Source organism: Methylobacterium sp. J-072, from assembly GCF_022829425.1.
GTDB lineage: Bacteria > Pseudomonadota > Alphaproteobacteria > Rhizobiales > Beijerinckiaceae > Methylobacterium.
Map to the genome: position 1 here is coordinate 1 of NZ_JAKSYK010000221.1, position 55,058 is coordinate 55,058.

Genomic DNA, 55,058 nt, shown 5'->3' on the forward strand with positions numbered 1-55,058 from the left:
CTCAGGACCAGCCCGCGGCGCAGGCCACAGGCTCAGGTGCCAACGATCCGACAGTCGCCGCCGGCTCTGGGGTGGCCACCCCAGAGCCGGCATCCCTCGCGGGACAGGGGCAATCTGACATGATTCGCTAATACAAGGTGCTGCGCAGCAGCCTCGAAGGAGCCCTCCAGCCGGCCGCGCGATCCCTGGAGGGCTCCTTCGAGGCTGCTGCGCAGCACCTCATGATGAGGGGGTGAGTGGGAGACCGGATCAAGAGAACGGAGCGCGCAGCATCATGGAAATCGCGATCGTCGGCGGCGGCCTGATGGGGCACGGCATCGCCCTGGTGCTGGCGCTCCACGGGCACGGCGTGCGGATCACCGACACGGATGCGGAGACCCGCGCGCGGGTGCCGGGTCTCATGGAATCGGCGCTGGCGACCCTGCAGGAGGAAGGCGCCGCCCCGGATGGGTGGGACGCCGCGCGGCTCGCACGGGCCGTCCGCGTCGAGGCCGAACTGGAGCCGGCGGTGGCGGGGGCCGGCCTGGTCATCGAAGCGATCACAGAGAATCCGGAAGCCAAGCGGGCCCTGTTCGCCGAGCTGGACCGGCTCTGCGCCGCCGATGCGATTCTGGCCAGCAACACCAGCTACCTCGATGTCTTCCCGCTGATCCCGCAGGCTCGCCAGGCGCGGGCGCTGGTGATGCACTGGTACACGCCGCCCTACATCGTTGACCTCGTCGACGTGGTGCCTGGCCCCGGCACGGATCCGGCCGTGGTCGCGGCGATGCGCGACCTGGTGCTCGGCCTCGGGCAGGTGCCGATCGTGCTCAAGCGCTTCATCCCCGGCTACATCGCCAACCGGATCCAGTCGGCGATCAGCGCCGTCGTCTACGAGCTTCTCGACGCCGACATCGCGGCGCCCCGGGAGATCGACGACGCGATCATCCACGGCCTGTCCCTGCGCATCCCGATCCTCGGCCACCTCGCCAAGGCCGACTTCACCGGGCTCGACCTGGCGCAGCGTGCCATGGCCAATGCGAGCCGCACGGCGCAGGGCGCGCCGATGCGCTCCAAGACCCTGGATGCCCTCTGCACCGAGGGCCGGACCGGGGTGATGGCGGGGCGCGGCTATTTCGACTGGGGCGGCCGGGCGCCCGCGGATCTGTTCCGCGAGCGCGACCGCAAGCTCCTGGCGCTCAAGAAGGCGATGGCCGGGATCGGCCGGATGGAGGGCACATGATCGGCGCGGACCTGTCCGGACGGCGCATCCTCGTCACCGGCGCCTCCTCGGGCATCGGGCTGGCGACGGTGACGCTGTTCGCCCGCAACGGCGCCAGCGTGGCCCTGAACCACCTGCCCGACGATCCCCGCGGCCCCGCGGAAGCCGAGCGTCTGGCCGCAGAGGGCCTGGCCGTGATGGCGCTGCCCGGGGACGTGTCCCAGCCCGGCGCGGCCGAGGCGATGGTGGCGGCCGGGATCGGGGCGCTGGGCGGCCTCGACGTGCTGGTCAACAATGCCGGGACCTCCGGCACCACGGCGCCGATCGCCTTCGAGGACCTCGACGCCATGACGGAAGAGTTCTGGCAGACGATTCTGGCGACCAACCTGATCGGCCCGTACCGCTGCGCGCGGGCCGCCGCGGCAAGTCTGAAAGAAAACCGCGGGGCGATCGTCAACACCGCCTCGGTGGCGGGGCTCGGGCGGCGGGGCTCGTCGATCGCCTATTCGGCCAGCAAGGCCGGGCTGATCAACCTGACCCGCAGCCTAGCCCGGGCGCTCGCCCCGGATGTGCGCGTCAACGCCGTCGCCCCGGGCCTCGTCGCCACCCCGTGGACCGAGCCCTGGCCGGAGGCGCGCAAGGCCGCGACCGTGCAGCACACGATGCTGCGCCGCATGGCCCGGCCCGAGGACATCGCCGAGACGATTTTCTTCCTGGCCGCGGGCGCCGCCTACATCACCGGCGAGACCATCACGGTCGATGGCGGGGCGATGTAGCCGCCTTCGTCCACGCACGGGACGGCAACGTCAGGATCAGGGCCAGGGAGAAAAAAATGTCCCGGACGACCGTCATCACCTGCGCCCTCACGGGCTCGTTCGACACACCCCGAAAAAACCCGGCGGTGCCGGTGAGCCCGAAGGCCATCGCCCAATCGGCCCTGGAGGCCGCCTCCGCCGGGGCCGCGGTGGTCCATATCCATGTCCGCGATCCCGAGACCGCCGCGCCCAGCATGGAGCTGGCCCATTACCGCGAGGTGGTCGAGCGGATCCGCGAGCAGAACGAGGCGGTGATCCTCAACCTCACCACCGGGGCCGGGGGCCGGTTCGTGCCCGGCGACCCCGACCCGTCGGTGGCCGGCCCCGGCACCACCTTCGTGTCGCCCGAGACCCGCACCCGGCACGTGTCGGCGCTACGCCCCGAGATCTGCACCCTCGACATCGCCACGATGAATTTCGGCGAGCACCTGTTCCTCAACACCCCCGCGCATCTGCGGGCCATGGCGGCGCAGATCCGCGCGGCCGGGGTGAAGCCGGAGATCGAGGTGTTCGATCTCGGTCAGATCGAGCTGGCCCGGCACCTGATCGCCGAGGGGCATCTCGCGCGGCCGCCCCTGTTCCAGATCTGCCTCGGCATCCCCTGGGGAGCGCCCGCGACCCCGGAGGCCCTGGTGGCGATGCGCGCTCGACTGCCCGAGGACGCGATCTGGTCGGCCTTCGGCATCGGCCGGGAGGAATTCCCGATCCTGGCGGTCGCCGCCGGCATGGGCGGCAATGTCCGGGTCGGGCTGGAGGACAACCTGTACCTGTCCCGGGGGATGCTGGCCCCGAGCAACGCCGCCCTGGTGGAGAAGGCGGTGAGCCTTCTGGCCCATCTCGACCGCGAGCCGGCCACCCCCGACGAGGCGCGGGCAATCTTTGGCCTGGCGCCGCGCGAGTGAAGGGCGGCCCTGACGGATCGCCCGCATCCTCTCACCCGCCCGTATCGGCCCCGATCCGGCCCGCCTAGACTGCATTCGGACGATATCCGAGCGGCGAACAACGCCGCCGCGTTCAAAAAAACAGGGAGTGAGACATGACGGTCCGCCACTGCGCCGCGGGACTGACGGGGCTTCTCTGCGCGCTCGGGGCCGGGGCGGCGCTTGCAGCCGACCTCGTGCCGGTGAAGATCGGCGTGCTGAACGACCGCTCCGGCGTCTACTTCGATTCCACCGGCGAGGGCGCGGTGGTGGCCGCCCGCATGGCGGTGGAGGATTTCAAGCCGGAGACGCACGGGTTGAAGGTCGAGGTCGTGGCCGCCGACCATCAGAACAAGCCCGATGTTGGCGCCTCGGTCGCCCGGCAATGGTACGACCGCGACGGCGTCGACGCGGTGTTCGACGTGCCGACCTCCTCGGTGGCGCTCGCCATCGCGCAGATCACCAAGGAGAAGAACAAGGCGTTCGTGAATTCCGGCGGCGGCACCGCCGACCTGACCGGCCCAGCCTGCACCCCCAACACCGTGCACTGGACCTACGACACCGCCGCCCTCGCCAACGGCACCGGCAAGGCCCTGCTCAAGCGCGGCGGCAAGACCTGGTACTTCATCACCGCCGATTACGCCTTCGGCCTCGCCCTGGAGCGCGACACCAAGGCGGTAGTGGAGAAGAACGGCGGCACGATCGTGGGCGGCGTGCGCACGCCGTTCCCGAACCCGGATTTCTCCTCGTTCCTGCTCCAGGCCCAGGGCTCGGGCGCACAGGTGATCGGCCTGGCCGATGCCGGGCTCGACGCCGCCACCGCGATCAAGCAGGCCCACGAATTCGGCATCCGCCAGGGCGGCCAGAAGATCGCGGCGCTGCTCATCGCCGACACCGACATCCACGCGCTGGGTCTCGAGGTGGCGCAGGGGCTGGAATTCACCGCGCCGTTCTACTGGGATATGAATGACGGCACGCGCGCCTTCGCGGCCCGGTTCGAGCAGCGCATGCCGGGCAAGAAGCCCACCGCCTACCAGGCCGGCGTGTATGCCGGATTGCTCCACTACCTCAAGGCGGTAGAGGCCCTGAAATCCGCGAAGGACGGCGCGGCGGTGGTCGCCAAGATGAAGGAGCTGCCCACCGACGATCCGCTGTTCGGCAAGGGCTACATCCGCCCCGACGGGCGCAAGATCCACCCGATGTACCTGTTCGAGGCCAAGGCGCCCGCCGAGTCGAAGGGCGGCTGGGACCTGTACAAGCTCCTGGAGACCATCCCCGGCGAGCAGGCCTTTCGGCCGATGAGCGAGGGCGGCTGCCCGATGGTGGCCGGCCTTTCGACGAAGTAGAGGCCTCCCGGCCATCCCGCCCAATCCCCTCATCCTGAGGCGACGAAGCGAAGCGGAGGCCTCGAAGGAGGCCTCCAGGGATCGCAGCACGGTCTGGGGGGCGCCTTCGCGAGTCGCGCGACACGCGAGCACCTCTCGATGCGGTCAGGAATGGGATGGCCGATCCTCAGGCCGCCCCGATCCCGTCGAGGGCCACCATGGCGTCGTCCGGCAGCGTCAGGTCGGCCGCCGCGAGGTTCTCGCGCAGGTGGCCGAGCGAGGACGTGCCCGGGATCAGCAGGATGTTGGGCGACCGGCGCAGCAGCCAGGCCAGCGCCACCTGCATGGACGTTGCCCCGAGCCCGGCCGCGACCTCCGACAGGGCCGTGGATTGCAGCGGGCTGAAACCGCCGAGCGGGAAGAACGGAACGTAGGCGGTGCCGGCGGCGGCCAGTTCGTCGATCAGGGCGTCATCGGCCCGGTGCGCGAGGTTGTACTGGTTCTGCACGCAGACGATCTCGGTGATGCGCCGCCCCTCGGCGACCTGCGCCCGCGTCGCGTTGCTCAGGCCGATCCGCCGGATCAGGCCCCGGCGCTGTAGCTCTGCCAGCACGGTCAGCGGCGCCTCGATCGATCCCTCCGCGGGGCCGTGGACGTCGAACATCAGGCGCAGGTTGACCACGTCGAGGGCGTCCACGCCGAGGTTGCGCAGGTTGTCGTGCACCGCCTGGGTCAGCTCCTCGGCCGAGAAGGCCGGGTTCCAAGAAGCATCCGCCCCGCGCTTGGCGCCGACCTTGGTGACGATCGTGAGGTCGTCCGGATAGGGGTGGAGCGCCTCCCGGATCAGTTGGTTGGTGACGTGCGGCCCGTAGAAGTCGCTGGTGTCGATATGGTTGACGCCCTGCGCCACGGCCTCGCGCAGCACGGCGATGGCCGCATCCCGATCCTTCGGCGGCCCGTAAACACCGGGCCCGGCGAGCTGCATGGCGCCGTATCCGAGCCGCTTCACGGTGCGGTCGCCGAGCGAAAAGGTTCCGGCCTTGGCGATGTCGGTCATGGTTCGTCTCCGTTGTCCGCCCCGGATGTAGACCCGCCCGACTGATCGGATAAGCAGGGATCATCGGCACGGGCTGTTCGGGATGGCGAACGATGGCGGCGGATCTCGCGGATCTGACCGCCTTCGTGACCGTGGCGCGGGCCGGCGGGTTTCGCGAGGGCGCCCGCGGCAGCGGCGCCAGCGCGTCGAGCCTCAGCGAGGCGGTGCGCCGGCTGGAGACACGCCTCGGCGTGCGCCTCCTGAACCGGACCACCCGCAGCGTCGCGCCGACCGAGGCCGGCGCGCGCCTGCTCGAACGACTCGGGCCGGCGCTCGGTGAGGTCGAGGCCGCCCTCGACGTGGTGAACGGGTTCCGCGACCGGCCGGCCGGGCCGCTCCGGCTCAACGTGCCGCTGAGCGCGGCGCGCCTCGTCCTGCCCGCGATCGTGCCGCCATTCCTGGCCGCCTATCCCGAGATCCGGCTCGAAATCGTGGTGGAGGACGGCTTCGTCGACGTGCTGGAGGCGGGCTGCGACGCCGGCATCCGCTACGACGAGCGGCTGGAGCAGGACATGATCGCCGTGCCAATCGGCCCGCGGCGGCAGCGTTTCGCCACCGCGGCGGCTCCGTCCTATCTCGACCGGCGCGGCCGCCCGGAGCATCCGCGCGACCTCCTGGATCATGCCTGCCTGCTGGGCCGGTTCCCGAGCGGCAGCCTGACGGCGCCGTGGGAGTTCGAGCGCGCCGGGGAGATCGTCCGCGTGGATCCGTCCGGCCCGCTGATCGTGCGCGTCGGCGCCAGCGACCTCACCGTCGCGGCGGCCGTCGCCGGCACCGGGATCATCCACCTGTTCGAGGATTGGCTGCGTCCGCACCTCGACAGCGGCGCCCTGGAGCCGGTGCTGGAACCGTGGTGGCAGGTCTTTTCCGGGCCGTTCCTCTACTTCCCCGGCCGCCGGCACCTGCCGGCGCCGCTGCGGGCTTTCGTGGATTTCATCGCGGCACGCCCATGCGGGCTCACTCCGGCAGCGCGAACACCGTGAGCTGCCCGCCGGGCGCCGTGTACTGCGACAGCGCCGCGTAGCCGCCGACCGCGCCGGAGCCGTCGGCGGGATCGGTCAGGCCGGCGGCCAGTCCGATGCCGGCCCAGCCGCCGATCCCGGAGAGCACCGCCACGTATTGCCGGCCGCCGTGCTGATAGGTGGTGACGTTGCCGACAATGCCGGACGGGGTCTTGAAGCGGTAAAGCTCATGCCCGTCCCGGGCATCGACCGCCTTCAGGTAACCTTCGAGCGTGCCGTAGAAGACGACGTTGCCGGCGGTGGCGAGCGCACCGGACCAGACCGAGAACGCCTCCGGGATCGTCCAGGCGATGTTCCCCTTCGCCCCGTCCCAGGCGATGAACGCGCCGGTCCGGTCGGAGCCCTCGGGCGGGTGCAGGGTCAGCGTCGCGCCGACATAGGGCTGGCCCGGCGTGTAACTGACCCGGAACGCCTCGTAATCCATGCACATGTGGTTGGTCGGGACGTAGAACAGGCGCGTCACCGGCGAGTAGGCGGCCGGCTGCTGGTTCTTGGCGCCGAGCGCCCCGGGGCAGATGTTCTTGGTGACCTCCTCCTCGTCGGCCTCGCCGGGAGCATAGCGTTTGTCGAGGACGGGCCTTCCGTAGTCTGGGGAGGCGCGATCCAGGTCGATCCGGCGCGCCCAGTTGACGCTGGGATCGAATTTTTCGGCCACCAGCACCTCGCCGGTGGCCCGGTCGAGGGTGTAGCCGAAGCCGTTGCGGTCGAAATGGGTCAGCACCCGGCGCGGGCGGCCATCGATGACCTGCTCGGTCAGGATCATCTCGTTGACCCCGTCATAGTCCCACTGGTCGTGGGGGGTCATCTGGTAGACCCAGCGCGCCATCCCAGTGTCGGGGTCGCGGGCGATGATCGCCATCGTCCAGCGGTTGTCGCCCGGGCGCTGGGCCGGGTTCCAGGTCGCCGGGTTGCCGGTGCCGTAATAGACGAGGTTCAAATCCGGATCGTAGGAGAACCAGCCCCAGCTGCAGCCGCCGCCGATCCGCCACTGGTCGCCCTCCCAGCTCTTGAGCGAGGAATCCCGGCCGATCGGACGCCCGAGCGCGGTGGTTTTCTCCGGATCGACCAGCATGTCGGCATCCGGCCCGGTGGCGTAGGCGCGCCACAGGCGCTTGCCGCTCGCCTGATCGTAGGCGGTGACGTGGCAGCGGGCGCCGTACTCGCCCCCGGCGATGCCGACGATCAGCTTGCCGTGTACCGGCAGCACCGTGGCGGTATTGGTCTCGCCTCGGGCCGGGTCGCCGTTCTTCACGGCCCACAGGACCCGGCCGGTCTCGGGATCCAGGGCCACCACGGTGGTGTCGGCCAGTTGCAGGAACAGCCGGCCGTCCGCGTAGGCGAGGCCGCGGGAGACCGTGTCGCAGCACATCACCGCGATCACGCCCGCATCCTGGCGCGGAGCGTAGCGCCACAGGATCTTGCCGTCGTGGTCGAGATCGAGGGCGTAGACCAGGTTCGGGAACGGGGTGTGCACGAACATCCGATGCCCGACCACGATCGGCGCGCCCTCGTGCCCGCGCAGCACGCCGGCGGAGAAGGTCCAGGCGACCTTGAGGCGGCCGACATTGCCGGCATCGATCTGGGCGAGGTCGGAATAGCGGGTGTTGGCGTAATCCAGGGTCTGGAGGACGGGCGCTTCCTGCGCCGACGCCGCACCCAGGAGGCCGGCGAGGGTCAGGGCCGCCAGGGTCGGGACGCGCATGCTCGGACTCCACTTGCCGCCGCCCGGCACGGCAGCGCCGGCCTCATACACCGACTGTCTGCACCGGCCACCGAGATCGCCACCGCGGCCAAGCGTCCGCGCCCGGCCTCACATCCGCTCTTTGACGATCTCCTCGGCCTGCGGGTCCGGCTCGTGGCCGGCCTCGCGCAGCAGCGGCACCACCGCGGCCGCGTCCCGGGCGACGCTGTAGCTGAGGTCCAGCCCCGCGCGGATGAAGCCGTGGCCGCGCATGTGCTCGAACAGGGCGAGCAGCGGCGCCCAGAAATCCGCCACCGAGACCAGCACCACCGGCTTCCGGTGCTGCCCGAGCTGCGCCCAGGTGAGCTGCTCGACCAATTCCTCCAGGGTGCCGATGCCGCCCGGCAGGGTCACGAAGGCGTCCGAGCGCTCGAACATCAGGCGCTTGCGGGTGTGCATGTCGGGCACCACCACGGTCTCCTGCACGGCGTCGAGCATGTGCTCGCGCGCCTGGAGGAAATCCGGGATGATGCCGGTGACGTGGCCGCCGGCCGCAAGCGCGGCGCGGGCCACCGTGCCCATCAGGCCGACATCGCCGCCGCCATAGACCAGGCCCATCCCGGCCTGCGCGATCGCCGTGCCGAGGGTCTCGGCGGCCTCGCGAAACGCCGGGTCTCCGCCGAAGCCGGAGCCGCAATAGACACAGACTGTCCTCACCGGGGCCATCCGGCGCCCTCCATCACGCAACCGTTGCGAGCCGTCGAAAAAGAGCCCCGCGCCCGGCGCTCCACGCGCCAAACTGCTGAATTCGCGTGGGATTCACCCGCCGAAGCGGCGGGACGGCTTGGTGTCGGGACCATGTACGGTATTATGGGCGCCGCAGTCGACGGTTTTTGAGCGGGCAGGCGGCCCATTCGCCGAGCGGACGGCAGAGCAGGGAGGCCTCCGTGGCGATGTCGAGACAGGTGCGGCGCAGTCTCGCCCTGGCGCTCGCCGGCCTCCTCGGCGGCCTCGGCCTCGTGCTGGCCCTGTTCGGCGGCGAGTCCCTGCGGCGGATGATCGACCGGCATGAGCCGGAGCCCCCCGCCGCCACGGCCCCCGCGCCGCATGGCAGCCTGGCGGAGCCCGGGGCGACGGCGCAATCCGGCGTGCCGGCGATCGATTTTCGCGACGGCACGGCGGGCGCACCCAAGCCCGGCGAGACCCGATCCGCCGCACGCTCCTCGGCCGACCCGGCACCGGGCGCGGCCCCGTCGGCCGGGATCGGCAGCCCCGCGGGCAAGCCGGCCGAGCCCGACGCCGCCGAGGTGCCGCGCTTCGACATCGTCCGGGTCGAACCCAACGGCGACGCGGTGGTGGCCGGGCGCGGCGCACCGGAGGCCGTGATCGAGATGCTGGTCGACGGCAAAGCCGTGGCTCGGGCCAAAGCCGACGCGAACGGCCAGTTCGCCCTGGTGCCGCCGGCGCTGCCGGCGGGTTCCAGCGCCCTCCGGCTGCGCATGACTACCAAGGACGGCCGCGCCGCCGACTCGCGCCAGAGCGTGGCGGTCGACGTGGCCCCGAACCGCGACCGCCAGCCCCTAGTGGCGCTGACCGCCCCGGACGCCGCCACCGTGGTGCTGTCGCAGCCGGACGCCCCCGAGCCGGCGAAGGGAACGGTCGCCCAGGCGAAGGCGCCCCCTACCGGAAAAGCCGCGGTCGCGGCCACCGGCAAGGCGCAGGCCGCCCAGATCGTCAGCGTCGACGTGCAGGAGAACGGCCGGTTGTTCGTCACCGCGACCGGCACGCCGGGCGCGAAGCTGCGGCTCTACCTCAACGACACGCTGATCGCCCCGGGCAGCGTCGGGCCGGACGGCCGGGCGAGCTTCACCATCGGGCGCGGGGTGAAGGCCGGCCAGTATCAGGTGCGGATCGACCAGATCGATCCGCGCACCGGCAAGGTCGCCGCCCGAGCCGAGGTGCCGTTCGCGGTGCCCGAGCCGACCCGCGTCGCCGCCGGCGAGGGGACCGGCCGTGAGCCGTCCGGCACTTCCACCTCCGGGGGCGAGCAGGGGGCACCCCGTCCGCGAGAGAAAAACCCCGGCGCGGCGGAGATGCCCTCCGCTCTCAGCCCAGATGCCACGGGGACGAGCGCCCCGGCCCGGGCCGGGGCGGTGTTCGTCCCCGAGATCACCACGGCCAAGATCACCCGGGGCGACAACCTCTGGCGGATCAGCCAGCGCACCTATGGCCGCGGCGAGCGCTACACGGTGATCTACGACGCCAACCAGACCCAGATCCGCGACCCGGACCGGATCTATCCAGGCCAGATCTTCATCCTGCCCACCGACAAGCGGGGGTGAGGGTGGGATGAAACCAGAGGCGCCCAGGGCTCTGCCCTGGACCCGCAAAAGGTCTCGACCCAGCCCTTTCAAGGTGTTTGCGGCAGCGGACTGTCCCGCTTGCCTCACGACGCTTAGTCTTTGCAGAGGCCGTTCTGAGAACAACCCCGTCATCCCGGGGCCGCGCAGCGGAGCCCGGGATCCAGAAACATTTTGGGGTCAATGACTTGCGCCGTCGGCGGCTCTAGATCCCGGGCTCGCCTGCGGCGCCCCGGGATGACAGGGTGGAGGCTGATGCCTCCGTGGAAATCCGGGCCTCGTGGAAGGGGAAGATCTCCTCACGCGGTCTCCTTTCCACGTCCGTATCGCCCCTGCGGCGATGCCCCCTGGCAAGGATCGCTCGCGCGTCATCGGACCTGGGTTGCGATACAAATCGATTGTTCCCGTTAGGAAAAATCCTTGGATGGGGCCCAACCCAAACACCTTGAAAGCGATGGGTCTTGGACCTTTTGCGGGTGAAGGGCGGAGCCCTTCTGTCGGGCTCCGCCCCGATACCCCGCCAAAGGGCTGAGTCCTTTGGGATCCCACTGTGACGGGCGCGCGGCGACGGCTCAGGTCACCGGCACGGCCTGGTGCGCCTCCACCTCATTGTGCGAAGGCAAGGGCGAGCCCGGCACGAAGGCGTCGAAGGCCGCCCAGAAATCTTGCCGGATCGCGTCGCGCTCGCTCAGGATCTCGTGCCGGGAATCCGGCAGGACCAGGATGTGGCCGGCCTTCATCCGGCCCGCGAACCGCTCGGTGTCCAGCGTCCCGCAGACCGGGTCGGCGCCGGCCGCGACGATCAGGGTCGGCAGGGTAATGCGCGGGGCGACGCGCGGGTCGCGCAGGCGCGCCATCGCCCGGAACGCCTCCGCGAGCCACGCGATCGTCGGGTCGCCGACCGCCCCGGCGCCGACCTGCCGGGCCGCCGCCGCGTTGCGGGCATAGCGCATCGGATCGCGCGACAGGCGGTTGCCCGCATAGGGCTTGGTGGCGATCGAGACCGGCTTGCCGAGCGGGATGTACCAATGGCCGAGCCCGATCCGGTGCAGGGCCCGCGACAGGAACGCCGCCCCGGCGGGCCAGCGCACCATGCGGATCGACAGCATCGGCGCCACGGTCACCAACCGCCGGAACGGCAGCCAGCCATCGAGCGCCCCGATCAGGGCGACGCAGCCGCCCATCGAGTGCGCGAGGCCGATATGCGGCTCGGGCATCAGCGGCACCAGCACCGTCTCGGCCACCGCCCGCAGGTCGAGCCGGTAATCGTCGAAGCGGGCGACGTGGCCCTTGTGCGGGTCGTCGACCCGCCGGTCCGACTCGCCCTGGCCGCGCCAGTCGAACGCCACCACGGCGAAGCCCCGCGTCCGGAGGTCCTGAATCGTCTCGTAGTACTTCTCGATGAACTCGGCCCGACCCTGGAGCAGGCACACCGTGCCTCGGCAGGTCCGCGCCGCGCTCTGCCAATAGGCCGCCCGCAGGGTGCAGTCGTCGCGGGTGCCGACCGCGATCAGGGTGCCGCCGGGCGGCACCGGATTGTCGGGCGTGCTGCGCAGGGTCAGGAGCGGCGGCTCCCGTCCGATCTCGCCGTCGAACCGTCTCACGGGGCCACCTCGTTGCGTCCGGGCGTCAGCGTGACCGTAGCCGAAAAAATCTCGGATTCGGCCCTTGCGACGGGTCTTGAAGGCCGATTTTCCACCCCCGATATTCCGTCTGTGCCGGCCGTCAGGCGGCACGGAAGACGGGTCCGGCCCATCGGGCGGACCAGCCCTGCATGTTGCTCATACGAGGATATGTCATGCGTCAGTTCGATCTCGCCCCCCTGTATCGTTCCACCGTCGGTTTTGACCGTCTGTTCTCCGCCCTCGACCAGTTCGCCACCGCCGAGGCGGCCCCGACCTACCCGCCCTACAACATCGAGCGGACCGGCGAGAACGCCTACCGCATCACCGTCGCGGTCGCTGGCTTCACCGAGGCCGACCTGTCGATCGAGGTCCGGGAGAACGCCCTCACCCTCAAGGGCGAGCGCAAGGCCGAGGCCAAGGCGGAGTTCCTGCACCAGGGCATCGCGGCCCGCACCTTCGAGCGCCGCTTCCAGCTCGCCGACCACGTCCAGGTGACCGGTGCGGCCCTGGAGAACGGCCTCCTCCACATCGACCTCGTCCGCGAGGTGCCGGAGGCGAAGAAGCCCCGCCGCATCCAGATCGCCACGGCCGGCACCCCGTCCGCGCCGGTGATCGAGGGTGAGGTGCGCAAGGACGCGGTCCAGCAGCAGGCGGCCTGAAACGGCCGCCGGCCTGAGACCCGATTCGCGTGATGGAGCGCCCCGGCCCCGGCCGGGGCGTTTTCGTGTCGCGGCTGTCATAATGGCGTGTGCGCGGCGTGCTCTTTAAGGGTCCGGACGGTGCACGGTCGTGCGCCTGGAGTGAACCCGACCATGGTCGCCAATCTCGCCCGCGGAGCCTACAGCGCGCTCGGAGCCGGCTGGCACAAGGGCGTGCAGGGCGTGCAATGGGGCGTCGGCGCGCCGATCGCGAAGCTCCGCCGTCGGCACGCGCTCATTCAGGCCGGCCCCGCGGGCATCGCCGAAATCCTGTCGTCCGAGCAGGCGATCCGCCTGCCGGAGCCGTTCGAGGGCCGCAGCCTCGGCCGGATCGGCGACCTCGAGGTGCGGCTCGCTGCGAAGAAATCCGAGATCCGGCGGGCGCAGCGCCTGCGCTTCAAGGTCTTCTACGAAGAGATGGCGGCGATCCCGACGGGCCTGGCGGCGTTGTCGCGAAGAGATGCCGACGCCTACGACGCGCTCTGCGACCATCTCCTGGTCCTCGACCATTCCGCGCCCCGGCGGAAGAAGCCGTTCGTCGAGCACCGCCCGAAGGTGGTCGGCACCTACCGGCTGCTCCGCGGCGAGGTGGCCGAGCGGCATGCCGGCTTCTATTCCGAGGGCGAGTACGACCTGGAGCCGATCCTGGCGGCGCAGAAGCACCGGCGGCTGCTCGAGCTCGGCCGGTCCTGCGTGCTCAAGCCCTACCGGAGCAAGCGCACCGTCGAGCTGCTGTGGCAGGGGATCTACGCCTACGTCCTGCATCACCGGATCGACGCGCTGATCGGCTGCGCCAGCCTGGAGGGGACCGATCCGGACCGCCTGGCCCTGCCGCTGTCGTTCCTGCACCACCATGCCCGCGCCCCGGAAGAATGGCGGGCTCGGGCCTTGCCGGAGCGGGCGGTTGCGATGGACCGGCTGCCGCGCGAGGCGGTTGACCCCAAGGCGGCGCTGCAGGCGCTGCCGCCGCTGATCAAGGGCTACCTGCGGCTCGGCGCGACCTTCGGGGAGGGCGCGGTGATCGACCGCCAGTTCGGCACCACCGACGTGTTCGTGGCGCTCCCGGTCGAGGCGATCGGCGCGCGCTACCGGGGGCATTTCGCGCCGGGGAACTGAGCGGGCTGAGGCGGGGAAAAACGGCCGTTCCCACCCACCCCCTCATCCTGAGGTGCCCGCGCCAGCGGGCCTCGAAGGAGCCCTCCAGCCAGCCGTGCGATTCCTGGAGGGCTCCTTCGAGGCCTCCGCTGCGCTTCGGCACCTCAGGATGAGGGCTTGGGTGGGATTTTTTCCTTTTCGAGCGGAGCCGGCGCTTGCCCCTTAGGACCCCGGCCGCCCTTCAGGCGACCCGGTCCCCCTACAAATCCCCCAACGCCAGCTGGCCCTGGTTGCGCGCCTTGGCGGGCGCCTTGGGGGCGGCTGCCTTGCGCTCCTTGGCCCGGGCGGCGGCCAGGGGCGGCTTCTTCGGCTTGGGGTCGCCGCGCATGCGGGAGAGCGCCTTGTCCCGGGCCACCGCCTCGGGCGCCTGGGGATCGTCCGACAGCCACTTGCCGCGCTTGATCACCTCGTTGACCCGGCCCTGGTTGACCCCGACCTTGAAGGCGATCTCCTGCTGGGTCATGCCCGTGGAGGCGTGCAGGTCGAGAATCGCCCGGGCGAGCTCGGGGGTCATCTTCTGGCCGGTCAGCCGGCGGGCGGGCTTGACCGTCCGGGTGGCGCGGTCGCGCTCGCGCAGGCGCTCCAGCAGCGCCAGCGCCATGTTCATGCCGTGCTCGCGCAGGGCTTCCTCGAATTCCTTCAGGGTCGCCATCGGCGCCATCCTCCGCCGGGCTCGTGGGCCGGTACTTGGGGAGGAACGTGCCGGGAACGCGGCGGTTGCGCAAGCGCTCCGGGCCCTGGCCCCGGGCGGTGGCGGTGGACGGGCGATGTCATCCACCGGAAATGCCGCCCCTGGCCTCCCGACGGCGGCTCGGCTACAGGATTGCGCCCCTCCGGCAAGGCAGGCCCGGCCCGCGCACGATGATCAGCCCGATCCGCACCGTCGCCCCCGGCGAATCCGCCGGCTCCCTGGCCCGGGAGCTGGAAGCCGGGGCGGTGCTGCTGTTCCCGGACCTGCCGTTCCCGTTCAGCGATTTCGAGCGCCGGTTCACCGAGCGGCCCTTCGCGGACGGCAAGGCCAAGAACGTCAACATCCGGGGCGAGGCCGCGGAGCTGCGCGGCGCCGCCGGCACCCCGGAGGAGCAGGAAGCCCTGCGCCAGCTCCTGATCCGCTACCGCGCCTTCGCCCGGGACCTGATCGGCACCTACCTGCCGGATTATGCCGACCGGGTGAGCCTGGCCGGCACCTCCTACCGCCCCTTCGACGTCGACCAGCGCAAGCTCAGCTGGCGGCGCGACGACACGCGGCTGCATGTCGACGCCTTCCCGTCGAACCCGATCGGCGAGAAGCGGATCCTGCGGGTGTTCCGCAACATCAACCCGGCGGGCGAGCCGCGCCGCTGGCGGGTCGGCGAGGATTTCGGCTCGATGGCCGAAAAATTCCTGCCGCGGGTCCCGCGCTACTCAGCCCTCTCCGCGCACGTGCTCGCCGCCCTGCGGATCACCAAGGCAAGGCGCTCCGAATACGACCACCTGATGCTGCACCTGCACGACGCCCTGAAGCAGGACGAGACCTATCAGGCGAGCGCCCCGCAGGCCGATGTCGCGTTCCGCCCCGGCGCGACCTGGGTCACCTTCTCCGACCTCGTGATGCATGGGGCGATGGGCGGCCGCTACATGCTGGAGCAGACCGCCTACCTGCCGGTAGCCGCCCAGGCCGACCCGGCCTTGAGCCCGCAGCGCATCCTGGCGGCCAAGCTCGGCCGCCCCCTCCACGCGTAAGAATAAGGATTCGACGCCATGATCCTCGAAATCGCACAGATCGAGATCAAGCCCGGGATGGAGGCGGCGTTCGAGGCCGGCATCGCGGAAGCCTCGGCGATCTTCAAGGCCGCCAAGGGCTGCCGCGCCTTCGAGGTGCGCCGCTCGATCGAGCATCCCCAGCGCTACCGCCTGATGATCCACTGGGACACGCTGGAAGCCCACACCAAGGACTTCACCGGCTCCCAGCCCTGGCAGGATTACCGCGCCCTGGTCTCGCACTGCTTCGCCGGGCCGGTCTCGGTGGAGCACACCGAGCAGGTGCTCAAGGCGTTTTGATTTTTTGGATGTCGCGCCGCGCTGGCCGGGACGGCGCGGCACGACCGGCCACGCCGTTCCCCGTGACAGGCGCGGGTTCCTCTCCCGTGCGGGCTACGACGTTCACAATCGCTGCCGGATGAGGGCCAAGGCTACCCCCAAGCGCGTCTCCCTCCCCCCTCCTGCGGGCTATCGGGTGCACACATCCCCGGATGTGGCGCGGGTCCCCTCTCCCGTGCGGGAGAGGGACAGGGTGAGGGATGCGACCTCTCCGGAAAGTCCTGGTCCCTCACCCCAACCCTCTCCCGCACGGGAGAGGGGGCGCGTGGCGGCTTTCGCAAGGCGGTGTGTGAACATCGTAGCTCGTACGGGAGCGGAGGTGCGTCGCAGCCTGCAAAAGCCCCTCGCGCCTCGACCCTGTCGCGGCCGTAGCCCCTTGCAAAGGGGCCGCAGAACGGCTCCGAACACGCGCCCAAGACGTTGCGGCCGGACTCGCAGGTGCTAGGCTCCCGGCCGGCCGATCCCGGGGCGATTCGTCCGGGATCCGGGGCTGACGAGGGCAAGCGCATGGCGTGGCGGAACCGGCTTGCGGGTGCTCTGGCGCTTCTGGCAGGCCTGGCCTGCGGGCCGGCCCTCGCTCAGACGGCGCCGAAGCCCCGGGCCGCCCAGGCGACCGCCTTCGAAAAAAGCTTCGTCCGGAACGACCTCGCCAGCGCCGCCGTGCGGCTCGAGGCGGCGCTCAAGGCTGAGGCCGGCGGGCCGCTCAAGCCCGCTGCTCAGTCGCTCGCAACTGGGCAGGCGCTGCTCGCCGCCGACAAGCCGGACGCGGCGCTGGCCCCGCTCACTGCGGCGATAGCGGCGGATCCGGCGAATATCCGCGCCTGGCAGGCCTATGCCCGAGCCGCCGCGGCGGCGGTCGAGACCCTGGAGGAGAACGACTATCAGGGCCGAGCGCGCCTGCGGGACCGGGCCGCCGCCGCGGCCTACCGCGCCTATGAGCGCTCCAGCGCGCCCGCAGACGCGGCGGCATCCCTGGCGCAGCTCGCCGCCCTGGAGGCCGGACAATCGTCCTGGCGGCCGGCCCTGGAGGCCTACGCCGCCAGCCTCGCCCTCGACGACGTTCCCGGAATCCACCGGACCTACGAGACCCTGCGGGCCGAGCACGGCTTCCGCGTTCTCGGCTACAAGGTCGATGCGGACGCCGCCGCCCCGCGCCTATGCGTCACCCTGTCGGAGCCGGTCCTGCCCAAGACCGACTACGCCCCCTACGTGGCGGTCTCGGGCAGCAGCGCCGCCGCCGTGACGGCGGAGGGCTCGCAGGTCTGCGTCGACGGGCTGAAGCATGGCGGCCGCTACGCGGTGGTCCTGCGCCAGGGCCTGCCGTCGACGGTGGGCGAGAGTTTGCTCACATCCGCCGATTACGAGATCTACGTCCGCGACCGCGCCCCGCAGGTCCGGTTCACCGGGCGCAACTACGTCCTGCCGCGCGCCGGGCAGGCGGGCGTGCCCCTGGTCTCGGTCAATGCCGCGAAGCTCGACGTGGAAGTCCTGCGCATCGGCGACCGCGGCCTGCTGCCGACCCTGCGCTCGGAGGATTTTCTGGGCCAGCTCAGCAGCGCCACCGCCAGGACCCTGGCGGCCGAGAAGGGCGTGCGCGTCTGGAAGGGCACCCTCGACACCGCCAAGGCCGAGCTGAACCAGGAGGCGGTGACCGCCTTCCCGGTCCTGCAGGCGGTCGGCAAGCTGGAGCCCGGCCTCTACGTGATGCTGGCCCGCCCCTCCGGCACCGCCACACAGGACGAGGACAGCTACGAGACCCAGGCGACCCAGTGGTTCGTGGTCTCGGATCTCGGGCTCACCGCCACGAAGGGGCGGGATGGGGTCCACGTGGTCCTGCGCTCGCTCGCCTCCGCGCAGGTTCTGCCGGGGGCCGAGATCCGCCTGATCGCCCGCAACAATGAGGTTCTGGGCACCGCCAGGACCGACGCGCAGGGCCATGCCGCCTTCGATCCGGGCCTCGCCCGCGGGGAGGGCGGCACCGCGCCGAGCCTGGTGGTCGCCCAGGCGGGGGACGATTACGGCTTCCTCGACCTCAACCTCGGCGCCTTCGACCTGACCGACCGGGGCGTGAAGGGCCGGCCCGAGAGCGGCGGCCTCGACGCCTATCTGTTCACCGAGCGCGGGGTCTACCGCTCGGGCGAGACGGTGCAGATCACCGCCCTGCTGCGCGATCCCCGCAACGCGGCGGTGCCGGACCTGCCGCTGACCCTGGTGGTGAAGCGCCCGGACGGGGTCGAGTATCGCCGGGTCTCGGTGCCGGACCAGGGGCTCGGCGGCCGGGCGCTGCCCCTGCCGCTGCTCTCGGGGGCCATGCACGGCACCTGGCGGGTCTCGGCCTATACCGATCCGAAGGCCCCGGCGCTGGGCACGACCAGCTTCCTGGTGGAGGATTACGTCCCCGAGCGCCTGGAGGTGACCCTCAAGGCCGCCCAGGCCGCGCTGCGCCGGGGCGAGGCCGCGCAGGTCGATGTCGCCGCGCGCTACCTCTACGGCGCCCCGGGCGCCGGGCTCGACGTGTCGGGCAGCGTCGTCGTGCAGGCAGCCTCGGGCAGCGGCATCACGGGCCTGGCGGGCTACACGGTCGGCCTCGACGACGAGGCCGTGGAGCCGAGCGTGCAGGAACTCGCAACCCACGCCACCACGGACGCGCAGGGGCACGCCGCCGTCACCGTGCCCCTGCCGGAGGTGGCCGCGCCCCGGCCGCTGGAGGCGAAGATCACCCTCGCGGTGGGCGAGCCCGGCGGCCGGGCGCTGTCGCGCAGCCTGACCCTGCCGATCCTGCCCTCCGGGCCGGTGCTCGCCCTGCGCAAGACGTTCTCGGAGCTGAAGGCGGGCGACCGCGCGGGTTTCGAGGCGGCGTTTGCCGCCCCGGACGGCACGCTGCTGGCCCGGCCGGGGGTGACCTGGACCCTGTCGCGGGTGGAGCGGACCTACCAATGGTATCGCTCGGACGGCCGCTGGTCGTTCGAGGCGGTCAAGACCAGCCGGCGGGTCGCCAGCGGCAGCCTCGACCTCACGGCCGGGGGCCCTGGCCGGATCGAGGCGCCGGTGGGCGAGGTCGGCCGCTACCGCCTGGAGATCGCGACGGCGGGCGCCCCGCAGGCCGCCGCGAGCCTCGGCTTCGAGGTCGGCTGGGGCGGCTCCGAGACCGCGGACGCGCCGGACCTGCTCGACCTGACCCTCGACAAACCCGCCTACGCGGCCGGCGACACGCTGCGGGCCACGCTCAGCCCGAAGTTCAAGGGGCAGGCCAGCCTCATGGTCGTCAGCGACCGGGTGCACGAGACCGTGGAGGTCAGCGTCCCGGCAGGCGGCACCACCGTGAGCCTGCCGGTCAAGGCCGCGTGGGGGGCCGGCGCCTACCTGGTCGCCACCGCCTACCGGCCCCTGGACCAGGCGGCCAAGCGCCTGCCGGGCCGGGCCCTGGGGCTCGCCTGGTTTTCGGTGGACCGGGAGCGGCGCAGCCTCGGCGTCACCCTCAAGGCGCCGGAACGCACCCGCCCGCGCCAGGATCTGACCCTCCCGGTGCAGCTCACCGGGCTGAAGCCCGGCGAGGCGGCCCGGATCACCGTGGCGCTCGTCGATGTCGGCATCCTCAACCTGACCCGCTACGAGGCACCGAACCCGACCCAGTACTTCCTCGGCCAGAGGGCTCTGGGGCCGGAATTCCGCGACCTCTACGGCTACCTGATCGACGGCATGCAGGGCTCGGCCGGGGCGATCCGCTCCGGCGGCGACGCGGGCGGGGGCGAGCTCGCCGACGCGCCGCCGACCCAGGCGCCGCTGGCCCTATTCTCGGGCGTCGTGACCGTGGAGCCGGATGGCGCCGCCAGCGTCACCTTCCCGCTGCCGGCCTTCAACGGCACCGGCCGGGTGATGGTCACCGCCTGGAGCGGCGACCGGGTCGGGCAGGCGCAGGCGGACGTGATCATCCGCGACCCCGTGGTGCTCGCCGCCACGCTGCCGCGCTTCCTCGATACCGGCGACCGCTCGCGCCTGTTCGTGGTGCTCGACAATGTCGAGGGCCGGGCCGGCGACTACACGGTGGACATCGCCCCCTCCGGCCCGATCCTGATCGGCGCCAGCGCGTTGCGGCAGACGATCCGGCTGGAGGCCGGGGGACGGAGTCAGGTCGCGATCCCGCTCACCGCCGCGGGGCCGGGCACGGCGCGGCTCGACCTCGCCCTGTCGGGGCCCGGCCTCGACGGCACCCTGAGCCAGAGCTTCGCGCTCGGGGTGCTGCCGGGAACCGGGGCGCTGCTGCGCCGCTCGGTGCGAACGCTCGCCCCCGGGACCGGCCTGACGGTCAGCGCCGACCTCCTGGCCGACCTGCTGCCCGGCACCGGCAGCGTCTCGCTCTCGGCCTCGGCGCTGCCCGGCCTCGACGTGCCGGCCCTGCTCCAGGCGCTGGACCGCTATCCCTATGGCTGCTCCGAGCAGATCGTCAGCCGGGCGATGCCGCTGCTCTACGTCAACCGCCTGGCCGGGCTCGACAAGCTGGCCCTCGACGCCAACGTCGACGACCGGGTGCGCGAATCGATCGAGCGGCTGCTCGCCCGCCAGGATGCGAGCGGCGATTTCGGCCTGTGGTCGGCGCAAGGCTCGGGCGACCTCTGGCTCGATTCCTACGTGACCGACTTCCTCACCCGCGCCCGGGAGCGCGGCTTCGCGGTGCCCCAGGGGGCCTTCGCCCAGGCGCTCGACCGCCTGCGCAACAGTGTCGCCAATGCCACGGAGGTGCGCGACGGCGGCGCCGACCTCGCCTACGCGGCCTACGTCCTGGCCCGCAACGGCCGGCCGGTGATCGGCGACCTGCGCTACCTCGCCGACACCAAGCTCGACGCCTTCGCCACCGGGCTCGCCCGGGCGCAGCTCGCGGCTTCCCTGGCGCTGCTCGGCGACCGGAGCCGGGCCGCCACGGTGATGGACTCGGCGCTTGCTGCGCTGAAGTCCCGGCGGGATGCGGGCCTCTACCGGGCCGATTACGGCTCCCGCCTGCGCGACGGCGCCGGGCTGATCGCCCTGGCGGCGGAGAGCGGGCTCACCCAGGCCGCGCTGGCCCCGGTGGCCGCCATCATCGGCGAGGAGCGGCAGGAGACGCGAGCGACCAGCACGCAGGAGAACGCCTGGCTGGTCCTCGCTGCCGAAAGCCTGTCCAAGGAGGCGGAAGCGCTGTCCTTCAGCCTCGACGGCGTGGCGCAGACCGGTGCGCTCGCCCGGATCTACCGGGGGGCGGCGCTGGAGGGGCGCAATGTCGAACTCACCAATACCGGCCGGGCCCCGGTGCAGGTGGCCCTGGGGGTGAACGGCAACCCGCTGATCCCTGAGCCCGCCGCCGCGCAGGGCTACACGATCGCGCGCACGGTCCACCGGCTCGACGGCAGCCTGGTCGATCCGGCCCAGGGCCTGCGCCAGAACGACCGGCTCGTGGTGGTGCTCAAGGTCACCGAGGACAAGGCGCAGGCGGCCCGGCTCCTGCTGGTCGATCCGCTGCCGGCGGGCCTCGAGATCGACAACCCGAAGCTGCTCGATGCCGACGCCCTCCAGGGCCTCGCCTTCGCCAAGTCCGACGTGCAGCCGGTCCATACCGAGTTCCACGACGACCGGTTCGTGGCCGCCTACGACCGCGACCCGAGCCAGCCGGCGTTCTTCACCGTGGCCTACACGGTCCGGGCCGTCTCACCGGGCACCTACGTGCATCCGGGCGCCTCGGTGGAGGACATGTACCGCCCGGCCCGGTTCGGCCGCATGGCAACCGGGAGCGTGGAGATCGGCGCGGCGCGGTAGCGCGCAGACCTGCGTTCGCGCGTCACGGGCAGGCGCGTGGTTGCTACGGCGATTCGCCAAAACGCAACCGCCCGGCCGCGTCCTCACCAGGCCGCTGCGTTGCAGCGGCGGCATGGTGCGATGCGGAACCTCGACCGGCGCGACCCATTCCTCCAGGTCCCGTTCGGAACCCGTGGAGGTGATGCCCGATGCCGGACCTTGATGCCCTGACCGGCCGCGCCGCCTCCGTGCTGGCCTATCTGCCGTGGTGGGCCGAGAGCCTGATCGTGATCGTCGTCTGCTGCGCCGTGGTGATGCCGCTGCACGGCGTGGCCTACCGGGCGATGAAGCGGGCGGTGGCGAGCAAGAGTCTGTTCTGGCGCTCCCTGGTCTCCCGCACCCACGGCCCGAGCCGGCTCGGCCTGATCGTCGTGGCGATCAGCCTCGCCTCGACCACGGTGCACCTGTCCTGGGAGGTGCGGATCGCCCTCAACCAGATCCTGCTCGTCGCCTTCGTGACGCTCACCGGCTGGTGCTGCGCCACCGCGCTCCACATCGCCACGGTGATCTACCTGCGCCGGTTCAAGCTCGACGCCGAGGACAACCTCCTGGCGCGCAAGCACTTCACCCAGATGCGCATCCTGGAGCGGGCCGCCGTGACCCTGGTCGGCCTCATCACCGTCTCGGTGGCGCTGATGACCTTCGAGCCGGTGCGCCAGTACGGAGTAAGCCTGCTGGCCTCCGCGGGCGCCGCCGGCCTGATCCTGGGCCTGGCGATGCAGCCGGTCCTCTCGAACCTCGTAGCCGGCATCCAGATCGCCATCACCCAGCCGATCCGGATCGAGGATGCGATCATCGTCGAGAACGAGTGGGGCTGGGTCGAGGAGATCACCTCCACTTACGTGGTGGTGCGCCTGTGGGATTGGCGCCGGCTGGTGCTGCCGCTGACCTACTTCATCCAGAAGCCGTTCCAGAACTGGACCCGCGACGGCGCCTCGCTGATCGGCAGCGTGTTCCTCTACGTCGACCACCGCGCCCCGGTGGCGCGGATGCGCGAAAAGCTCTCTGAGATCGCCGCCGCCACGCCCCTGTGGGACGGCTAGGTGGTCAACCTTCAGGTCTCGGACGCCAAGGAATCGACCATCGAGGTGCGGATGCTGGTGAGCGCCCGCAACGCCCCCCAGGCCTGGGACCTGCGCTGCGTGATCCGCGAGTCGATGATCACCTGGCTCCAGGCCGAGCACCCGGAGGCCCTGCCGCGGCACCGCACCGAATGGGTCGGCGCCGAAGAGCCGCCCCTGCGCCGCGCGGATGGGCAGCGGATCGCGGCGTGAGGGTTTAACCCGGGCGCCCATCCCAGCCACGCCCTCATCCTGAGGTGTGAGCGAAGCGAGCCTCGAAGGAGTCCTCCAGGGATCGCGCGGCCAGCTGGAGGGCTCCTTCGAGGCTGCTGCGCAGCACCTCAGGATGAGGGGCGGGGGTGGGATGGAGGGACCCGATCAGGCCCCGGACCGGAACGACGCGCTACGGCTCAGTCGTCGAGGCCGGCGTAGAACCCCTCGGCGCCGATGCCCTCTTCCTGCATCAGCCGGGCTCGGGCGCGCAGCTTTTCGGTCTCGCTCTTGAGCTGGCCGCAGGCGGCCAGGATGTCCCGGCCCCGGGGCGTGCGCACCGGCGAGGCGTAGCCGGCGTTGAACACGATCTCGGAGAAGCGCTCGATCCGGTCCCAGTCCGAGCATTCGTACCGGCTGCCGGGCCAGGGATTGAACGGGATCAGGTTGATCTTGGCCGGGATGCCCTTGAGCAGGCGGACCAGCTCGCGCGCATCCGCGTCGGAATCGTTGACGCCTTTCAGCATCACGTACTCGAAGGTGATGCGGCGGGCGTTGCTCACGCCCGGATAGGTCCGGCAGGCTTCGAGCAGCTGCGCGATCGGATATTTGCGGTTGAGCGGCACCAGCTCGTTGCGCAGCTCGTCGCGCACGGCGTGGAGCGAGATCGCCAGCATGGCGTTGGCCGCCTCGCCGAGCCGGGGGATCTGCGGCACGACCCCGGAGGTCGAGACCGTGATCCGCCGCCGGGAGAGGCCGAGCCCCTCCTGATCGGACATCACGCCCACCGCGTCGATCACGGCGTCGAGATTGTACAGGGGCTCGCCCATGCCCATGAACACGATGTTGGTGACCAGCCGCCCCGCCTCGCCGGCGCCGGAGGCGTCGCGGCTCGGCATCTGGCCGGGCCAGTCGCCGAGCTCGTCCCGGGCGACCACGAGCTGCTGCACGATCTCGGCCGAGGAGAGGTTGCGCACGAGGCGCTGCGTGCCGGTGTGGCAGAACGAGCAGGTGAGGGTGCAGCCGACTTGGCTCGACACGCAGAGCGTGCCGCGGTCCGGGCCGGGAATGTAGACGCACTCGATCTCGGCGCCGCGATTGTGCTCCTGCGGGTTGGTCGGCGCCATGCGCAGCAGCCACTTGCGGGTGCCGTCGCGGGAGACCTGGCGGCTGGCGACCTCGGGTCGCTCCAGGGTGAAATGCTGCGCCAGCTCGGCCTTCAGCCCCTTGCCGACATTGGTCATCGCGGCGAAGTCGGTCGCCCCACGGAAATTGACCCAGTGCCAGATCTGGCCGGCCCGCATCCGGCTCTCGCGCTCGGGCACGCCCATGCCGATGAGCTGCGCCTTGAGCGCGTCGCGGGTGAGCCCGACCAGCGACGGCGGCCGCCCGGGGAGCAGTGCGGGCTGGAAATCGGGCGCCTTCTCGATCGCGGGTTCGGCCGCGCGGGCGCTGTCGAGCGACGGCGTCGCCATGATGATCGATCTATCCTCAGAGCGCTCTCCGCCGAAGTGGAAGCCGGTTCGGCGAAAGAGAGCGCGTCACGACAAAGGCCCAGACGCCGCCGGTCACACGGGGATCGACGGCGTCTGGGCATGGAACGGTTCTGATATAGGCGATCGTGCCGGCGAACGCGAATGCGCCCCGCCCACGGGTGCCCCGACGGGGCGCGATGGCCGTTGCTGCATAAGCCCGACCCGGCACGAAAAAGGGCGCCCGCAGGCGCCCTGATCCATCCGGCCGAGTCCCGAAAAAATCAGGCGGCGGCGGACTTCACCGGGATGCCCTTCTCGGCCAAAAAGGTCTGCAGCTCGCCCGACTGGAACATCTCGCGAGTGATGTCGCAGCCGCCGACGAACTCGCCCTTCACGTAGATCTGCGGGATAGTCGGCCAGTTCGAGAACGCCTTGATGCCCTCGCGGATGCCCTGGTCGGCCAGCACATTCACGCCCTTGAACGGCACTTCGAGGTAATTGAGGATCTGCACCACCTGGCCCGAGAAGCCGCATTGCGGCATCTGCGGGGTGCCCTTCATGAACACCACCACGTCCTGGGAGGCGATCTCGTTCTGGATGGTTGCGTTGGCGTCGGTCATTAGGTCAGTCCTCGTGCGATAGCGTGATTTAGGGGTGACCAGGGTCGGAATTCAACACCGTGGCGAGACGCTCCAGCGCTTCGTCCATGTCGAAGCCGGGCGCCGTTATCTCCTCGGGCGTGAACGGCATGCGGTCCGGCAACCCGCCGAGCAGCGCGTCGCCGAACATCCTGAGCGAGGAATCAGCAATCTTTCTGGCCGACGACCAAAGCGCGTCCCAGTCGATGCGCTGCCGCATCGACCGCCGATAATTCCGACGCGCGGATGCCTGAAAGACAAGGACCTCCTTGCGCCAGGATTTCGTCGATTGGGCACCGGGCGCCGACGCATATTTGAGGACGTGGATCAACAGCTGGAGGATAGCACTCTCGACCCGCTCAATATCGGCCCGCCCCACGCTCTCGATCTCCTCGATCACGTTCGCCCAGTCGACCGCGTTCGACAGGTCGCCGCGCAGGGCGAGGACGCGCAAGGCCGTCACCTGCTCCTCAGCCCAGGTCACGATGTCGTCGTCGTAGAGGCTCGGTCGGTCCATCGGGAGAACTCCCGCGAGAAGGCCTAATCCTGAGGGACGCCCGTGGTCAGCGCAAGGGCGTGCAACACGCCGCCCATCCGGCCCTGGAGGGCGCCATAGACCATCTGGTGCTGGGCGACCCGGGTCTTGCCCTTGAACGCGGCGGACAGGACGGTGGCCGCGTAATGGTCGCCGTCGCCGGCGAGATCTCGGATCTCGACCTGCGCGTCGGGCAGCGCTTCGCGGATCATGCGCTCGATCTCGCCCGCATCCATCGGCATCGGAAAACTCCTGGGCGTAAGGGGTTCAGGCGGCCGGCGCGGCCGGCTGGCTCGCCATGTAGGCGGGCAGCCAGCCCTCGTGGGCCGCACTCAGCTCGGACAGCGATATGGTCTCGCCGCCCGGCAGGGTCAAACGGTCGGAGCCGGTGACCCCGACCACGGCCGCGTCGATGCCCTGGGCCGAGGCGCTGTAGAGCAGGTCGCTGGCCGCCTCCGGATCGACCGCCAGCAGGTAGCGGCCCTGGTCCTCGCCGAACAGGTAGGCGTGGGCCGGCAGATCCACCGGCACCTCCGGCAGGGCGGCGCCGATGCCGCCGGCCATCGCCATCTCGGCGAGCGCCACCGCAAGGCCGCCGTCGGACAGGTCGTGGACGGTGTCGACGACCCCCGCGGTGATCAGCCCGCGCACGAAATCGCCGTTGCGGCGCTCGAGCGAGAGATCCACCGGCGGCGGTGCGCCCTCTTCCCGGCCCTCGATCACCGCCAGATAGGCCGACTGGCCGAGCCAGCCCTCGCCGGAGCCGACCAGCACCAGCACGTCGCCCTCGCGCTTGAGGGCGATGGTGGCGTGGCGCTCCACGTCGTCAAGCACGCCGACGCCGCCGATGGTCGGGGTCGGCAGGATGCCGACGCCGTTGGTCTCGTTGTAGAGCGAGACGTTGCCCGACACGACCGGGAAGTCGAGCGCCCGGCAGGCCTCGCCGATGCCCTGGAGGCAGCCGACGAGCTGGCCCATCACCTCGGGCTTCTCCGGGTTGCCGAAGTTCAGGTTGTCGGTGATGGCGAGCGGGCGGGCGCCCACCGCGGTGATGTTGCGCCAGGCCTCGGCCACCGCCTGCCGGCCGCCCTCGACCGGATCGGCCTCGCAGTAGCGCGGGGTGACGTCGCAGGTCAGCGCCAGGCCCTTCGGACCGTCCTCGACCCGCACGATAGCGGCGTCGCCACCGGGCTTCTGCACGGTGTTGCCGAGGATGAAGTGATCGTACTGCTCATAGACCCAGCGCTTCGAGGCGAGGTCCGGCGAGCCAACGAGGCGCTTGAGGGCGTCGGTGAGGGAGGCGGGCGCCGGCACCGTGGACGCGGCGATCATCGGCTGATGGGTGTTGGCGAGGTGCGGCCGGTCGTAGAGCGGCGCCTCGTCGCCCAGTTCCTTGATCGGCAGGTCGGCCACGGTCTCGCCGTGCCACTTGACCACGAACCGCAGCGTGTCGGTGGTCCGGCCGATCACCGCGAAGTCGAGGCCCCACTTCACGAAGATGCTTTCCGCCTCCGCCTCCATGCCGGGCTTGAGCACCATGAGCATGCGCTCCTGGCTCTCGGAGAGCATCATCTCGTAGGGGGTCATGCCGGCCTCGCGGGCCGGCACCTTCTCGATGTCGAGCTCGACGCCGAGGTCGCCTTTGGCGCCCATCTCGACCGCCGAGCAGGTCAGCCCCGCCGCGCCCATGTCCTGGATGGCGATGACCGCGCCCGAGGCCATCAGCTCGAGGCAGGCCTCCAGCAGCAGCTTCTCGGCGAAGGGGTCGCCGACCTGCACGGTCGGGCGCTTCGATTCGGAAGCCTCGTCGAACTCCGCCGACGCCATGGTGGCGCCGTGGATGCCGTCGCGGCCGGTCTTGGAGCCGAGATAGACGATCGGGTTCCCCACCCCGGTGGCGGCCGCGTAGAAGATCGCGTCGGTGCGGGCGAGCCCCACCGCCATGGCGTTGACCAGGATGTTGCCGTCGTAGCGGCGGTGGAAGCCGGTCAGGCCGCCGACGGTCGGCACGCCGAAGGAATTGCCGTAGCCGCCGACACCGGCCACCACGCCCGAGACCAGGCCGCGGGTGCGCGGATGGTCGGGGGAGCCGAAGCGCAGGGCGTTGAGCGCCGCGATCGGCCGCGCGCCCATGGTGAACACGTCCCGCAGGATGCCGCCGACGCCGGTCGCCGCGCCCTGGTAGGGCTCGATGTAGCTCGGGTGGTTGTGGCTCTCCATCTTGAAGACGCAGGCCAGCCCGTCGCCGATGTCGATCACGCCGGCATTCTCACCTGGGCCCTGGATCACGTGCGGGCCCGAGGTCGGCAGCCCGCGCAGGTGCTTGCGCGAGGACTTGTACGAGCAGTGCTCGTTCCACATCGCCGAGACGATGCCGAGCTCGGTGAGCGTCGGGTCGCGCCCGATCAGGCCGCGGAAGCGCTCGTACTCCTCCGGCGTGAGGCCGTGCTGGGCCACGAGCTCGGGGGTGATCGGAACGTCGTTGCGGAACATGCGAAGGTCTCGGCAGAGAGCGGTCCGTCCCGAGAGGCGCATACCGCGGCGAACCCGAACCGGGCTGAGATCTCAGGCTGCCCCGGCTCTAAAGCGGAAGCGCCCGCGCTGGCAACATCCGCCGGCGCGGGGCAGGGGGCCGGGGGGCGGCTCGGACGGATCCGTACAGCAGAGAGGATGGCGATGCCGCGGCGCTAGAGGCCGGGCGCGCCGTCCTCTCGGCAGCAGGCGACGAGCGCGTGCACCGGCTCCGGCCCGGTGACCACGTCGAGATAGTCGAAACCGCTGTCGCGCTGGCTCGCCATGAGCAGCTGGAAGTGCATCTGGAACAGGTTCCACTGGCGCCGGCCGACATCGGCGCTGGTGATCAGTTCGTGGATTGCCACCCAGCGCACGGACGGGCGGGCGGGATCGGGCGGGGTGAGGCCGCAGGCGGCGATCGGGTTGTTCTTGTGGATCGACAGCCAATCCCAGGTGGCGCGCACGTCGAGCCAGCCGATCTGCGCGGCCCGCCCGAAGCGCAGGAGGCTGGCGCGGAATTTTTCGGCGGCCTGGTCGAGGCCGAGCCAGGGGATGACGCTGCCGATGCTCACGAACGAGATCGGCGTGCCGCGGCGGCCGAAGCCGGGATCGCGGGCGAGCACCCGGTCGAGCACCTCGATGCCGAGGAAGCTCGACGAGGAATGGCCGACCACCACCACCTCGTCGGCTTCGCCCTCGGCGGCGTGGATGCGCGCCGCGAAGGCGTCGAGCCGCGGCTCCATCTCGGGCGCCTCGCCCGCCGCGTAGGCATGCGTGAAGGCGGTGTCGTCCACGAGGTGGGGCACGTAGAGCGGCTTGCCGCGGGTCGCCCGGATCAGGCCGGCCAGGATCGCGTAGGCGAGCGGCGGCACCGCCAGCAGGCTCCAGGGCTGGAGCTGCGCCGGTGCCAGGGCGACGAGCCCTCCCGCTGCCGCGAGGCTGAGAAGCGCGAACGCGAGGTAGATGTAGTGGACGCAGAAGATCACCGTGGAGAAGCGCCAGCCCTCCCGGTTCAGGTCCGCCATGTAACCCGTCCGCCACAGCCGCCAGAGCAGGACCGGGACGCCCCGAAGCCGCGTCCAGTCGGATTGCGGGAACCGAGCCCGGACGATGTCCTCCCAGCGCAGCAGGACGTAGCGGGTCGAGACCCCGCGCGACTCCGCCGTCCAGGCGAGTTCGAGCCCGTCCGCCGAGCGGACCGGATCGCCGACCGCGATCGCGGCGCCCCGGCGCGCAGCGGTGAACCGGGCCTCGCGGCGGAACAGGCCCCAATAGGTCTCCGGATCGCGCGGATCGAAGCCCGGCATGTAGAACACGATGCGGGAGGTCAGTGCCCGCGGCGCGTCACCGTCCGGCTTTCCGGACGTGTTCTGGGCCAGTGCGTCGGCGACGGGGATGCGTGTCGAAATGACGGGTCCGATCGATTCGAGGTGGCGGCTTGCCTACAGGAAGCGGCCGGGCGCGCCGAGGGTGAAACTGCTTGAGGCTTGAGGCTTGAGGCTTGAGGCTTGGGGCTCGCGCCGGACCGGCCGCCGAGGCGGCAGGCTCACGCCGCCGGCGGCTCGGCCAGAAACTCGCTGATCGCCGCCACGAACTTCTCGCCATAGGCCTCGCGCTTGCGCTCGCCGACCCCGTGGACCGCGCGCAGGGCCCAGAGGTCGACGGGCTTCTGGCGGGCCATCTCGATCAGGGTCCGGTCCGGGAACACCATGAAGGCGGCGATGCCCTCGGCCCGGGCCAGGGTGGCGCGCAGGCCGCGCAGATGCTGGAACAGGGCCTCGTCGGTCTCGGAGAGAGCGATCTCACCATCCTCGCGCGGCGCGGTGCGGCGGCGTTCGCGGGATTCGGCCTTTGGTTCCGGATCGGGGCGCAGCTTGACCGGCTCGCGCCCGAACAGGATCGCCTCGCCCTTCTCGGTCATGGACAGGCCGCCATAGCCGTCGGCATTCTCGGCGATCGCCCCAGCGGCGAAGAGCTGGCGCAGGATCGCCCGCCAGGCGGCCACCGGCTTGTCCGCCCCGACCCCGAAGGTCTTGAGGCTGGTATGGCCGTTCCGGCGGACCTGCTCGCTCTCCTTGCCGTGGACCACGTCGCAGATATAGGCCGCGCCGAAGCGCTGGCCGGTGCGCACGATCGCCGACAGGATCTTCTGCGCCGCCACGGTCCCGTCCACCAGGGTGACGCCGCCGCGGCAGAGGTCGCAGCGGCCGCAGGGCTCGCTCGCCTCGCCAAAATAGGCGAGCAGCGACTGGCGCCGGCAGGTGGCGCCCTCGCACAAGGAGATCATCGCCTCGAGCTTGCGCCGCTCGACCCGGCGGCGCTCGTCGGAGATCTCCTTCTCGTCGATCTGGCGGCGGCGGAGCGCCATGTCGTCGAGCCCGTAGAGGGTCAGCGTGTCGGCCGGCAGCCCGTCGCGGCCGGCGCGACCGATCTCCTGGTAATAGCCCTCGACGTTGTTGGGCATGTCGGCGTGGCAGACGAAGCGCACGTCGGGCTTGTTGATGCCCATGCCGAAGGCGATCGTGGCGGTCATCACCACCCCGTCCTCCTGGAGGAACCGGTCCTGGTTGCGCATCCGCGTGCCCTGGTCGAGGCCGGCATGGTAGGGCAGGGCGTCGAACCCGTCCTTCTTGAGGGTCTCGGCCAGCTGCTCGACGCGCTTGCGCGAGGAGCAGTAGATGATCCCGCTCTCCGCCCTTCGGTGCTTCAGGAACCGCTCGATCTGCCGGGCCGGGTTGTCCTTGGGCTGGAAGGTCAGCCGGATGTTCGGCCGGTCGAAGGAATGGACGAAGATTTTTGGGCCGCGCCCCTGCGGGAACAGCCGCTCGGCGATCTCGGCCCGGGTGGCGGCATCGGCGGTGGCGGTCAGCGCCAGGGTCTGGACGTTGCCGAGCGCCTGCCGGGCCCGGGCGATTTCCCGGTATTCGGGCCGGAAATCGTGCCCCCATTGCGAGACGCAATGGGCCTCGTCGACCGCGAGCCGCCGGACCCCGACCCCGCGCAGGGCCTCGATGCAGCCCTCCATCAGCAGGCGCTCGGGGGAGACGAACAGCAGCCGCAACTCTCCGGACCGCAGGCTGCGCCAGGTCTCGCGCGACTCCGCCTCCGCCACGGAGGAGTTGAGGGTGGCGGCCTCGACGCCGACGCTGCGCATCTGCTGGACCTGATCGTGCATCAGCGCGATCAGGGGCGAGACCACCACGGTCAGCCCCGAATCGATCAGCGCCGGCAGCTGGTAGGTCATCGACTTGCCCGAGCCCGTGGGCATCACGGCGAACACGTCGTCGCCGTCCAGAACCGCGCCGATCACCTCGTCCTGCCCGGGACGGAAATCCTCGTACCCGAAGGTCTTCTTCAGCGCGGCGCGGGCCTCGTCGAGGCGGGTCATCGGGATCCTTGTTTCGGGGTGGCGGCGCGCGGCTTGCGGCGCCCGTGTCGAGACACTAGCCTTTCGGATCTCTACACGGGGACGGTCATGCCGCTCAACATCCGCAATGAGGAGGTCAACCAGCTCGCGGAGAAACTGGCCTCGCGGGCCGGGGTGAGCAAGACCGAGGCGGTGCGGATCGCGCTCACGAACGAGCTGGGGCGTCAGGAGCCACGGGTGCCGCTCGCGGAGCGACTGAAGCCGCTGCTCGACCGAATCGCAGCTGTGCCGAACACCGGTCTTGAGGCCGACAAGGCCTTCTATGACAGCCTAAACGACGAGTGATGTTCGTCGATGCCTCGGCTCTCGTCGCGATTCTGACTGGTGAACCAGGAAGTCGCGACCTGTTGGATAGTCTCGAGCGCGCCGCTACGCCGCTCACCTCCGGCCTCGCCTTGTTCGAGACGGTGATCGCAGTAGCCCGGAAGAAGGTGATGGCGGTTGCCGACATCGAGGCGGAGATCGATGAGTTCGTACGCACAGCCGGCCTGAGAATCGTACCGATCACCGCGACAGAGACAGCCGCAGCCCTGATCGCCCATGCCCGTTTCGGCAAGGGACGCCACCCGGCTAGGCTGAACCTCGGCGACTGCTTCGCCTATGCCTGTGCGCAGGTCCACGGCGTGCCGCTGCTGTTCATCGGCAACGATTTCCCGCAGACCGATATCCGCTCCGCCCTGGCATAACGCCTCAGCCGGCGTGGAACTCCGCCACATGCTGCGCCACGATCGCGTCGAAGGAGGCGTCCGCCCGGAAGCCGAGCGCGAGGGCCGCTTCCGGCTCGAACGCCTCCGGCCAGGAGCCGACGATCCGGGCGATGGCGGCGTCCGGCTCGCGCCGGATCAACGCCACGGCCGTGTCGCCCGCTACGCGCCGCAGCGCCTCGATCTCCTCGGCCACGGTGGCCGAGACGCCCGGCATGGTCAGGCTGATCCGCGGGCCGATGGCCGCGAGGTCGAGCCCGGCCGCATGGACCAGGAAACCCACCGCGGCGGCGGGGCTCGCGAACCAGTGGCGCACCGTCTCGGGCACCGGCAGCACAGCCTCCTGACCGGCCAGCGGCTCGCGGATGATCCCGGAGAAGAAACCCGAGGCCGCCTTGTTGGGCTTGCCCGGACGCACGCAGATGGTCGGCAGGCGCAGGCCGATCCCGTCCAAAAAGCCGCGGCGCGCGTAGTCGGCGAGCATCAGCTCGCCCATCGCCTTCTGGACGCCGTACGAGGAGGCCGGGCGCAGGATGAAGTCGTCCGGGATCACCTTCGGGAAGGGCGGCCCGAACACCGCCAGCGACGAGGTGAAGACCAGCTTCGGCCGATAGCCGTCGGCGGCGTTGGCCCGGCGGATCGCGTCGAGCAGCAGCCGCGTGCCGTCGAGGTTGACCCGGTAGCCCAGCTCCAGGTTGGCCTCGGCCTCGCCCGAGACCACCGCGGCGAGGTGGAAGATCACCCCCGGGCGCTCGGCGATGGCGGAATCGGCGGCGCCGGGGGCGGTGAGATCCGCGGCCTCGGCCTTCACCGGGCCGGAGAAGCCCGTCGGGGCGGTCGGCGGCACGACGTCGAGCAGGGTGAGGGCGGTGAGCGGCGCGCCGCCGACCGTGCCGTCCGCGACCAGGGCATCGACGAGGCGGCGGCCGATCATGCCGGCGGCGCCGAGAATCAGGGCGTGCATGGGTAACCTCTTATCTGCTGGCGGCGGTCAGGCCATCATGTCCAGGGCGCGCCCGAAGAAGTCCGGGCCGCCGAAATTGCCGGACTTCAGGGCGAGCAGCAGCGGCTCGGGCCGGCCGGCACTGCGCAGGATCGGCACGCCGGCGGCGATCTCGGGGCCAAGCAGGAACGCCCGGAGCCCCAGCCGGTCGACCACGGCGCCTGAAGTCTCGCCCCCGGCCACCACGAGCCGGCGCACGCCGCGGGCGACCAGCCCCTCGGCGATGGCCGCCAGCGCAGCCTCGATGGCGTGGCCGACCGCGTCGACCCCGTGCTGGGCCTGGAGGGCGCGCACCGCCTCGGGGGTCGCCGAGGAGGCGATCAGCACCGGGCCGGCGGCCAGGTTCTTCTCGGCGAAGGCCAGCGCCTCCGCCACCGCGTCGGCTCCGGCGAGCAGGGCCGCGGTATCGAGGCGCAGCACCGGCATCTGCGCCTCCGCGGCGGCGATCTGCTGGAGGGTCGCCTGCGAGCAGCTGCCCGCGAGGCAGGCCGCGGCCCCGCCCACCGGCTCGCCCATGGCCGCGCCGGCCGCATCCCGGGTACCGCGTCCGTCGGCGACGAGGGCGCGGGCAAGACCGAGGCCCAGCCCCGAGGCGCCCACCGAGAATTTCCTCGCGATGATCGCCCGGCCGAGGGTTTCGAGGTCGCTGTCGAAGATCGCGTCCGCGATGGCCGCCTGCTTGCCCTCCGCCGCCAGGGCGTCGAGCCGGGCCGCCACTGCCTCGGCGCCCCGTGCCACCGTCGCGGTGTCGATGAGCCCGACCGCGCCGGTGCTCTGGCGCGCCAGCACGCGCACCAGGTTGGCGTCGCGCATCGGGTTGAGCGGGTGGTCCTTGAGCGGGCTCTCGTTCAGCGGCACCGAGCCGACGAACAGGTTGCCCTGGTAGACGCTGCGTCCCGTCTCCGGGAAGGCGGGGGTGACGAGCGCGATCGCCTCGCCGGCCGCTTCCCGCAGGGCATCCATCACGGGGCCGATATTGCCGGCGTGGGTGGAATCGAAGGTCGAGCAGACCTTGAACATCACGTGGGCCGCGCCCCGGGCTCGCAGCCAGGCTTCAGCCTCGCGGGACCGCGCCACGGCCTCGTCGGCCGGGATCGAGCGGCTCTTGAGCGCCACCACCACTGCGTCGGCCTCCGGCAGGGCGCGGTCATCCTCCGGCACGCCGATGGTCTGGATCGTGCGCAGGCCCGCCTTGGTCAGGGTGTTGGCGAGGTCCGAGGCGCCCGTGTAATCGTCGGCGACGCATCCCAGCGCGAGGCTCATCGGGCTCTCCCTCTGTAGGCGGTGAGCCAGCCGAGGCCGGCCACGGTGTCGGCGGCCGGGATGTACTCGCAGCCGACGAAGCCGGCGTAGCCGAGCCGGTCCAGCTCGTCGAACAGGAACGCGTCGTTCATCTCGCCGGTGCCCGGCTCGTGCCGCTCCGGCACGCTCGCCGTTTGGACATGGCCGACGATCGGCATCAGCGCACGCAGCCGCATGGTCACGTCGCCGTGCAGGATCTGGCAATGGTAGAGGTCGAACTGCAGCTTCAGGTTCGGCAGCGCCAGCTCATGGATGAGATCCGCCGCCCGGCCGAAATCGTTGAGAAAGTAGCCCGGCATGTTGCGGCTGTTGATCGGCTCGAGCACGAGGTCGAGGCCGGCCGCACCCAGGCGTTCCGCCGTCCAGGCCACCGCCCGGCGATAGGCCTCGGCGGCTTTGGCGTCATCGTGCGGGGCGAGGCCCGCCATCAGATGCAGCCGGGCGACGCCGGTCGCCTCGGCGTAGCGCAGCGCCGTATCGACGCCCGCCTTCAGCTCATCCAACCGTTCAGGCAATGCCGCCAAGCCGCGCTCGCCCTTGGCGAAATCCCCCGGGGGCAGGTTGAACAGCGCCTGGGTCAGGCCGTTCGCCCGGAGCCGCTCGGCGATGGCCTCGGGCGGGTGCTCGTAGGGAAACAGGAACTCGACGGCGTCGAACCCGGCCCGGGCCGCCGCGTCGAAGCGGTCGAGGAACGGCACCTCGTTGAACATCAGGCTGAGATTGGCGGCAAAGCGCGGCATTGTTTTGGGACTTTCTCGGCTCGTCTCTCGGCACCCGTTCAATCTGCTTGGCAGGGCGTCATCCTACCCACGCCCTCATCCTGAGGTGCGGTGAAGCCGCTTCGAAGGAGCCGTCCAGGGATCGCGCGGCCGGCTGGAGCCCTCCTTCGAGGCCCAGCGCTCTTCGATCGCCGGGCACCTCAGGATGAGGGGATGGGTGGGATCGGCGTTGGTCCTGTCAACGGCGCCCCTCATGCCTGCCCCGGCAGCTTGGCGCCCGAGACCTGCGCGTAGAGCCGCGCCACGGAGGCATCGTCGTCCCGACCCATGCCGGCGCCGGACGCCATCAAGAACATCTGGAGCGCCGCCGCGGCCACCGGGACCGGATACTTCTCCGCCCGGGCCATGTCCTGCACGATGCCGAGATCCTTGACGAAGATATCGACCGCGCTCTTCGGCGCGTAGTCGGCGTCGAGGATGTGGGGCACCCGGTTCTCGAACATCCAGGAATTGCCCGCCGACTTGGTGATCACCTCGTAGACGCGGGCCAGGTCGAGGCCCTGCTTGGCGGCAAAGCTCATCGCCTCGCAGGCGGCGGCGATGTGCACGCCGGCGAGCAGCTGGTTGATCATCTTGAAGGCCGCGCCCTGGCCGGCCGCGTCGCCGAGCTCGTAGAGCGTGCCGGCCATGGCATCGAGGGCGGGGCGGGCCTTGGCGAAGGCGGCCGGGGAGCCCGAGGCCAGGAAGGTCAGGCCGCCATCGGCCGCACGGGCGGCGCCGCCGCTCATCGGGGCGTCGAGGTAATGACGGCCGGTGGCCTCCAGCCGCGCTGCCAGCGTGCGGGCGACGGCCGGATCCATGGTCGCCGAGGAGACGAACACGGCGCCTTCCGGCATCGCTGCGGCGGCGCCATGCTCGCCGAACAGCACCGCCTCGGTCTGGGCGGCGTTGACGACCACGCTCACCACCACGTCGGCTCCGTCGGCGGCCTCCGCGGGATGGGCTGCGGCGGTCCCGCCCGCCTCCCGGAAGCGCGCGACGGCCTCCGGGTTCACGTCGCAGGCGGCGACGGAGAAGCCGGCCCGCAGGAGCGAGCCCGCCATGCCGGAACCCATGGAGCCGAGGCCGATCACCGCGGCGCGGCCTGTCTGCTTGGTGGTGGCCATCGGGTTGGGTCCTGCTTCTAAGGTAACAGACTCGGCAGCAAGTGTTTGAAACACCGCGTTTTCCCCTCCCCCTTGCGGGGAGGGGTCAGGGGTGGGGGTGGCTCAGAAGGGACCGCTGAGCCTCATCCGGAACCACCCCCACCTCCGGCTCCTCCCCGCAAGGGGGAGGAGAGGGCGTCGAGGCATACGCGCCTCAGCGGTTGACCATCCTGGCCGGCGTCACGAACACGCAGACCGAGCCGACCACCAGCATCACCGCGAGCGCGTACATGCCGGCCGCGGTGCTGCCGGTGGCGTCGCGCAGCGCGCCGATCACGTAGGGGCTGACGAAGCCCGCGAGGTTCCCCACCGAGTTGATCAGCGCGATGCCGGCCGCCGCGCCGGCGCCGCTCAGGAAGGCGGTGGGCAGGGACCAGAACAGGGGCGAGCAGGTCAGCACGCCGGCCGCCGCCACCGAGAGCGCGGCCACCGCGACCGTGGTCGAGCCCGCGCTCGCCGAGACCACGAAGCCGACGGCGCCGATGAGCGCCGGGATGATCAGGTGCCAGCGGCGCTCGCGCATCCGGTCGGCGCTCAAGCCCAGCAGGACCATCACGACGGCCGCGCACAGGAACGGGATCGCGCTGATCAGGCCGATATTGAGGTTGCCCTGCACGCCGGACGCCTTGACGATCGTCGGCAGCCAGAAGGTCAGGCCGTACTGGCCGGTGACGAAAGCGAAGTAGATCAGGCTCATGAACCAGACGCGGCCGTTGCGGAACACGGTCGCGATCGAGTGCGGGCTCGATTCCTTGCCATGGTTGTCGGCGGCGATGTCGCGCTCGAGGACCTGCTTCTCGGCGTCGGTCAGCCACTTGGCCTCGGCGGGGCGGTTGTCGAGGTAGAGGAACACCGCGACGCCGATCAGCACCGCCGGCACGGCCTCGACCAGAAACATCCATTGCCAGCCGGACAGGCCCTGGGCGCCGTTGAACGCATCCATGATCCAGCCCGAGAGCGGGTTGCCGAAGATCCCCGAGATCGGGATCGCCGCCATGAACACCGCGATGACCTTGGCCCGGCGGTGGGCCGGAAACCACTGCGTCGTGTACAGGATCACGCCCGGGTAGAAGCCGGCCTCGGCGAGACCGAGCAGGAAGCGCATCCCGTAGAAGGTCCATTCCGAGTTCACGAACACGAAGGCGCCGGAGATCACCCCCCAGGTGATCATGATCCGGGCGATCCAGACCCGGGCGCCGACCCGGTGCAGGATCACGTTCGACGGCACCTCGAACAAAAAGTAGCCCAGAAAGAAAATGCCGGCGCCGAGGCCGTAGACCGTCTCGGAGAACTTCAGCTCCTGGGACATCTGCAGCTTGGCGAAGCCGACATTCACCCGGTCGAGATACGCCACCACGTAGCAGAGCATCAGGAACGGCACGAGGCGCCAGAACACCTTGGCGTAGGTCCGGTCGACGAAGGACTTTTCCTCCGCGAGGGATGCGCCCCGCAGCGGGGCGGCTTGAACCGACATCGGCGTTCTCCCTGGTCCGCACCACGTCGAAGCGCGGACGGATACTGATCTTCACCACTCGTTCCGGCGGCGCTGGCGGGGGCTGTAGCGGCTTTTGGCAGCGCTGCCAATCCGGTTGTGCGGAATAATGCAGGACGCTATGTCGGGGTGTAAGGCGCCGCCGAACGCGAGCCCTGCATCCAATCCAACCCCCTCATCCTGAGGTGCCGTAGCGCAGCGGAGGCCTCGAAGGCGGTCTCCAGGGACCACGCCGACATCTGGAGGGCTCCTTCGAGGCCCGCTGACGCGGGCACCTCAGGATGAGGGTGTGGGTGGGAGGTGAGGCACAGTCACAAAAAAGGCCGGGAGATGGATGGATTCCAGCCGCCGGGGCGGCTCGTGACGCTCACCGACGTCGCCCGCGAGGCGGGGGTCGGCGAGAGCACGGTCTCGCGGGTCCTGCGCAACCACGGCTCCTCTTCGAAGCGCGCCCGGGAGCGGGTGGCGGAGGCCGTGGCCCGGCTCGGCTACGTGCCGAACCGCCTCGCCGGCAGCCTCGCGGGACCGGGGGCGAGCGCGCAGCTCGCCGGGGTGATCGTGCCGTCGCTCGCCAACGTGGTCTTCCCCGACCTGCTGCGCGGGCTGACCGGTGCGCTGGACGCCGCGGGTATCCGCTGCGTGATCGGGGTGAGCGATTACGACCCGGACCGGGAGGAGGCGCTCGCCGCCGCGCTCCTGTCGTGGCGCCCGGCCGCGCTGCTGCTCACCGGGCTGGAGCACAATCCCGGGACGGTGGCCCTGGCGAAGGCCGGGGGCGTGCGCGTGGTCGAGATGATCGACACGGATGGCGTGGGGATCGACGCCGTGGTCGGCTTCTCCAACCGGGCGGTGGGGGCGGCGAGCGCCCGGCACCTCGTGGAGCGCGGCTATCGGCGCATCGCCTATCTCGGCCACGACCTGCAGGTGGACCTGCGGGCGGCCAAGCGCCTCGCCGGGTTCGAGGCCGCCTTGGGCGAGGCCGGCTTGTCGCTCCACGGCAGAGAAATCAGACCCGGGCCATCTTCGCCCGGTTCCGGGCGGGCCGGGCTGGAGACGCTGCTGGCGCGCCATCCGGACCTCGACGCGGTCTACTTCTCCAACGACGACATGGCGCTCGGTGGCTACTTCGCCTGCCTGGCGGCGGGCTTGAGCGTGCCGGGGCGGATCGCCCTGTTCGGCTTCAACGGGCTCGACTTCGCGGCGGCGATGCCCCAGCCCCTGTCGACGGTGCGCACACCGCGCCTGGAGATCGGCCGGCAGGCGGCCGCCAGCCTGATCGGCGAAGGTCCCAAGCGCATTGATCTCGGCTTCGAGCTGATCGAGGGAGCGACCGCATGAGTGAGACGGCGTTGCGCGAACAAATCTGTCGCTATGGCCGCTCGCTGTTCGAGCGCGGCCTGACGCCGGGCTCGTCCGGCAACATCTCGCTGCGCCTGCCGGACGGCGGCTGGCTGGTGACGCCGACCAACGCGTCGCTGGGCTTCCTCGACCCGGCCCGGATCTCGCGGCTGGACGCGGACGGCCGGCTGGTCTCGGGCGACAAGCCGACGAAGGAAATCCCGCTGCACAATGCGCTCTACGAGAGCCGGGGGAACGCCAAGGCGATCGTGCATCTGCACTCGACCCACGCGGTGGCGGTCTCGATGCTGCCGGAGATCGACCCGCGCCAGGTTCTGCCGCCGCTGACGCCCTACTACCTGATGCGCACCGGCGGCACCGCGCTGGTGCCCTACTATCGCCCGGGCGACCCCGCGGTGGCGGATGCGATCCGGGGGCTCGCCGGCAAGTACAGCTCGGTGCTGCTCGCCAATCACGGCCCGGTGGTGGCCGGCGACAGCCTGGAGGCCGCGGTCTTCGCCACCGAGGAGCTGGAGGAGACCGCCAAGCTTTATTTGTTACTCCGCAACCTCAATCCGCGGCAGCTCAGCCCCGGGCAGGTGGCGGATCTCGTCAGCCATTTCGGGCTGACCCTGCCGGAGGTGGACGACCATGCCGGGCATGATCATGGGTGAGGCAGCTTCCGGCCGAGGGCTTCCGCCGCACCGTCATCACGCGCGCAGCGAAGTGACCCAGGGCAGCGCGCCATCGCCGAGCGTGGCGCCACGCTGGGTTGCTTCGCTGCGCTCGCAATGACGGGAGAGCCGATCCGCGATCGCGTGGAAACCGCGCGCCCTCCAACCAACCCCCCTCATCCTGAGGTGCTGCGCAGCAGCCTCGAAGGAGCCCTCCAGCCGGCCGCGCGATCCCTGGAGCCCTCCTTCGAGGCTCGCTGCGCTCGCGCCTCAGGATGAGGGCGCGGGTGGGATCGCGAACGGCGCGCGCTACCCCTCGATCTTCGAGAAATCCGCCACCGCGCGGGTCGCGGCGCGGAGCGCGTTGAGGAGCAGCAGGCGGTTCTCGCGGAGCTTCGGGTCGGGGGCGTTGACGGTCACGTCCTGGAAGAAGGCATCGACCGGCGCGCGTAGGGTCGAGAGCGCCCGCATCGCCCCGGCAAAGTCCTCGCTCGCGATGGCCTGGGACGCCGTCGCGGCGGCGCCCGCCAGGGCCTCGGCGAGCGCCCGCTCGGCCGGCTCGCCGGACGCCGCCAGGGCAGAATCGGGCGCGGCATCGTAGGCGCGGCCGTCCTTCTTCTCCTCGATCCGCAGGATGTTCGAGGCGCGCTTGACCCCGGCGACCAGGTTCTTGCCGTCCTCAGTCTCCAGGAAGGCCTGCAGGGCCTCGACCCGGCGCACCACCATCAGCAGGTCGTCCTGGCCGGGCAGCGCAAAAACCGCGTCGATCAGATCGTGCCGGGCGCCCTGGTCGCGCAGGTAGACTTTGAGGCGATCGGCGAAGAAGGCGAGGAGATTACCGTCCGAGGAATTGAAGATCCGCGGAAAGGCCTCGCTCTCAGTCTCTTCTCCAGTCACGGCAGAGACCAAACGTTTGTACGCATCGAATGCGTGCTCTGACAGCTTGAGCCGCAATCCATTCTCGACAACGATTCGGATCACGCCGAGAGCGGCCCTTCGCAGCGCGTAGGGATCCTTACTGCCGGTAGGCTTCTCATTGATGAACCAAAAGCCCACCAGCGTGTCGAGCTTGTCGGCGAGCGCCACCGCGATCGAGACCGGATCGCTCGGCACCCGGTCGGAGGGGCCGACCGGCTTGTAATGCTCCTCGATGGCGGCGCAGACGCTTCCGTGCTCGCCCTGGAGCGCTGCGTATTTCCGGCCCATCAGGCCCTGAAGCTCCGGGAACTCGCCGACCATCTCGGTGACGAGGTCGGCCTTGGCCAAGCGGCCGGCGCGCTCGGCCAGGGCCGGATCGGCCCCGACCAGGGGCGCCAGCTCCTGCGCCAGGGCGGCGATGCGGGCGATCCGCTCGCCCTGGGTGCCGAGCTTTTCGTGGAAGACGATTGCATCGAGCTTGGGTAGCCGGTCTTCCAGGCGAATCGCCTTGTCGGTCTCCCAGAAGAATTTCGCGTCCGACAGCCGCGCCCGCACCACCCGCTCGTTGCCGGCGGTGATCGCGTGGCCGCCGTCGGATGCCAGAAGATTCGAGACCAGGATGAAGGCGGGGGCCAGGTCCTCCGAGCCGCCCGCCGCGTGCCCCTTGCGCAGGACGAAGCACTTCTGGTTCGCCCGGATGGTCGCCCGGATCGCCTCGGCCGGGATGTCGAGGAAGGCCGCATCGAAGGAGCCCATGAGCACCACGGGCCATTCCACCAGGCCAGCCACCTCCTCCAGCAGGCCCTCGTCCTCCACGAGGTCGAGGCCGCGCGCGAAGGCGAGGTCGCGGGCATCGTGCAGGATCACGTCCTTGCGCCGGTCGGCGTCGAGGATGACCTTCGCGCGCTCCAGGGCCTGGATGTAGTCGTCGAACCGGCGGACCTCGATCGGTCCCGGCGCCAGGAAGCGGTGGCCGTAGGTGACGGTCCCGGCCGCGATGCCGCCGACCGCGAACGGCACCACCTCGGGGGTCTCGGTCTCCGGCCCGAAGGTCGCGACGATCGATTGCAGCGGGCGCACCCAGCGCAGGGCGCCGGGCTGAGCGGAGGCCGCGCCCCAGCGCATCGCCTTCGGCCAGGGAAAGCTTTTGATGATCTCGGGCAGGAGCTCGGCGAGCACGTCCAGGGTCTCGCGTCCGGGCCGCTCGATCACCGCGAGGTAGAACTCGCCCTTCTTCGGGTCGGTGATTCTCTGGGCCTCATCCAGGCTCGCCAGGCCGGCGCCCTTCAGGAACCCCTGGATGGCGGCCTCGGGGGCGCCGACCCGCGGGCCGCGGCGCTCCTCTCGCACCGCCTCGCCGCGGGCGGGCAGGCCGGCGATGTGCAGGGCGAGGCGGCGCGGCGTCGAGAACGCCTTAGCGCCCTCGTACAGGAAGCCGCGCTCGACCAGCGCGTCGGTGACGAGTTTCTTCAGATCCTCCGCCGCGCGCCGCTGCATGCGGGCGGGGATCTCTTCCGAGCGGAGTTCGAGCAGGAGGTCGGGCATGGCGCGGCCATATCGCCGCGCCGCAGGCCTGTCGAGGGTCGAACGGTCGGGGCCGTCCTGAGAGCCTCTCACAAATCTCCCGCTGCGCCGTCGCTGCCAGAGGAGAACTCCCGGTGATCGGGAGTTCTGTAAGGTGCTCTTATTGCGCCTCGCCCTTCAGGATGGTGGTGAGCTGCCACTTGCGATCGCCGATCGCGTGGGCATCCGATACCCGCCAGGCGCCATCCTCGCGCACGAGGTCGAAGACGATGGATTTCGAGCCGTCTCCGCCCTTGCGCTCCACCGTGACCTTCGCCTGGTCCTTGCCCTCCGTGGCCTCCTTGAAGGTCAGGGCCTTCACGGTATCGGGCTTCAAGGGCTCGCCGTTGAGGCGGTAGTCGAAATCGAGGCTGCCGGTGGCGCCGTTGGCCTGCTTGGCGTCGGCGTCGAACAGGCCCTGGAGGCGCTTGGTGTAGACGGCCGAGTGATTCGGACGCGGCTCGGCATAGAGCTTCTTGACCACCGCCTCCGGGCCGGGATCGGCCGCGAGCGCCGGGCCGAGGCCGAACGCGAGGACGCCGAGGGCGAGGAGGGTCTGTTTCATCATGGGATTCCCGCGTCTGCGGACGCGCCGAAGCGCGCCGGTTGGCGGGGGTTGCAACGCACGAGGGCGCAAGGGGCTCCGCCGACGACCTGCAGCAGCACTTGCGCGGCTGTGAACGGCGCGCACATGATGCGGCATGTCGTTCGACACGCTGTATCAGTCCCGGGATCCCGTGACGCCCCGGCCGACCTTCGCCGAGCTGAGCGTGGTCGCGGTGCTGCGCGATGTGCAGACCGACGACGGCGTCACGATTCCGGCCGGCACGGAAGGCACGATCGTCGGCATCTGGGCCGGCGGCGAAGCCTACGAGGTCGAGTTCGACGAGCCGGTGGCGGGCAACGCTACGGTTCGCGCAGAAGCCCTACGGGTGGCCTGAGGGCGGTGGCCGACGATTCCGCCGACTGGACCCCCGATCTCACGATCGCCGAATCTAAGATCCACGGCTATTTGCTGAACCTCGATCATCGGAAGGGTCGACACAAAGCCCGCGTCCTGCTGGCCTGCGGCTTCACGCAATCTGGTGGCGACCTGCTGGTCTCGGCCCTCTTCCGACATGCCCGCCCGAGCCAACTCGTCCGCGAGTTCGCGGACGTCTATGGCCGCAAGTTCGTCTACGAAGGGCCTCTTGAGAGCCCGGACGGACGCAACCCGCAGTTTCGGTCCGTGTGGCAATCGAAGCCCGGCGATCCGCGGCGCTTCTTCTGCACCGCCTATCCGCTTTGAGGCCTCACGCCCCGCCTGCCGCCGTCCTGAGCCACGCCGCGCCGCAGGCCTTGGCCAATTCCCGCACCCGCAGGATGTAGCTCTGGCGCTCGGTGACCGAGATCACCCCGCGGGCGTCGAGCAGGTTGAAGACGTGGCTCGCCTTGATGCACTGGTCATAGGCCGGTTGCGCCATGCGGTGGCGCTCGGTCTCGGCGGCAGGCGCGCCCGCGTCGAGATAGGACCGGCAGGCGGCCTCCGCATCGGTGAACTGGCGGAACAGCATCGCCGTGTCGGCCGCCTCGAAGTTGTGGCGGGAATATTCCTGCTCGGCCTGCAGGAACACGTCGCCGTAGGTGATCCGGTCGGCGCCCTCGGCGCCGTTGAAGTCGAGGTCGTAGACGTTCTCGACGCCCTGGACATACATGGCGAGCCGTTCCAGCCCGTAGGTCAGCTCGCCGGCCACGGGAGCGCATTCGAAGCCCGCCACCTGCTGGAAATAGGTGAACTGGCTGACCTCCATCCCGTCGCACCAGCACTCCCAGCCGAGGCCCCAGGCGCCGAGCGTCGGGCTCTCCCAATCGTCCTCGACGAAGCGGATGTCGTGGAGCTTCAGGTCGACCCCGATGGCGTCGAGGGAGGCGAGGTAGAGTTCCTGCAGGTTCGGCGGGTTCGGCTTCAGGATCACCTGGAACTGGTAATAGTGCTGGAGCCGGTTGGGGTTCTCGCCGTAGCGCCCGTCCTTGGGCCGGCGCGACGGCTGGACATAGGCCGCCTTCCAGGGCTTCGGGCCGAGGGCGCGCAGTGTCGTCGCCGGATGGAACGTGCCGGCGCCGACCTCCATGTCGTAGGGCTGGAGGATCACGCAGCCCTGCGCCGCCCAGAACTCCTGCAGCGTCAGGATCAGCCCCTGGAACGATTTCTTTTGGGACATGGGCGGCGAAGGCTCGGCGATGCGGGGCGGATCTGGTGTCGGCGGGCCGGTTTAGGTGCGGGCGGCGGGGGGTGCAAGACGAGGGTCCCTCTTGCGCCCGAGAGGCGGACGATGGTCAGCTTCCCCCGACGCAGCGCGGGAGGGACGGATCGTGACCATCAGCCCGGACAGAATCGCGATCCGCCCGATCGGCGCGGGGGACCGGGCCGCGTGGCTGCCGTTGTGGCGGGGCTACCAGGGCTTCTACAAGGTCGACCTCTCCGATGCGGTTACGGAGAGCACCTGGGGCCGCCTCAACGATCCGGCCGAGCCGGTCGACGGCGCCCTGGCCTGGCGGGGCGCCGAGGCGGTCGGGCTCGTCCACCACATCCGCCACCGCTCGGCCTGGACGATCGGCGATTACTGCTACCTCCAGGACCTGTTCGTGGCGGATGTTGCCCGCGGCGCGGGAATCGGGCGGCGGCTGATCACGCATGTCTACGAAGCCGCGAAGGGCGCCGGGTGTTCGCGCGTCCACTGGCTGACCCACGAGACCAATACCGACGCGATGCTGCTCTACGACCGGATCGCCGAGCGGTCGGGCTTCGTCCAATACCGCAAGATCCTCTGAGATCATCGCCGGGTGTGCGGGCAAGCACGCAAGCCCGACTGTTTTCGGGGCATAGCGGGAACCGTCAAGTTCGAGGCCAAGTTATCGCCGCAAACAGGGGATTTCGGCACCTCGGCGTGCCGAACACGACGGACCACCGATCATGCATCAGGCTCGCACGCGTCACGATTTCGGCCGCAAGAACCTCGCCGTCCTGGCCGCCATCGCCGTCTCCGCCATGGCCGCCACCCCGTTCGTGATGAGCGCCAGCCGCGCGCTCGCGACCCCGGAGGAGCCGACCGTCACCACGACCCTGCGGGTCGAGCCCGTGGAGGTCTCCCCCGTGGCGGCTCCCAAGGAGGCCGCGCCCTGCCTGCGCAAGGTGCGGGTCGTCTACAGCGGCTACGGCACCCCGTCCGACGCCTGCGCCATCCGCTGAGGGCGGCGGCCTCAGGCGAAGTCGGTCACGCGGCGCCGTGGGCCGGCGCCGCGCCGGCGAGGCGCTTCAGGTGGAGTTCCTCCAAGTCGATCTCCCCCTCCAGCGCCCGCAGCACCGAGCTGTGGATGCGGTTCTCCCGGTGCAGGGCGATCAGCGCCGAGCGCCCGGAGCGCACGGCCAGTAGCGCGGCGGCGAAATGCTCGGTCCGCTCGACATCCATGGCGTCGCGCTCGTCGCGCACCCGAGATGTTGCCCGTACCCGGCGGCGATACTCCTCCACGAGGCGCGGGTGCTGGAGCGCGCCGGATTCCGGTGACACCATCTGCTCCAGGGCGGCGAGACCGGCCTCGTTCATCACCACCCGGGCCATGACGGCGTCGAGATGGCCGTCCGGCAGGCTCTGGCTCGGGTCGAGGCGCAGCCGCCGGATCAGCGGCCCGAGCGTCGTGCCCTGGACCAGCACCGTGAACAGGATCACCGCGAAAGACGCCACCAGGATCGCGTCGCGGCCCGGGAAATCCACCGGCAGCGCCAGCGCGGCGGCGAGCGTCACCACCCCGCGCATGCCGGCCCAGCCGATGATCAGCGGCACCCGCGGATCCGGGCGGGGTTCCTGGGCGCGCACCCGGGCCGACAGGATCCGCCGCAGGTAGACGGCCGGAAAGACCCAGAGCAGACGGGCGACCACGCAGGCCGCCGTGACGGTGACCGCCAGGGGTAGGCCGGTGGCGAGCGGCCCGAAATCGCCGCCGGTCCGGGCGAGCACGCCGCGCAGGGCCAGCCCGATCAGCACGAAGACCAGGGCCTCCAGCACGAAGACCACGAATTCCCACACCGCCACGGCGTGGCGCCGGACATGGGCGTCGAAGGTCTCGTGCTCGCGCCCGCCCATCATCAGCCCGCAGGCGACCACGGCGAGCACCCCGGAGGCGTGGATCTCCTCGGCGGCGAGATAGGCGGCGTAGGAAGCCAGAAAGCTCAGCACCGTCACGGCGTTGGCATCGTGCAGGCGCCGCACCAGCGCGTTCACCGCGAAACCGCAGGCGAGCCCGACCGCGACGCCCGCCACCGCCAGCCAGGCGAAGCTGCTCGCCGCCGCCCAGGCGCTGAAGCTCCCGGTCAGCGCCGCCGCCACGGCGAAGCGATAGAGCACGAGGCCGGAGGCGTCGTTGACGAGGCTCTCGCCTTCCAGGACCGTGACCATCCGGCGGGGCAGGGCGACCCGGGCCAGCACCGCCTTGGCGGCGACCGCGTCCGGCGGCGACACGATGGCGCCGAGGGCGAAGCAGGCGGCCCAGGGCAGGGCCGGCACCACCGCGTGGGCGACGAGCCCGACCACCAGGGTGGTGAACAGCACGGCGCCCAGCGACAGCGACAGGATCGGGGCGAGGCTCGCCCGGAAATCGCGCCAGACGGTGAAATAGGCCGATTCGAGCAGCAGCGGCGGCAGGAACAGGACCATGATCAGGTCCGGATCGAGATCGAAGGCCGGCAGGCCCGGCGCCACCGCCAGCGCCATGCCGCCGAGCACCAGGGCGGCGGCCGGCGGAAACCCGAGCCGCCCGGCCACCAGAGACAGCAACAGGGCCGCCCCGAGGAGCGCGAGGATCAATTCAAACAGGGCGACGGGCGTCATCGGTCGATCAGGTTCGGCGCGGGGGCTCCGGCAAGCGCGGCCTTTCTAATCGGGTTTCGCAAAACGGCGGAATAGGCTTGCCAATACCGGCAGGCAGGAGCCCAAAACCCATCGATATTCCGGCCGCCCCAGGATCGACGGACGATGCTGGGAGAGACCGATCAGTCCGGCAAACGATCGTCCGGCGCCGGCGGGAGGCCGTCCTGCCGGTTCATGACGCGATCGAACGCGGCCAGATCCGCGCGTCCGCCGCGTTCGGCGAGGAACGTCACCGCCTTCATCGCCGAGAGCTTCTCGGCCACGGCCGTTGCGACGAACTGGTCCAGCGTCGTGCCGCCCTCGCGGGCGATCCGCTCGGCCACATCGGTCAGCGCAGGCGGCAGTTGCACCGTGACGTCGCGATCCATGACCCGTCAGCTCCTTCTCAGGATGTCGCCCGGACCGACGACCTCGATCCCGAAGACGCCGGGTGCGGCTCCGAAATCCGCCTTGTTGAACGTGACGATCGCGTCGGCACGCCCGTTCACCGCCACCTCGAGAACCATCTCGTCCGCAGGATCCCGCAGGCGCGGACGCCAGAGATAATGGATCGCGACGGGCTCGGCGAACAGGGCCAGCACGTCGAGGACGTTGACGACATCCGCCGCCGAGATCCGCGCCGCCTGCAGATGCTCCGGCCGCAGGGCGACGGCCTCGTATTCCAGGAACAGCGGGACGCTGAGCAGCATCCGGATCTCTCCGGCTCGGATCCGGCGCAGCAGCGCGGCCGAACCGCCGGACGGGCTGCGAAGCGCCGCCACGATGATGTTGGTGTCGAGAACCAGGCGCATGGACGGGGCCGAGTCGGCGCGGGCGGCCCCTCAGCCTAGCGCATCGTGCCGGATACCGGAACCGGCGCGATGCGCTAGGTCTTTGCTGGGCATCGTCTTTTTCCGAAAGCCGGAGCCCGCCTTTCGGGACGATGCTACAGCTCAGAGCGCCCCTTCCCGCACCGCGCCGGGATCGGCCAGCGCGTGCAGGATGCGGGCGGCGCTGTGGGCGAAGCGGAGGGTGACGGCCTTGCGGCGGGGGCCGCTGAGCGGGTGCTCGGGGGCTTCCCGCAGGATGCCGGCGCCGTAGCCGTCGGCGACGATCAGGCCGCATTCCTCCGGGATCAGGGATTCGGGCACGTCCTCGGGGATGGCGAAGAAGAACCGATCGCAGAAGTCCCTGTAATCAGGCCACTTTCTGTCGGCTCGGAAATCCGCGACGCTCGACTTGATCTCCACGATGGTGAGCCGGCCGGCGCCGCACAGGGCGATCACGTCGGCGCGGCGGCCGTTGACCAGCGAGAATTCCGGCAGGGTGACGCAGCCCATCTCGGAGAACAGGCGGCGCACGCCGCGCTGGATCCGCAGGGCGGTGGGCGATTGCCTCCTGTCGGGGGGCAGGATCACGTCGCCCGCCGGGAGCGCGGGGAGGCCGAGGGAAGCGGACATGCGGGGTCGGGATGCGCCTGTGTCGATTCGGGACATCCTGCCGAATCGCAGCCGATCCGTCACCTGCGGCGCGGCATCGCCCCCGGATCGCTCCGGAAACAATCTTTTCCAATCAGATACTTAGGCCAAAAAACCTTGGATCGCGGCAAAGCCGTCGGTGAGCGCCGCGGGGCCCGGCTGGAGGATCAGCGGCGCCTTGATCTCGTGGATCCGGCCCTCGCGCACCGCCGGGATCGCGTCCCAGCCGGGGCGGGACCGGATGCGGTCGAGGTTGACCTTCTTGCCGCACCAGGAGGCCAGGATCACATCGGGGGCGGCGGCGATGACCTGCTCGGGGGTGACGATCCGGTCCTTCGCGGCCGGCTGCCGGGCGAGCTCCGGGAACACGTCCCGGCCCCCGGCATAGCCGATCAACTCGGAGACCCAGCCGATTCCGGAGATCATCGGCGCGTCCCACTCCTCGAAATACACGCGAAGGCTGGGCGCATTCTTCGCGCGCGCTTCAGCCTGAGTCAGCGTCTCTGCGAAGTTTTGGGCCAGCGCCGCGGCCCGCTCCGGAACCCCGACCAGGGCCCCCAGGGTGCGGATCATCGCCAGGCAGCCCGCCACATCCCTCTGGTTGAACAGGTGGACGGCGATACCCGCGCGGGCCAGATCGGCGACGATCCCGGCCTGGAGGTCGGAAAACGCCAGGACGAGGTCCGGCGCCAGCGCCAGGATTTTGGGGAGGTCGGCGCTGGTGAAGGCCGAGACCCGGGGCTTCTCCCGGCGGACCCGGGGCGGGCGCACCGCGTAGCCCGAGACGCCGACGATCCGGTCCTCCTCACCCAGAAGGTACAGGGTCTCGACGGTCTCCTCGGTGAGGCAGACGATGCGCTCCGGGGGGAAGCGGCGCATCAGCGGGCGCGCCCGAACACGACCATCAGCGGTCGAGCCAGGCGAGCAGCCCGGCCCCGGGGGCGAGCAGCACGAAGGCCCAGACCAGGGCCGAGGCGACGTTGGCCAGCTGGAACGGCAGCCGCGCAGACCGAGGGTGCCGGCGAGCAGCGGCACCAGGGCCCGGGCCGGCCCGAAGAAGCGCCCCAGCGCCACCGCGGCGATGCCCCAGCGGCCGATGAAGGTTTCCGCCTTGGCGACGAGGTCGGGATAGCGCCGCAGCGGCCATTTCGTGCGGGCGCCCGGCCCGACCCAGCGCCCGACCTCGTAGGAGAGCCAATCCCCCAGGGCGGCGCCGAGCGCCGCCGCGCCGATCACCGGCCAGAGCGGGATGTCGGCCCCCCCGACCAGGGCGCCGATGCCGATCAGGATCACGGTGGCCGGCACGAACAGCGACAGGATCGCGATCGACTCGCAGAAGGCGAGCCCCCCGGCGATCAGCGGGGTCCAGACCTTGTGCGCCTCGACGAAGGCGAGGGTCGAGCTGCGCAGGGCTTCGATGTCCATCGGGCTCGGGGGGCGGCGGGGCGACCCGACCCATCTGAGGCCGGGGAGGGCGGGGGACAAGGGTTTTGGGTATTGGGTGGGGACGCAAGCAGGAGGCGCCGCCGGGGATCGGGTCGCCCCGAGATTTCGAATTTAGATCAAGGAATTGATGATTATAGTTGTCTTGCGCCGCTGCAGCCAACCCCTCATTACGTGAGGCGCGTTGCGTACCTGCGTTCTGAAATGCCGACTGCGTACGCCCCATTTTCACTTATTTGGTCGCTTATCGGACCATCACATCATCCCATGAGCGGACGCTACCGGTTGCGACCGATTGTTCGCATACGGCTAGTTACGGAACGGGGCGCGCTCGCCGAGAATCGGGATCAGGGCCGGCTACCCCGGGCACCAACCCACCCCGTTACCAAGCACCTGCAGCAAGGCATCGAGAGCGATCACTTCCGGGTGAGACGGGCGATGCTGCGGGTGGATGGCTTCCCCTCGTTCCATACGGCGCGGAGCACGATCGGCGGATTCGAAGCTATGCTTTGGCTGCGCAAGGGCTTCGGCTTCGCCGATGCCTGAACTGTGCGCGAGCAAAACTAGCTGCTGGCCTGCTGCTTCGGACTTCCTGTTGCAAACAAAGCATGAAAGCGGGACGGCAGAGGCTCTTCCGTCGCCCGTAGCCGCGTTTGCGACAAGCTCACTACCTTACCGCCGGCGGCCTCGCTGCCCCAGTCAGCCAATGGTCATGAGTCCGAACATTAAACCCTCATAATTCACTTACATTGGCGAGCATCATATTCTAAGTTGCATTCTCAACCTACTTGTGTATTAATCGAGGCAAATTCAGAGAATGAAAAATCATTGGACAACAAATGCGCTTAACCAAGCTAGAAGTAATAAATTTTCGCGGCATTGAACACGTCGAAGTGTCCCTAGATCGCAAGATTAGCGTTATAGTTGGTCAAAACGCGATTGGAAAAACTACTATCTTAGAAGCAATACGTTTGGCCAAGTCGGTTTTGAGTCCTAGATTTTCTGGAGAGGCAACCAACGTACTTCAGCAGCTTGGAGTAATGTCCCCTCATCATCAGTTCTTCGGTATTCGAGGCGTTGACGCGAGGGCGTTGACGGCCAACCCAAATACGCCAACTACTATTCGATTGGATATCAGATTATCTGACGCCGAAAGAGAAATACTTAAGGAGCAACGGCAGCAATTTGCCCGTCTTGAGTTACAGTCACGGTTAGGCAGCGACTTTGAGGCAAATCAGGACCGGTTTACACAATTTCTCTCAAACATAGCCGGCAAGGAGCAGCTTAACACTTCGCTAAAAAACGTAGATGAATACATATCCCGACTTGAGACGAGTCTAGATATAAGCCTAAAGCTTACTATAGACCACAGTTCGGGGAATTTTATAGGAGCCGACAACTTCGCGCAGCAGGCTGTTTCGGTTATAGAAAGAACTCTTCCTCCAAATCTTGCCAAATTCAGCTATTATCAAGCCGATCGATCATTCCCTCAAGGTGAAGTTCAAATACAATTAGGCTCGCAAGACGCACAACAGCTTGTACAATCGCATTTCTCAACACCTTCTGTTAAATATCACCGGCTGAAGATTTCGATAGCTGCTGGCGTAATTGCGGGTCGGTTAAGCCAAAATGACCTAGAAAAGAATTTTTCCGCAGTGTTCGACGCATTGCTTCCAGGAAAATCCTTCTCAAAAGTCGAGATTAGCCAGATAGGCGTCGTTCGAGTAGTTGTACGGGATAAAATTTCAGGTAAAGAATTCGACATTGATGGATTAAGTAGCGGTGAGAAAGGTCTGGTCTTGACCTTTTTATCGCTCTTTGAGTCTCTCGCAGATGGGGCGATTGTATTACTCGATGAGCCAGAGCTGCATCTAAATCCCGGCGTAACTCGGAATATCATAAAAACTCTATTAGAACGTGTGTGCGCGACAGCGAACGCCCAGTTAATTGTCACAACACATTCCGCAGAAATTCTGAGCGATGCTTATGAATCAGAGGATTGCAGACTCTATACCCTTAGGGGACCTAAAGACCTGTCGCCAGTCTATCCAGAAGATAGCTCTAAAGTTATTGAAATTCTGAATGATCTGGGAGTTACCACTGCCGACGTGCTATTCAACAAAGGAGCTATTTTCGTCGAAGGTCCTCACGACTCCGAATTACTTTCTGATGGATTTGGCGATGTCATTTCTTCGTACAAAATCACGAAAATGGGCGGCAGATTCGAAGTCGAAAAGGCAGTAAAATCCTTGGAAAAGAATACAGACCCGACTATTAGAGGTAAGCGACAACTTTTCATCATAGACGGGGATAGGAAAAAGACCGATCTGAAAACCGTTGGCGATCTCCATGTGCTTCAATGGTCAAAATATTGCTTCGAAAACTATTTAATCGATGATCGTGTTTTGTATAATGTGATCAATGAGAACACCAAATCAACAGTTGGGTCTCGAGCGGAGTTCGCTTCATCTATTCGAGAACTGGCGTTTGGCCAGATTTCAAACATCGCTATAAAGCAAGCTTACGCGGAATTTGAACCGGAAAATTCTGGTCTTCGGCCTAGTGAGATGAAAGACAAATCCATCACTGAATTTGCAGAGGTGCTTTGGAATCGCATCGCAAGAATTGGGTTACAAACGTCCAATCTAAATAAATCTACTTGGATTGCCACACTTACAAAACGGGCCTCGGAAATCGAAGCCAACCTTCAGTCAGACTGGATTGAAAGTTGGAGATCAGACGCGGACGGGAAAATTTTACTAGAAGATATATTCCAAAAATATACCGTCAATGTGGATAGACTCACCATGAAGCGCAAGATCATTAAAGCGATGAAAAATGAAGGCACTGAAAACTGGCACACAATTAAGGCGTTAATCTCAGCTGAATTAGCATAGTCGCTCGGATGTTGATCGCGCCGCTCCTGCCAGTGAAGCGGCCAAGTCAAAAGAATGTTGCTCTATAGTTGCATGGTTACGCGATAGTTAAGAGCCTCTCACAAAACGCCTTCTGCGCTGTCGTGTGCAGAGGGCGGCGCCCGGTGATCGGGCGTTTTGTGAGGTGCTCTAACTTGATTACCATGCCGGTCGACGGTTGATCCTGCATCTGATACATAGCTTGCGAATGTCTGATATCTGATCATTCACCGCCAAAATTCGAACGCCCGCTTCCCTGATCGTCTACTCGAAAGCGGCTGTCCGTAAATCCACTCCTCATAATCCGTCTGATCAAGCACCAACCGTCAAATCTGAACCACCCACCTACACGCTTGCGCCCGCGCCCCGGATCGCCGACAGCTTCGGCTCTCCCCACGGCACCGGGAATCACCCGCGTTGAACGTCCTGTCGATCCAGTCCCACGTCGCCTACGGCCATGTCGGCAACGCGGCGGCGGTGTTCCCGATGCAGCGGCTCGGGGTCGAGGTCTGGCCGGTCCACACGGTGCAGTTCTCCAACCACACCGGCTACGGGGCGTGGCGCGGCCCGGTCTTCGAGGCGGGGATGATCCGCGACGTGGTCCGGGGCATCGGCGAGCGCGGGGTGCTGGGCACCTGCGACGCGGTGCTCTCGGGCTATATGGGCTCGGCCGAGATCGGGGCCGCGATCCTGGAGGCGGTGGCCTCCGTGCGGGCGGCCAACCCCCGGGCACTCTATTGCTGCGATCCGGTGATCGGCGACGTCGCGGAGGGCGTCTATGTGCGGCCGGGGATCGAGGCGTTCCTGCGCGAGCGCGCCGTGCCGGTGGCCGACATCCTCACCCCCAACCAGTTCGAGCTCGGCCTGCTCACCGGCCTGCCGAGCCGCACCCTGCCCGAGGCCGGGGCGGCGATCGCGGCGCTCCAGGCAAGGGGCCCCCGGGTGGTGCTGGTCACCTCGGCGCTCTGCGCGGACACGCCGGCCGACAGCCTCGACCTGCTGGCCGGGGCGGAGGGCCGGGTGTTCCGGGTCCGCACCCCGCGGCTCGCCATCGCGGTGAACGGCGCGGGCGACTGCATCGCGGCCCTGTTCCTGGTCCACTACGCCCGCACCGGCTCGGCCGCCGCGGCGCTCGGCGCCGCCGCCGCCTCGGTCTACGGCCTCCTGAAGCGCACCGCCGAGGCCGGCTCCCGGGAGATCCTCACCGTGGCCGCGCAGGAGGAGTATGTGAGCCCGAGCGAGACGTTCGTGGTGGAGGCGGTGTGAGGGGCGCAGCGCCCCGCCTCCCACCCACACCCTCGTCCTGAGGCGCCGGAGCGAAGCGGAGGCCTCCAGCCGGCCGCGCGCTCCCTGGAGGGCTCCTTCGAGGCGGCTGCGCCGCACCTCAGGATGAGGGGATTGGGTGGGCGGGACGGCGCGCGGGGCCGGGCCCTTGGGCTTGCGAAAGCCGCCACGTGCCCCCTCTCCCGTGCGGGAGAGGGTTGGGGTGAGGGATGCGCCCTCTCCGGACAAACCTGTCCCCTCACCCTGTCCCTCTCCCGCACGGGAGAGGGGACCCGCGCCACACCCGGGGCTGGGTGAACCCGCTCGCCCACAAGGGACGCGGGCGGCGCTTCCCCGCATCCCCCCGCACCCAGGACCGTTCGCTCGTGCGTCACCGGAAAAATCACCGAGCGGGCCATCAACCACTGCGCGCGCGCCCGGCTGGAGGCCTCCGCTTCGCTCCGGCGCCTCAGGACGAGGGTGTGGGTGGGAGGC

At 69.5% G+C, this 55,058-nt stretch carries 46 protein-coding genes and 3 pseudogenes; 23 read left to right on the forward strand and 26 right to left on the reverse strand.

The window, feature by feature from the left end; genetic code table 11:
• Nucleotides 1–271: 271 nt before the first annotated feature.
• The 4 genes from MKK67_RS29430 to MKK67_RS29445 all read left to right on the forward strand — a co-directional run bounded on the left by MKK67_RS29430 (nucleotide 272) and on the right by MKK67_RS29445 (nucleotide 4,282).
• Complete coding sequence (locus MKK67_RS29430) at nucleotides 272–1,222, forward strand: 3-hydroxyacyl-CoA dehydrogenase family protein (RefSeq protein WP_313899050.1); 951 nt, start codon at nucleotides 272–274, stop codon at nucleotides 1,220–1,222.
• Nucleotides 1,219–1,977 carry an SDR family NAD(P)-dependent oxidoreductase gene (locus tag MKK67_RS29435; RefSeq protein WP_243972250.1) on the forward strand — a complete coding sequence of 253 codons (759 nt, stop codon included), beginning with the start codon at nucleotides 1,219–1,221 and terminating at the stop codon, nucleotides 1,975–1,977. The genes MKK67_RS29430 and MKK67_RS29435 overlap by 4 nt, the downstream gene beginning before the upstream one ends.
• Nucleotides 1,978–2,033: 56 nt before the next feature.
• Entirely contained in the window at nucleotides 2,034–2,918 is an 885-nt protein-coding gene (locus MKK67_RS29440; protein ID WP_243972252.1) for a 3-keto-5-aminohexanoate cleavage protein, read from the forward strand.
• Between the two features lie 134 nt (nucleotides 2,919–3,052).
• Nucleotides 3,053–4,282 carry an ABC transporter substrate-binding protein gene (locus tag MKK67_RS29445; RefSeq protein WP_243972255.1) on the forward strand — a complete coding sequence of 410 codons (1,230 nt, stop codon included), beginning with the start codon at nucleotides 3,053–3,055 and terminating at the stop codon, nucleotides 4,280–4,282.
• A gap of 166 nt (nucleotides 4,283–4,448) precedes the next feature.
• Here the strand turns inward: MKK67_RS29445 and MKK67_RS29450 are convergent, their stop codons facing one another.
• Entirely contained in the window at nucleotides 4,449–5,318 is an 870-nt protein-coding gene (locus tag MKK67_RS29450) for an aldo/keto reductase family oxidoreductase (RefSeq protein ID WP_243972256.1), read from the reverse strand.
• Between the two features lie 92 nt (nucleotides 5,319–5,410).
• On the opposite strand from MKK67_RS29450, the gene MKK67_RS29455 reads away from it, so the two are divergent.
• Complete coding sequence (locus MKK67_RS29455; RefSeq protein ID WP_243972259.1) at nucleotides 5,411–6,340, forward strand: LysR family transcriptional regulator; 930 nt, start codon at nucleotides 5,411–5,413, stop codon at nucleotides 6,338–6,340.
• On the opposite strand, the gene MKK67_RS29460 is transcribed toward MKK67_RS29455, so the two are convergent.
• Together MKK67_RS29460 and MKK67_RS29465 are read right to left on the reverse strand one after the other, a co-directional pair.
• Nucleotides 6,315–8,081, reverse strand: coding sequence for a methanol/ethanol family PQQ-dependent dehydrogenase (locus tag MKK67_RS29460; RefSeq protein WP_243972262.1), 1,767 nt, complete (start codon nucleotides 8,079–8,081; stop codon nucleotides 6,315–6,317). The two genes, MKK67_RS29455 and MKK67_RS29460, sit on opposite strands and share 26 nt — an antisense overlap.
• A 108-nt stretch (nucleotides 8,082–8,189) precedes the next feature.
• A complete protein-coding gene (locus tag MKK67_RS29465; RefSeq protein WP_243972264.1) occupies nucleotides 8,190–8,786 on the reverse strand; it encodes a TIGR00730 family Rossman fold protein in 597 nt (198 codons plus the stop codon).
• A 227-nt stretch (nucleotides 8,787–9,013) separates the two neighbouring features.
• On the opposite strand from MKK67_RS29465, the gene MKK67_RS29470 reads away from it, so the two are divergent.
• Nucleotides 9,014–10,402 (forward strand): LysM peptidoglycan-binding domain-containing protein, encoded by a 1,389-nt coding sequence (locus tag MKK67_RS29470; protein WP_243972335.1) that lies wholly within the window; start codon nucleotides 9,014–9,016, stop codon nucleotides 10,400–10,402.
• Between the two features lie 590 nt (nucleotides 10,403–10,992).
• Here MKK67_RS29470 and MKK67_RS29475 read toward each other — a convergent pair.
• Entirely contained in the window at nucleotides 10,993–12,024 is a 1,032-nt protein-coding gene (locus tag MKK67_RS29475) for an alpha/beta fold hydrolase (RefSeq protein ID WP_243972266.1), read from the reverse strand.
• Between the two features lie 194 nt (nucleotides 12,025–12,218).
• On the opposite strand from MKK67_RS29475, the gene MKK67_RS29480 reads away from it, so the two are divergent.
• Nucleotides 12,219–12,704, forward strand: coding sequence for an Hsp20 family protein (locus MKK67_RS29480; RefSeq protein WP_243972268.1), 486 nt, complete (start codon nucleotides 12,219–12,221; stop codon nucleotides 12,702–12,704).
• 153 nt (nucleotides 12,705–12,857) lie between these two features.
• Nucleotides 12,858–13,859, forward strand: a complete 1,002-nt coding sequence (locus MKK67_RS29485; protein ID WP_243972270.1) for a GNAT family N-acetyltransferase — start codon at nucleotides 12,858–12,860, stop codon at nucleotides 13,857–13,859.
• Between the two features lie 238 nt (nucleotides 13,860–14,097).
• Here the strand turns inward: MKK67_RS29485 and MKK67_RS29490 are convergent, their stop codons facing one another.
• Nucleotides 14,098–14,550: an RNA polymerase subunit sigma-70 gene (locus MKK67_RS29490; protein ID WP_243972272.1), complete on the reverse strand. Its 453-nt coding sequence runs from the start codon at nucleotides 14,548–14,550 to the stop codon at nucleotides 14,098–14,100.
• A gap of 209 nt (nucleotides 14,551–14,759) precedes the next feature.
• On the opposite strand from MKK67_RS29490, the gene MKK67_RS29495 reads away from it, so the two are divergent.
• The 4 genes and pseudogenes from MKK67_RS29495 to MKK67_RS29510 all read left to right on the forward strand — a co-directional run bounded on the left by MKK67_RS29495 (nucleotide 14,760) and on the right by MKK67_RS29510 (nucleotide 23,077).
• Nucleotides 14,760–15,620, forward strand: coding sequence for a Kdo hydroxylase family protein (locus tag MKK67_RS29495; RefSeq protein ID WP_243972274.1), 861 nt, complete (start codon nucleotides 14,760–14,762; stop codon nucleotides 15,618–15,620).
• A gap of 18 nt (nucleotides 15,621–15,638) precedes the next feature.
• Nucleotides 15,639–15,938, forward strand: coding sequence for an antibiotic biosynthesis monooxygenase family protein (locus tag MKK67_RS29500; protein WP_243972277.1), 300 nt, complete (start codon nucleotides 15,639–15,641; stop codon nucleotides 15,936–15,938).
• 546 nt (nucleotides 15,939–16,484) lie between these two features.
• Nucleotides 16,485–21,764 carry an alpha-2-macroglobulin family protein gene (locus MKK67_RS29505; RefSeq protein WP_243972279.1) on the forward strand — a complete coding sequence of 1,760 codons (5,280 nt, stop codon included), beginning with the start codon at nucleotides 16,485–16,487 and terminating at the stop codon, nucleotides 21,762–21,764.
• Nucleotides 21,765–21,952: 188 nt separating this feature from the next.
• Nucleotides 21,953–23,077, forward strand: a pseudogene (locus tag MKK67_RS29510) (mechanosensitive ion channel family protein).
• Nucleotides 23,078–23,274: 197 nt separating this feature from the next.
• Here the strand turns inward: MKK67_RS29510 and rlmN are convergent.
• The 7 genes from rlmN to recQ all read right to left on the reverse strand — a co-directional run bounded on the left by rlmN (nucleotide 23,275) and on the right by recQ (nucleotide 31,624).
• Nucleotides 23,275–24,549, reverse strand: coding sequence for a 23S rRNA (adenine(2503)-C(2))-methyltransferase RlmN (gene rlmN, locus MKK67_RS29515; RefSeq protein ID WP_243972281.1), 1,275 nt, complete (start codon nucleotides 24,547–24,549; stop codon nucleotides 23,275–23,277).
• Between the two features lie 281 nt (nucleotides 24,550–24,830).
• Nucleotides 24,831–25,169, reverse strand: a complete 339-nt coding sequence (gene grxD, locus MKK67_RS29520) for a Grx4 family monothiol glutaredoxin (RefSeq protein ID WP_147855269.1) — start codon at nucleotides 25,167–25,169, stop codon at nucleotides 24,831–24,833.
• 28 nt (nucleotides 25,170–25,197) lie between these two features.
• A complete protein-coding gene (locus MKK67_RS29525; RefSeq protein ID WP_243972283.1) occupies nucleotides 25,198–25,704 on the reverse strand; it encodes a DUF29 domain-containing protein in 507 nt (168 codons plus the stop codon).
• Nucleotides 25,705–25,727: 23 nt separating this feature from the next.
• Nucleotides 25,728–25,964, reverse strand: a complete 237-nt coding sequence (locus tag MKK67_RS29530; RefSeq protein ID WP_007568343.1) for a BolA family protein — start codon at nucleotides 25,962–25,964, stop codon at nucleotides 25,728–25,730.
• A gap of 25 nt (nucleotides 25,965–25,989) precedes the next feature.
• Nucleotides 25,990–28,215, reverse strand: coding sequence for a phosphoribosylformylglycinamidine synthase subunit PurL (gene purL / locus MKK67_RS29535; RefSeq protein WP_243972285.1), 2,226 nt, complete (start codon nucleotides 28,213–28,215; stop codon nucleotides 25,990–25,992).
• 194 nt (nucleotides 28,216–28,409) lie between these two features.
• Nucleotides 28,410–29,543: a hydrolase gene (locus tag MKK67_RS29540; protein ID WP_243972337.1), complete on the reverse strand. Its 1,134-nt coding sequence runs from the start codon at nucleotides 29,541–29,543 to the stop codon at nucleotides 28,410–28,412.
• A gap of 239 nt (nucleotides 29,544–29,782) precedes the next feature.
• Complete coding sequence (gene recQ, locus MKK67_RS29545) at nucleotides 29,783–31,624, reverse strand: DNA helicase RecQ (protein WP_243972287.1); 1,842 nt, start codon at nucleotides 31,622–31,624, stop codon at nucleotides 29,783–29,785.
• An 87-nt stretch (nucleotides 31,625–31,711) separates the two neighbouring features.
• Between recQ and MKK67_RS29550 the strand changes: the two genes are divergently transcribed.
• Together MKK67_RS29550 and MKK67_RS29555 are read left to right on the forward strand one after the other, a co-directional pair.
• Nucleotides 31,712–31,948, forward strand: a complete 237-nt coding sequence (locus MKK67_RS29550; RefSeq protein ID WP_243972288.1) for a type II toxin-antitoxin system VapB family antitoxin — start codon at nucleotides 31,712–31,714, stop codon at nucleotides 31,946–31,948.
• Entirely contained in the window at nucleotides 31,948–32,349 is a 402-nt protein-coding gene (locus tag MKK67_RS29555) for a type II toxin-antitoxin system VapC family toxin (RefSeq protein WP_243972290.1), read from the forward strand. Before MKK67_RS29550 ends, MKK67_RS29555 begins: the two co-directional genes overlap by 1 nt.
• A 4-nt stretch (nucleotides 32,350–32,353) precedes the next feature.
• On the opposite strand, the gene denD is transcribed toward MKK67_RS29555, so the two are convergent.
• From denD to MKK67_RS29580, 5 genes are all read right to left on the reverse strand, one after another.
• Nucleotides 32,354–33,331: a D-erythronate dehydrogenase gene (gene denD, locus MKK67_RS29560; RefSeq protein WP_243972292.1), complete on the reverse strand. Its 978-nt coding sequence runs from the start codon at nucleotides 33,329–33,331 to the stop codon at nucleotides 32,354–32,356.
• A 27-nt stretch (nucleotides 33,332–33,358) separates the two neighbouring features.
• Nucleotides 33,359–34,633, reverse strand: coding sequence for a 3-oxo-tetronate kinase (gene otnK / locus MKK67_RS29565; RefSeq protein WP_243972295.1), 1,275 nt, complete (start codon nucleotides 34,631–34,633; stop codon nucleotides 33,359–33,361).
• Nucleotides 34,630–35,412, reverse strand: a complete 783-nt coding sequence (otnI, locus tag MKK67_RS29570) for a 2-oxo-tetronate isomerase (RefSeq protein ID WP_243972297.1) — start codon at nucleotides 35,410–35,412, stop codon at nucleotides 34,630–34,632. The genes otnK and otnI overlap by 4 nt, the downstream gene beginning before the upstream one ends.
• 230 nt (nucleotides 35,413–35,642) lie before the next feature.
• Nucleotides 35,643–36,557, reverse strand: a complete 915-nt coding sequence (gene ltnD, locus MKK67_RS29575) for an L-threonate dehydrogenase (protein ID WP_243972299.1) — start codon at nucleotides 36,555–36,557, stop codon at nucleotides 35,643–35,645.
• A 193-nt stretch (nucleotides 36,558–36,750) separates the two neighbouring features.
• A complete protein-coding gene (locus tag MKK67_RS29580) occupies nucleotides 36,751–38,070 on the reverse strand; it encodes an MFS transporter (RefSeq protein WP_243972301.1) in 1,320 nt (439 codons plus the stop codon).
• A 348-nt stretch (nucleotides 38,071–38,418) separates the two neighbouring features.
• On the opposite strand from MKK67_RS29580, the gene MKK67_RS29585 reads away from it, so the two are divergent.
• Complete coding sequence (locus MKK67_RS29585; protein WP_243972302.1) at nucleotides 38,419–39,426, forward strand: LacI family DNA-binding transcriptional regulator; 1,008 nt, start codon at nucleotides 38,419–38,421, stop codon at nucleotides 39,424–39,426.
• Nucleotides 39,423–40,100, forward strand: a complete 678-nt coding sequence (locus MKK67_RS29590) for an aldolase (RefSeq protein ID WP_243972304.1) — start codon at nucleotides 39,423–39,425, stop codon at nucleotides 40,098–40,100. Before MKK67_RS29585 ends, MKK67_RS29590 begins: the two co-directional genes overlap by 4 nt.
• 309 nt (nucleotides 40,101–40,409) lie before the next feature.
• Here the strand turns inward: MKK67_RS29590 and glyS are convergent, their stop codons facing one another.
• Nucleotides 40,410–42,563, reverse strand: a complete 2,154-nt coding sequence (gene glyS, locus MKK67_RS29595; RefSeq protein ID WP_243972307.1) for a glycine--tRNA ligase subunit beta — start codon at nucleotides 42,561–42,563, stop codon at nucleotides 40,410–40,412.
• Nucleotides 42,564–42,702: 139 nt separating this feature from the next.
• Entirely contained in the window at nucleotides 42,703–43,149 is a 447-nt protein-coding gene (locus MKK67_RS29600) for a hypothetical protein (RefSeq protein ID WP_243972309.1), read from the reverse strand.
• Nucleotides 43,150–43,282: 133 nt separating this feature from the next.
• Between MKK67_RS29600 and MKK67_RS29605 the strand changes: the two genes are divergently transcribed.
• Together MKK67_RS29605 and MKK67_RS29610 are read left to right on the forward strand one after the other, a co-directional pair.
• Nucleotides 43,283–43,522: a DUF4926 domain-containing protein gene (locus tag MKK67_RS29605; RefSeq protein WP_243972311.1), complete on the forward strand. Its 240-nt coding sequence runs from the start codon at nucleotides 43,283–43,285 to the stop codon at nucleotides 43,520–43,522.
• 5 nt (nucleotides 43,523–43,527) lie between these two features.
• Nucleotides 43,528–43,869 (forward strand): DUF6883 domain-containing protein, encoded by a 342-nt coding sequence (locus MKK67_RS29610; RefSeq protein WP_243972313.1) that lies wholly within the window; start codon nucleotides 43,528–43,530, stop codon nucleotides 43,867–43,869.
• A gap of 4 nt (nucleotides 43,870–43,873) precedes the next feature.
• Here MKK67_RS29610 and MKK67_RS29615 read toward each other — a convergent pair whose 3' ends face one another.
• Nucleotides 43,874–44,782 (reverse strand): glycine--tRNA ligase subunit alpha, encoded by a 909-nt coding sequence (locus tag MKK67_RS29615; protein WP_243972314.1) that lies wholly within the window; start codon nucleotides 44,780–44,782, stop codon nucleotides 43,874–43,876.
• Nucleotides 44,783–44,933: 151 nt separating this feature from the next.
• Between MKK67_RS29615 and MKK67_RS29620 the strand changes: the two genes are divergently transcribed.
• A complete protein-coding gene (locus MKK67_RS29620) occupies nucleotides 44,934–45,392 on the forward strand; it encodes a GNAT family N-acetyltransferase (RefSeq protein WP_243972316.1) in 459 nt (152 codons plus the stop codon).
• A 142-nt stretch (nucleotides 45,393–45,534) separates the two neighbouring features.
• The gene (locus MKK67_RS29625; RefSeq protein WP_243972318.1) at nucleotides 45,535–45,810 is read left to right on the forward strand and encodes a hypothetical protein; all 276 of its coding nucleotides are present in this window, start codon (nucleotides 45,535–45,537) and stop codon (nucleotides 45,808–45,810) included.
• 25 nt (nucleotides 45,811–45,835) lie between these two features.
• Here MKK67_RS29625 and MKK67_RS29630 read toward each other — a convergent pair whose 3' ends face one another.
• The 6 genes and pseudogenes from MKK67_RS29630 to MKK67_RS29655 form a co-directional block, all read right to left on the reverse strand.
• On the reverse strand, nucleotides 45,836–47,446 hold the full coding sequence (locus MKK67_RS29630) for a Na+/H+ antiporter (protein ID WP_243972320.1): 1,611 nt from the start codon (nucleotides 47,444–47,446) through the stop codon (nucleotides 45,836–45,838).
• Between the two features lie 161 nt (nucleotides 47,447–47,607).
• Nucleotides 47,608–47,853 (reverse strand): toxin-antitoxin system HicB family antitoxin, encoded by a 246-nt coding sequence (locus tag MKK67_RS29635; RefSeq protein WP_243972322.1) that lies wholly within the window; start codon nucleotides 47,851–47,853, stop codon nucleotides 47,608–47,610.
• 6 nt (nucleotides 47,854–47,859) lie between these two features.
• Entirely contained in the window at nucleotides 47,860–48,276 is a 417-nt protein-coding gene (locus MKK67_RS29640; RefSeq protein WP_243972324.1) for a putative toxin-antitoxin system toxin component, PIN family, read from the reverse strand.
• A 141-nt stretch (nucleotides 48,277–48,417) separates the two neighbouring features.
• Nucleotides 48,418–48,924, reverse strand: a complete 507-nt coding sequence (locus MKK67_RS29645; RefSeq protein ID WP_243972326.1) for an MmcB family DNA repair protein — start codon at nucleotides 48,922–48,924, stop codon at nucleotides 48,418–48,420.
• A 120-nt stretch (nucleotides 48,925–49,044) separates the two neighbouring features.
• Nucleotides 49,045–49,821 (reverse strand): cobalamin-binding protein, encoded by a 777-nt coding sequence (locus MKK67_RS29650; RefSeq protein ID WP_243972328.1) that lies wholly within the window; start codon nucleotides 49,819–49,821, stop codon nucleotides 49,045–49,047.
• A 25-nt stretch (nucleotides 49,822–49,846) separates the two neighbouring features.
• A pseudogene (locus MKK67_RS29655) lies at nucleotides 49,847–50,367 on the reverse strand (DedA family protein).
• 345 nt (nucleotides 50,368–50,712) lie between these two features.
• Here MKK67_RS29655 and MKK67_RS29660 point away from each other — a divergent pair.
• The 3 genes and pseudogenes from MKK67_RS29660 to pdxY form a co-directional block, all read left to right on the forward strand.
• Nucleotides 50,713–50,952, forward strand: a pseudogene (locus MKK67_RS29660) (DDE-type integrase/transposase/recombinase); the annotation flags it as partial.
• Nucleotides 50,953–51,224: 272 nt separating this feature from the next.
• Nucleotides 51,225–53,282 (forward strand): ATP-dependent nuclease, encoded by a 2,058-nt coding sequence (locus tag MKK67_RS29665; protein WP_243972330.1) that lies wholly within the window; start codon nucleotides 51,225–51,227, stop codon nucleotides 53,280–53,282.
• Between the two features lie 435 nt (nucleotides 53,283–53,717).
• Nucleotides 53,718–54,566, forward strand: a complete 849-nt coding sequence (gene pdxY / locus MKK67_RS29670) for a pyridoxal kinase PdxY (protein ID WP_243972333.1) — start codon at nucleotides 53,718–53,720, stop codon at nucleotides 54,564–54,566.
• Nucleotides 54,567–55,058: the final 492 nt, after the last annotated feature.

Bases quoted from the DNA above. Each gene is read 5' to 3' on its own strand.
- MKK67_RS29580 (WP_243972301.1), bottom strand. From the start codon at position 38,070: ATGTCGGTTCAAGCCGCCCCGCTGCGGGGCGCATCCCTCGCGGAGGAA.
- MKK67_RS29485 (WP_243972270.1), top strand. From the start codon at position 12,858: ATGGTCGCCAATCTCGCCCGCGGAGCCTACAGCGCGCTCGGAGCCGGC.
- MKK67_RS29645 (WP_243972326.1), bottom strand. From the start codon at position 48,924: ATGTCCGCTTCCCTCGGCCTCCCCGCGCTCCCGGCGGGCGACGTGATC.
- denD (WP_243972292.1), bottom strand. From the start codon at position 33,331: ATGCACGCCCTGATTCTCGGCGCCGCCGGCATGATCGGCCGCCGCCTC.
- grxD (WP_147855269.1), bottom strand. From the start codon at position 25,169: ATGACCGACGCCAACGCAACCATCCAGAACGAGATCGCCTCCCAGGAC.
- rlmN (WP_243972281.1), bottom strand. From the start codon at position 24,549: ATGGCGACGCCGTCGCTCGACAGCGCCCGCGCGGCCGAACCCGCGATC.
- MKK67_RS29665 (WP_243972330.1), top strand. From the start codon at position 51,225: ATGCGCTTAACCAAGCTAGAAGTAATAAATTTTCGCGGCATTGAACAC.
- recQ (WP_243972287.1), bottom strand. From the start codon at position 31,624: ATGACCCGCCTCGACGAGGCCCGCGCCGCGCTGAAGAAGACCTTCGGG.
- MKK67_RS29470 (WP_243972335.1), top strand. From the start codon at position 9,014: ATGTCGAGACAGGTGCGGCGCAGTCTCGCCCTGGCGCTCGCCGGCCTC.
- glyS (WP_243972307.1), bottom strand. From the start codon at position 42,563: ATGCCCGACCTCCTGCTCGAACTCCGCTCGGAAGAGATCCCCGCCCGC.
- ltnD (WP_243972299.1), bottom strand. From the start codon at position 36,557: ATGGCCACCACCAAGCAGACAGGCCGCGCCGCGGTGATCGGCCTCGGC.
- MKK67_RS29590 (WP_243972304.1), top strand. From the start codon at position 39,423: ATGAGTGAGACGGCGTTGCGCGAACAAATCTGTCGCTATGGCCGCTCG.
- MKK67_RS29525 (WP_243972283.1), bottom strand. From the start codon at position 25,704: ATGGACCGACCGAGCCTCTACGACGACGACATCGTGACCTGGGCTGAG.
- MKK67_RS29555 (WP_243972290.1), top strand. From the start codon at position 31,948: ATGTTCGTCGATGCCTCGGCTCTCGTCGCGATTCTGACTGGTGAACCA.
- MKK67_RS29585 (WP_243972302.1), top strand. From the start codon at position 38,419: ATGGATGGATTCCAGCCGCCGGGGCGGCTCGTGACGCTCACCGACGTC.
- MKK67_RS29465 (WP_243972264.1), bottom strand. From the start codon at position 8,786: ATGGCCCCGGTGAGGACAGTCTGTGTCTATTGCGGCTCCGGCTTCGGC.
- MKK67_RS29445 (WP_243972255.1), top strand. From the start codon at position 3,053: ATGACGGTCCGCCACTGCGCCGCGGGACTGACGGGGCTTCTCTGCGCG.
- MKK67_RS29650 (WP_243972328.1), bottom strand. From the start codon at position 49,821: ATGCGCCGCTTCCCCCCGGAGCGCATCGTCTGCCTCACCGAGGAGACC.
- MKK67_RS29615 (WP_243972314.1), bottom strand. From the start codon at position 44,782: ATGTCCCAAAAGAAATCGTTCCAGGGGCTGATCCTGACGCTGCAGGAG.
- MKK67_RS29540 (WP_243972337.1), bottom strand. From the start codon at position 29,543: ATGCCGGGCTTCGATCCGCGCGATCCGGAGACCTATTGGGGCCTGTTC.
- MKK67_RS29460 (WP_243972262.1), bottom strand. From the start codon at position 8,081: ATGCGCGTCCCGACCCTGGCGGCCCTGACCCTCGCCGGCCTCCTGGGT.
- MKK67_RS29500 (WP_243972277.1), top strand. From the start codon at position 15,639: ATGATCCTCGAAATCGCACAGATCGAGATCAAGCCCGGGATGGAGGCG.
- MKK67_RS29450 (WP_243972256.1), bottom strand. From the start codon at position 5,318: ATGACCGACATCGCCAAGGCCGGAACCTTTTCGCTCGGCGACCGCACC.
- MKK67_RS29625 (WP_243972318.1), top strand. From the start codon at position 45,535: ATGCATCAGGCTCGCACGCGTCACGATTTCGGCCGCAAGAACCTCGCC.
- MKK67_RS29605 (WP_243972311.1), top strand. From the start codon at position 43,283: ATGTCGTTCGACACGCTGTATCAGTCCCGGGATCCCGTGACGCCCCGG.
- MKK67_RS29490 (WP_243972272.1), bottom strand. From the start codon at position 14,550: ATGGCGACCCTGAAGGAATTCGAGGAAGCCCTGCGCGAGCACGGCATG.
- MKK67_RS29530 (WP_007568343.1), bottom strand. From the start codon at position 25,964: ATGCCGATGGATGCGGGCGAGATCGAGCGCATGATCCGCGAAGCGCTG.
- MKK67_RS29630 (WP_243972320.1), bottom strand. From the start codon at position 47,446: ATGACGCCCGTCGCCCTGTTTGAATTGATCCTCGCGCTCCTCGGGGCG.
- MKK67_RS29600 (WP_243972309.1), bottom strand. From the start codon at position 43,149: ATGATGAAACAGACCCTCCTCGCCCTCGGCGTCCTCGCGTTCGGCCTC.
- MKK67_RS29435 (WP_243972250.1), top strand. From the start codon at position 1,219: ATGATCGGCGCGGACCTGTCCGGACGGCGCATCCTCGTCACCGGCGCC.
- MKK67_RS29505 (WP_243972279.1), top strand. From the start codon at position 16,485: ATGGCGTGGCGGAACCGGCTTGCGGGTGCTCTGGCGCTTCTGGCAGGC.
- purL (WP_243972285.1), bottom strand. From the start codon at position 28,215: ATGTTCCGCAACGACGTTCCGATCACCCCCGAGCTCGTGGCCCAGCAC.
- otnK (WP_243972295.1), bottom strand. From the start codon at position 34,633: ATGAGCCTCGCGCTGGGATGCGTCGCCGACGATTACACGGGCGCCTCG.
- MKK67_RS29455 (WP_243972259.1), top strand. From the start codon at position 5,411: ATGGCGGCGGATCTCGCGGATCTGACCGCCTTCGTGACCGTGGCGCGG.
- MKK67_RS29635 (WP_243972322.1), bottom strand. From the start codon at position 47,853: ATGGATCGCGACGTCACGGTGCAACTGCCGCCTGCGCTGACCGATGTG.
- MKK67_RS29440 (WP_243972252.1), top strand. From the start codon at position 2,034: ATGTCCCGGACGACCGTCATCACCTGCGCCCTCACGGGCTCGTTCGAC.
- otnI (WP_243972297.1), bottom strand. From the start codon at position 35,412: ATGCCGCGCTTTGCCGCCAATCTCAGCCTGATGTTCAACGAGGTGCCG.
- MKK67_RS29495 (WP_243972274.1), top strand. From the start codon at position 14,760: ATGATCAGCCCGATCCGCACCGTCGCCCCCGGCGAATCCGCCGGCTCC.
- MKK67_RS29640 (WP_243972324.1), bottom strand. From the start codon at position 48,276: ATGCGCCTGGTTCTCGACACCAACATCATCGTGGCGGCGCTTCGCAGC.
- MKK67_RS29550 (WP_243972288.1), top strand. From the start codon at position 31,712: ATGCCGCTCAACATCCGCAATGAGGAGGTCAACCAGCTCGCGGAGAAA.
- MKK67_RS29480 (WP_243972268.1), top strand. From the start codon at position 12,219: ATGCGTCAGTTCGATCTCGCCCCCCTGTATCGTTCCACCGTCGGTTTT.